Here is a 57,671-nt window from a genome sequence, read left to right on the forward strand (position 1 = left end):
AAAAAGAGTTTAATGATTCAGCGTTTTGAAAATTGCCATTAAGCGACAGCCCACTGCTTTTTGTATTTTCGGTGGTGTACTCTTATCGATAAGGTCGAATTGAAACCTCGTCCATCTGGTAGATGGTTTCTACGTTCGAAGCTCCGTCAGAATATGAAACATCCGCCTTAGTCTTTTTCACATGCAGATCCCCTTTCACCCAAATTGGCTCGTAAAGAGAAGTCAGTTTCAAACCTTTCGGATAATCGACCAAAACAATCTGGTTTGCAGGTGGCGGTGGTGTATGGATGCAAGCGCCCATAGTTGGAACAAGGAAAAATTTTGTGACAACGTCATTGTTAAATTCTACCGGCGTTACAAAGCCAGGAATTTCATAAGTATCTTCAGTAAGTGTTGTGTTTGGCATTGATGCCAACATACGACGATGCTGAGTAATCTCTTCGCGCTTTTTGAACAACCATTCAATGTCTAAGTCGTCAGCTTTTAAGCTGTCTTCTAATTCCTTCATGGTTTGTTTTTGTTGCTCATTAAGATTTTGAGCATCACGGTATCTTGCAAGAGAACCAAGTTCAAAAAGTTGTTGGTCTGTGAGTTTTACAAATGGGTCTTCAATCTGAGGAACATTCACCGGCAGCAATTGCTCCCAGCTTAATTGATCGGCGGATACATTTGATGAAGCCAGCAAAACTAAGCCAGCCAATAGGTACTTCTTCATACGTTCCCTTGAATAGTTCTTTGTCTTTTAGAGAAAAATTTGGGGACAATAGCGCCCCCAAATAGTCGAAAGAGTTTACTACAAGGTATTCTTGTGGATCTTGCCGTCTTTCATAATTACTTTGAATTTATCTTGGTAATCGTTAAGAATTGTGATGTCTTGCAGAGGATTCCCATCCACCAGCACTACATCAGCGTAAGCGCCCGGCTCTACAACGCCGAGTTTTCCGTATTTATATGGATTCATGCCACCCGACCAGCTTAGCACTTCTGCGGCATTCGATGTGCCCATCTTCATGATCTCATATGGTGTAAAACCGACTTTCTCCATCCAAACCATGTTGTCTGCTTGGCGCGTATTGTATGCAGGGCCAAACATATCGCCACCAGTAACAATCAACAGGTCATATTTACGCGCCCATTCAAACATTTGCTTCGCGCCTTCGTTTACTTTGGTCGCTTTGGCTTTTTGATCCGGGCTGAAGAAGGTGATCTTTTCAGGTTCAGCAAAGGCCTCAAGAGACATCACCGCTTGTGCAGAAAGTGCCACACCCTTTTCTTTCATTCGCTTAATGGTTTCTTCGGAAATTAAGAAGTTATGCTCAATCACTTTTACGCCAGCATCAATGGCACGGTTAACCGAACGATCATGATAAGCATGCGCCATAACGTAGGTACCGTAATCTTCTGCTACGCCAACAATCGCTTCCATCTCTTGTTTAGAGAATTGCGTCATGTGAATTGGATCGAACTCACTCGCAACACCACCGCCGGCCATTATTTTAATCTGCGTCGCGCCCGAACGTAGGTTCTGACGTGCAGCACGACGAGCTTCTGTTTCGCCATCGACGATATAGCCAAAGCCGTGGCGTTCAAGATCGTCAACGCGTCCTGGAACATCGTTAAAGCTACCAGTATCCGCGTGACCACCAGTTTGACTCAAGAAGCCCCCCGCTGGGAACAATCGCGGTCCCTCAAGCAAACCATTGTTGATGGCTTTTGCGATACCAAGAATATTACAGCCTGCATCACGAGCCGTCGTAAAGCCTTGGTCGAGATACTGCATCATGGAAACATGAGCACGAGCCCCCATCGCCATTTGATCATAACCATCTCTACCAACCAACATACCTTCTTGAATACACATGTGGGAATGCATGTCGATTAAGCCAGGAATCATGGTTAAGCCTTCGCCATTAATTGTCGTTGTTTGCTTATCAGCTTTAATTGGTTTCGGTGAGATTTCCTTAATCATGTTATCCACGACTAAGACATTTTGGTTTTGAAGTAGCTTTTCATCGGTGCCATTGAAAACATCAACGTTAGTAAACAGTGTCGATGCTGCATTCGCGTTTAAGGCAAATGCACAAGATAGCGCAACAAAAGAAAGGTTCTTCTTAGAAATTGTCATTATTACACCTACGTTTTTTGGATAGTTGGGGTCCATTTCCTATAACTTCCCTGTCAGAACAGCGGTGTTATGAGGGCATCTATTTCTGTGATCACCAAAAACGACTGATCAGGCAAAAAACATATGAAACAGACGGCTTACGTTAAAAACATAGAAGTCATCATGACGACTTTCAAGGCGGTTTAATTGCCTTTACACGACAACATGCGGATATTGTGAAAGAAATGCGAGTTTAGACAAAAACCTCCGATTATTCAGAGGCTTTATGTGTTACGTCTCATGTGACGGAGGGGCACAACAAAGACTGACGATACGCTTTAGGCGTGAGATTCATCATTCGCTTAAACGCGCGGGTGAAGTGAGCAGAGTCTGAATAGCCTGTTTTGAGTGCAATGTGCGTAATACTGAGGTCTCGGTCCGCTAACAGTTCCAGCGTTTGTTTAAGTACTAACCCTTCGATCACTTCTCGATAAGTTGTGTTCTCGCTCGCCAACCGCCTTTGTATGGTGCGAGCATTCATGTCAATCAACTCGCCAGCAAACTGGATAGAGATCTTTCCCATCGAGAGATAAGGCGTCAGCGCCCTTGCTAATGCATCACTAAACTTATCATTCTCACCACGAAAACTCGTGTTTGGCGCCGTTTGAGATGGCATGAAAGCAATCGGCTGGTTAATCCATTCGTTCGGTATCGAGATAGCAGTAACCGGTCTTCCAGTAAAGAACTGGGCACTTTTCATCCCAGGTAATAGATTGAATGGCTCGGCTTCTACGTCTTGAATCCCGACCTCCGCTAATCGCCACTGTGAACCCACAAGCTTTTTGAGTAGTTCATTCATAAACATGGCGGAGAACATTTCCGCGTAACGAAACCATTCTCTCTTTGCGTCCTGCTTTTCTCTGACGAGCCACCATTTACCGCCACGCGATACGACCGAAAGACTGACATTATCTGAGATCTGTTTTAGCAGTTGGGAGACTTCTTCTAATGCTGCTTTAAGTGAGTGCGTTTGGGTAATTTGATTGGCAAACCTAGGAACGTAGATATCGTGGCAAAGCGTCCAAGTAAGCAAAGCAAACTTCTCGGGCGATGCTCTTTCACCTAAGGTTTGAAATACCGACTTTAATGCACTTTCTGGCACAAACGCATTAGAGGATTGGCTGGATAAGATATCCTGTGGCATACGTGCGGTTTCAAGTAATGAATGAATATCACCATCAAGCTCATTGAGCATAGTGGCAAACAGCTTTACTTCTTCCGAGTGGACCAAAGGAATATCTGTATTGGGCATGCAAGCTATCATCTTAAAATACCAAGGATTATTTTAGTTTAAGCACAAACTTCCGGGCTGTCATTAGTCACAATCCAAGTGCAATTTGATAATGAGAGACGACTCACTCTGAACAGAAGAGCCAACGCACATTGGCATTCAACATAGACCATTGCCTGTTCAAGAACTTGCCAATTCACGCCACAGATACGTTCTATTCACTTTTAAAGCACTATTTAAAGCGCTATTTATACTTCTATGAATGTGATGATTTTCACGCTTTCTTAATCAGCAATCGTTTTCTAGGAATTTTTCCTAGTCGATCTAAGCCCTCCTCTCATGTAGTTAAAAAGAGGACTCTCTACAATCGCCAGCAGTTAAAAGAAAGCGAGCACGCAAGTGCATCACACTAATACAAGAGAGTTCACGATGTTAAAATTCCTTGAACAAGTCCGGAAGCCTACCCTAGACCTTCCAGTCGAAGCGCGTAGAAAAATGTGGTTCAAACCATTTATCCAATCTTACCTAGTGGTATTTATTGGCTATTTGACGATGTACCTGATCCGTAAAAACTTCAACGTCGCACAAAACGACATGATTTCTACTTACGGTTTGTCGATGACAGATCTAGGTTTGATTGGTCTCGGTTTCTCGATTACTTACGGTATCGGTAAGACCGTGGTTTCCTACTATGCCGATGGTAAAAACACCAAGCAGTTCCTTCCTTTCATGCTTATCCTTTCTGGTCTGGCAATGCTTGGTTTCAGTTTCAGCATGGGCGGTGGCAGCGCGAGCTTGTTCTTGATGGTAGCGTTCTACGCACTAAGTGGTTTCTTCCAAAGTACTGGTGGTCCTTCTAGTTACTCGACCATCACTAAGTGGACACCGCGTAACAAGCGTGGTTCTTACCTAGGTCTTTGGAACATGTCTCACAACGTTGGCGGCGCGGGTGCTGCAGGTGTGGCTCTGTTTGGTGCAAACTACTTGTTCGACGGTCACGTAATCGGCATGTTCGTATTCCCTTCTATCATCGCGATCATCGTTGGTTTCATCGGTATGCGCTATGGTAACGACTCTCCTGAAGCTTACGGTCTAGGTAAAGTTGAAGAGCTATTTGATGAAGCAGTCAGCGAAGAAGATGAAGCGGCTGAAGGCAATCAAATGACTAAGAAAGAGGTCTTTGTTGAGTACGTTCTGAAAAACAAAGTGATCTGGCTACTTTGCTTCGCAAACATCTTCCTTTACATCGTGCGTATCGGTATCGACCAATGGTCAACGGTTTACGCATACCAAGAACTTGGTCTATCAAAAGAAGCAGCAATCTCTGGCTTCACCCTATTCGAAGTGGGTGCGTTAGTCGGCACATTGATGTGGGGTTACTTATCTGACCTTGCGAATGGTCGCCGTGCGCTAGTGGCTTGTGTTTCTTTGGGTTTGATCATCGTATCACTTGAGTTCTACCAACACGCAACCAGTGAGTTCATGTACCTAGCGTCCCTATTTATTCTTGGCTTCCTTGTGTTTGGTCCTCAACTACTTATCGGTGTTGCTGCGGTTGGCTTTGTTCCTAAAAAAGCAATCAGTGTGGCAGATGGCGTAAAAGGCACATTCGCTTACCTAATTGGTGACAGCTTCGCGAAGTTGGGTCTAGGTATGATTGCAGACGGTACACCAATCTTTGGTCTAACGGGTTGGAAAGGCACGTTCGCTGCCCTAGATACCTCAGCAATGATTTGTATTGTTTTGCTTGCTTTCGTTGCTATCGCAGAAGAGAAAAAGATTCGTCAAAACAAGAAGAAGCTTGAACTCGCAGAAAACCAAGCTTAATCAAACAGCGCGCTTTGTTAGTCAAAGCGCGCTAGATCATTAAATAAACTTGGTCAATTTAGTATCATAGTAAGTTTTTATTGAGCTTAGATACCAATCAAAACAAATAGGTGTTTATTCTTGCTGGCTAAAATCACTTATAGCTTTGTTGGAAATTTTGTAGTTAGAGCAACTAGCTAACGGCAATCTCCGCCTCGCTCTAAGCGATTTTTTCTGCGCAATTTTCTAAACACTTATTTATCCCGATTGGTATTGAGCTCATTTTCGTTTGTGTATTGCTGAAGTTTGGTATTTAAGATGATTAACGTAGCGCTTGTTGATGACCATGTCATTGTTCGTTCTGGATTTGCTCAGTTGTTGAGCCTTGAGCCAGACATGAATGTTGTAGGTGAATTTAGCTCGGTAGCAGAAGCTCGAGTGGGGTTACCTGCGTGCAAGCCAAGTGTAGTTATCCTAGATATCTCGATGACAGACGAAAGTGGGCTTACCCTACTCTCCGAAATCCCTTCAGGCATTGCTTGTGTCATGCTTAGCGTGCACGACTCTCCCGCAATGGTTGAAAAGTCACTTAAACTCGGCGCAAAAGGTTACCTAAGTAAACGTTGTAGTCCTGACGAGTTGATTCAAGCCGTACGAACCAGTGCTTTGGGCGGTTGTTATTTAACGCCTGATATTGCGTTGAAGCTCGCGACACCAAGTGACAAAGCGGCAACGCTGACTCAACTGACTCGCCGAGAAAACGAAGTGTGCCAATTATTGGCTCGTGGTTTAGATGTGAAATCAATCGCCACTGAGCTTGGCTTAAGCCATAAAACCGTTCACGTTCACCGTGCAAACGCCATGGATAAGCTTGGCGTAAAGAACAATGTTGAACTCGCCAAACTGTTCTCGCAAGAGTCGTTTTAATGCGTAGCTACACCATCACCTCCATTTGCGGTTTATTCATGACAGGATGCTCGTGGTTCTGTCTGTGGGTGATCGCGTATTACTTTGTGAACGATGCAGAGCTTGCGATCTTGTTGTTCCCCTTCGCGTTGCGTTTGGGTCTAACACTACACACGCGCACAAAGTATTGGGCAACGATTTATCTCGCCGAATGGGGATTGACCGTTGCTCTTGCTCTACTTCTTGAACAGCCGCAATGGCTAATGGTGTTGGTTGCCAGTTTCCTGAGCATGCCGGTTGTTTACCTTGCTAAGCGTTATTACAAAGGCGATCAGAACCAGCATTTAGCGGTTATGGCGGTCGTGTTGCTCGTGACGTCTTGTATTAACGTACTAGCGGTTGGTTATCATGTCCAATCTGTCTACATGGCATGGTTAGCTAGCATTGCTGGCGGTTTGTTAGTTCTGCCAATGTGCTATTTGCTTTGGAACTATCTCTTCCAAAGCCCTTGGTCACCGCTGACCTCAAATTTGTTAGCCAACGAAGTTCAGTTCAAAGTTCGTCATATTCTGCTATACAGTGTGTTGTTGATTGCCAGCATTTTGGTTCAAACCAGCCTGCCGGATGAGTTAAAACGCTTCGCACCTTTCTGCATGGCAATCCCAATCATTGTGCTTGCGCTACGCTACGGCTGGCAAGGTGCACTGCTTGCGACCATGTTAAATAGTATCGCGCTGATTGCTGCGCGAAGCGGTGTTTCGAATCTGGAAATCACAGACCTTCTGTTGTCCCTTTCGGCACAAACCTTAACTGGCATCATGCTCGGTTTAGCGGTGCAGAAACAAAAAGATCTTAACCAAAAGCTTCGTGGCGAATTATCGAGAAACCAAACCTTGTCTCGACAGCTCATTCAAGCGGAAGAGTCGGTGCGTCGTGACGTGGCAAGAGAACTGCACGATGAAATTGGTCAGAACATCACAGCGATCCGTACCCAAGCGAGCATCATTAAGCGGGTCGATAACGCTGAAATGAACACTCGCTGTGCCGACATGATCGAAAACCTATCACTCAATGTTTATGACACCACCAAACATCTGCTGAGCAAACTGCGTCCGAAGATGCTCGATGATTTGGACTTAAAAGACTCCGTTCACCAGTTAACCCGTGAAATGGAGTTCGACAATCATGGCACTCGCGTTGTGCTTGATTGGCAAGGTGACTATGAATCTTTGGGCGACACGCTAAAAGTCACCCTATTCCGTTTATGCCAAGAAGCATTAAACAACGCAGCTAAATACGCGAATGCGACGTCTATCGTTATCGAGCTCTCTATTAAGGAGAACATTTCGTTGAACATCGCTGACAACGGCATTGGTTTCAAAACCGAAGACTGCATGAAAGGCATGGGCGTTCGCGGCATGCAAGAACGTGTACAAGCGCTTGGCGGCAAAATGTATATCTACTCTTTGAACGATCATGTGGATGGCACGCAAATCGCCATCACATTACCTAAGGTGTAACGAGCATGTTTGGATTATTTCAGTCTCCGAGCTACAACCAAGCTCCCCTTAGCAAAGATCAAGTGGATGAACGCTACCGCTATTGGCGTCTACACATCATGCTGGGTATGTATCTTGGTTATGCCGGCTTTTACTTCACTCGTAAAACGTTTAACTACGCTGCACCCGCGATGATTGCTGATTTAGGTTTAGATAAAGCCGACATCGGTATGATTGGTACGCTTTTTTACATCACCTATGGTTTATCGAAGTTTATCTCGGGCACCATTTCTGACCGTTCTAACCCTCGCTTTTTCATGGGTGTCGGTTTAATCGCGACGGGCCTTATCAATATCGCGTTTGGCTTCTCTAGCTCTTTGGTTGCACTCGCTGCACTTTGGGTGATGAACGCTTGGTTCCAAGGTTGGGGCTGGCCTTCGTGCTCTAAGTTACTTACGACGTGGTATTCGCGCTCAGAACGTGGTTTCTTGTGGGCAATTTGGAACACCGCCCATAACGTAGGCGGCGCTTTAATTCCCCTACTCGTTGGATTTCTTACATTCCATTACAGCTGGCGAGAAGGCTTTATCGTACCGGGCGTTATCGGCGTCATTCTTGGTGTCATTGTTTGTTGGCGCTTGCGCGATAAACCGACCACTCAAGGACTGCCAACGGTTGGTCAATGGCGTGATGACAAGTTAGAACTGGCGCAAGAAAATCACGGGCAAGGTCTGAGTTATAAAGAAATCCTCAAACAATACGTGTTCAACAACAAGTACATTTGGCTGCTCGCATTTAGCTATGTACTGGTTTACATCGTGCGCACCGCCATCAATGACTGGGGGAATTTGTACCTGACAGAACAACACCACTACAGTCTAATCAATGCCAACGCAGCATTGTCGATGTTTGAAATCGGTGGCTTTGTTGGTTCTCTAGTAGCTGGTTGGGGATCGGATAAACTGTTCGGTGGTAACCGAGGTCCAATGAACCTCTTGTTTGCTGCAGGCATATTCCTATCTGTCGCCGCACTGTGGTTGATGCCATTAACCAACTTCGCATTCCAAGCTGCTGGGTTATTCTCGATTGGTTTCTTCGTATTTGGTCCACAAATGTTGATCGGTATGGCAGCAGCGGAATGTTCACACAAAGATTCCGCTGGTGCAGCAACGGGCTTTGTTGGTTTGTTTGCCTACATGGGTGCCGCACTTTCTGGCTACCCATTAGCATTGATTCTTGAAGAATACAGCTGGACTGGATTCTTTATCACCATCTCGGTATGCGCAGCCGTTATTGGCTTGCTGTTGTTACCGTTCTTACAGGCTCAACCTTCAAGAAAGCCGCTCGCTCCCAAACTTAGGTTGTAGACACCTGATTGTAGAAGCGACTTCTACACCTCTTAGGGTGAGTTAACCGCTCACCCGCCCAATCTCCACTATTTTTTGCTTCCGATTCAGTTCGGAGGGTTTTCTACGGGTAAAATTCATGAATTCGAATACTATTTCATCAAAATGCTTCTTCAAAATGGACAATAAGATCCAAAACTACGACTGGGGAAGCCGCACGGCTATCCACGATTTATTTGGCTTTGCTAACGAAGCTCAACAACCTCAAGCCGAGGTTTGGATGGGCACGCACCCGAATGGTTGCTCTATCGTTAAACAAGGAACTAATACTGCTTCGAGTACAATTGTTTCATTATCAGAATTGATCAAACAAGATCCGTCAGCGTTTCTATCGCAAAGCACGGCTGAAGCCTTTGGTGACTTACCTTTCCTCTTCAAGATTCTTGCCGCAGATAAAGCGTTGTCGATTCAAGTGCATCCAAACAAGCAAGATGCAGAGCTTGGTTATGCAAAAGAACAACAGCTAGGTGTATCGCTGAATGCATTTAATCGTAATTACAAAGATGCCAACCACAAGCCAGAACTGGTTTACGCCCTAACGGAATATCAAGCAATGAACGGCTTTCGTCCGTTTGATGAAATCATCGCTGAGTTCCGCCTGTGTGACATTCCTGAAATCAACGGCTACTTAGAACAACTTGAGCTCAATCCCAACCAAGATGGGTTGTGTCAGTTCTTCGTAGAGATTCTTTCCATGGAAGAAGCACGCAAGGTTAACGCAGTGGATCACTTATTAAGTTACGCAGCAGCCAACCAAGTACGCCCTGTGTGCGAATTGATTTTAGACCTTGCAGCTCAGTACCCGAATGACGTGGGTTTGTTTGCCCCATTACTGCTGAATGTTATTACGTTAAAACCCGGTGAAGCCATGTTCTTAAGCGCAAGAACGCCTCACGCGTACATTAAAGGTACTGGTCTGGAAATCATGGCGAACTCAGATAACGTACTTCGCGCTGGTTTAACACCAAAACACATGGATGTGGAAGAACTGGTTAAGTGTACCGACTTTATTCCAAAACCGATGAACACGCTGCTAACCAAAGCAGAAATCAAAGGGTGTGAGCATCACTTCCCTGTTCCTGTACAAGACTTCAAATTCTCTGTGTTCCAAGAGCCAAAAGATCAACAAGTTGAGATGAGCAGTGCGGAAATCTTAATGCCGATCGATGCAGACGTAACGCTTCTTGCAAAAAGCGGCGAAACATTAGTGCTTGGTAAAGGGCAATCGGCTTTCATTCCTACTTATGTGGGTAGCTACACAATCCGTTGTGAAGGTCGCGTTGCCCGTGCATTTAATGGCTAAGTTCATTTTCTCTTAAAACAAAAATGGCGGAGACTTTTCACCTCCGCCATTCAGACCATTCATTTGTTTGCTAACTCTGTGCTTGAGCCAAACGAATACTCACCAGACTTGCCACCATGATGGCTAAGTAAAAGCTCCCGACTATCGCTTCAAAGAAAACGAAGAACTGAGCCACTGGAACCGTTGGTGAAATGTCACCATAGCCCACTGTCGTTAATGTGATAAAGCTAAAGTACAAAGCATTAAACAAGTTCGACAGCCAAGGTTTTGCTTCTAATCCAGTGAAAGAGCTTGGGAAAAACTCCAACACCAACAAGTAAATCACCGCCCACGCAAGCCCTAGTAGCAGATAGATACAAATCGAACCGATGATGTGGTTTGTCGTGACCGACTTGGTTAACACCACCTGCTTTAGCGCCGAGTATATATGTGAAAACAAGAACACCAATAACGCACCTAGCGTCAAAATGGACAGATCTAAATGCTCTAAAAACGACATACCATAGGAGATGACGGCAACAATCAGTAGCACGCCATACCATGTACGATTGGATTTGTTCTTCTTGTTGATGCCTGCAATCGAAGCGCCTAGCGTCACCACCAAAAGAGCAAGAACAAATTCCTGCCCATCTGGATAAAACTGATGCATCACGGCACAGCCAAAAAACAACGCAATAAGTGCAAAGAACAAAAAGTAAAAGTTATCTTCCCTGGTCATCGGTTTCATGATGCCACCTCTGCTTTGTCTTCCTCCTTCGCTTTTTGGTCCATGCTCAGTGCTTTGTTTGCTTCAGTGTCATCTTCATCTAACCAGTTCACCATCAACTGGTAAGTCAGGCTCAATACCACAGCACCAACAAACAGACCTACGATACCAGACATTGCCATACCACCCAGTGCACCCAACAGTGTCACAAGCATCGGTGTGTCAGAACCACGGCTTAGAAGTACTGGTTTCAGTACCGCATCACTCGCGCTCACCAAAATACACCAGACTAGGAAGATGCCAGCAACCAGTGTCGATTCGACGCTAAACACGTAAATAATCGCAGGAATCAATGCCAGAATCGGAGGCAACTGAACAATCGCAATCAGAATCACAGCAACCATCCAAAGCGCAGCAGCAGGAACGCCAACTGCGACCATACCAACACCCGCCATGACAGATTGAATCAGTGCAACGCCAATCACACCTTGAACGACACTGCGAACGGTCGATTTTGAAAGGTCAATCAACGCTTCGCCTTTCTTGTTGGTGAGGCGGTCTGCTAGCTTGGTAAAACCTTTTTGGCAAACTTCAGCATTGCTCATGAACGCACCTGCAATCATGGTCGAAATGATGAACTGGATGAAACCACCACTTACCGAGCCAACAATAGATGCTGCTTGAGAAAGGAAGCCTTTCACTTGTTCGCCATACTTAACCAAGAAGCCTCCCATGTTGGTCGATGCGTAGTTAATCGCAACGAACATTTTGTCGCCCACGACAGGGATCTCTTTTAAGCTTTCTTGTGGCTTAGGTACAACTAAGGTGCCGTCTTGCAGCCCAGTGACGACCTCGGTACCACTGGTATATAGACCGGATGAGAGCGCGATAAGTGGGATTAAGAGTAACAGCACACCAATAGTGCTGAGGAGTGCGCTCGCCTTACCTTTTGAAATACCTAAGCGATTATGAAGGGACATCATGACTGGGTAGAGCGCGATGGCAATAATACCGCCCCACACGACCAACATAATGAATGGACTGAGGATAGAGAAACACCACCAGATCAGTAACGCTACGGCTCCGATCTTGATAGCGGCGTCTATCGCCTGTTTAGAGAAATCATTTGAAGCTTTCATAGCGTTACCTTTTCACTGTCTGTTAAGTGTTATGTTTGCAAAAACTTCCATTGTCGGGTTTCCAAAAAGAGTGATGCGAGGATCATGTACGTCCCAACCAACACCAATTGGAAGATTCGGATAAATGTATTGCTGTCGATATCTCCGGAGCTCATTAGCGTGCTGCCGATCAAGACAAGCAAGGTACTGAACGCCGTAGCGAATATCGGTGCCTTCTCTGGCACGGTGTAAATCTTCTTCCCTATCAATACCGCCAATAACGCAATAAAGGCGGTGTAAAAGAATATGCTTGGCACAATGGCGAGAATTGAGAAAGCCAAGATGGCAAGTATCCCGCCGATACCGTTACTGATGATTAAGAACGCGCTTAATTTGACTGACTTCTCTGACGTAATCATCAAAGACAGCAACGCGACAAACATCATGGTGAGCAACGCTTCTGAAATCTGAAAGACAAAGAAGAAGCACACCACAGGAAACGAAATCAACATGGCTCGAAATGACGCATGCCAACGTTGTTCTTTACCAATTGGTGGAGCCGCATAACCAGCGAACTCACTATCTGGCTCTGGTAGATAAATATGAACCAGAGCAAAAATCGCCACCGATACCGCACCAGAAATCGCCAAGCCACTCGCGAGCACTACAGAAATCGCTGGGTTATTTATTGCCATAAACGGCAACATCAACACCGCAATCAACAAAATGGTCGCGAACAGATTCCATTTGGGGTCAGTAAACAAGTAGTAACCCCATGCCATCATCAAACCGACGGCAATCAGTAGAACAATTGGGTACTGAGTAATGCCTCCTGAAAGAAGCAGCCCCAACCCCATGGTGGCAATCAATGCCAGCAGCAACTCGTAAATCGTTTCTCTATGAAGGTTTGGCTTATCGACCAAGAACTTCGCGGTAAATACCGGCGCGACAAACGCCAGTTGCCAATTAATCCAAGCAGCGAGAAACACCGCCAGACCTACACCAATGGTGAAGCGCAGAATCCGGCGTTGAGTTGCGTTATCAATGCTCAGATTATCGGACATAAGACAGTACGCTCAGTAGACGAATCCAAAGTTTGCCAAGGGTGTTGAACACGAAGTTGTCACCACTGTAGACAATCACGTCTGCTTGCCCGCCAACACGTAGCATTCCTGTTACCTCTTCACGATCAAACTCGATAGCGATCGGTAACATTTGCGTTTGGCGTAACCAGCCTGTTTGCTGGTTGGCTTGCGCTAGCTTACCCGCTTGTTGGTTTTGCCCCCAATCGACACCCCAGTCGATGCTGCTGACTTTGCCTTTGATGACTTTGCCAGGAACAAAATCGAGGGCGATTTCTACCTCGTCACCAATGCTGACGTTGCCTAAACTGTTTTCACGGAAGTACGCTTCAATCCAAATGTCTTCTGTCGACACAAACGTCATGATTGGCTGACCTGCTGAAGCGTAGAAGCCTTCGGTCAAACTGAAGTTCGAAACACCACCTTGAGTTGGCGCACGAATCACAGTACGTTCTAAATTCAGCTGAGCTTGCTCAAGTGCCAGCAATGCCGCTTTAACTTGGCTGTTTTCTTCACCTTCAGCACCGAGTTGTTGTTTCGCTTTTTCAAGATCCGCTTCGGCATTTACGACGTTTGCTCTTGCCGTTGCCAATGATGCTCTGGCTTTGTCTGCATCCGATTTAGAAACCACACCTTTCTCTGCCATGGCAAGTACACGGTTGGCTTGCGCTTCAGTGTTTTGGCGTTCAACAATCGCAGACGTTAACCTTGCTTGAGCCGAAGCGATTGATGCGGTTTGCGCGCCAACGTTTTGCCCTGCGATTTCAAGATTCTCTTCGGCTTGCTTTACCGCGATTTCATAGTCAGATTTATCGAGAACGGCGAGCTCATCGCCTTCTTCAACAAGTTGGTTCGGACGAACATTAATATTGAGGACATTGCCAGAAACCTGGGGCTTTATTGGCACGATATAACCTTTAACACGAGCATTGTCGGTCACTGGAATGATGCGATCTGACACAATGCTGAAGCCGAGCATGACAACAATAAATAAAAGCAGATAGTTGGTGACCGTCTTTACTTTATCTTTTTTATTCGTCTCTTTGTTTTCCGCCACTTCCGTTGGCTGTTTCTCGTTTTCGTTCTCGGACATGTTATCCCCTTGCCATTGAATAGATTGAACATTTTAAGAATATACCGTCCTGTCCAACCTGCCATTAATTGAAGAATAAATAGCGAGCTATATCAAAAACCGTGCGTTATGCGCTAAGATTGGTTGAAGGTCACTTGGGCATACATGGAGTATTCGCTTGATGCCAAATCAAACATTTCATCTACCCGTTATTCAGACTAACTATGCTCGTATTCTGGTAGAGGTCTTTGCTGACTATGGCTTGGACAAACACAAATTGCTCAGTGATGCCGGTTTGCCTGCGGACTTATTCCAGACCGAGAGTGACTACATCCCATCTGAATCGATAAAGCGTTTGATTCATTTAACTTCTTCTCAACTCGGCATTACAAAATTTACCGATTTATTAGTGTTGGTCTTCCGCCGCCGCGTTATACCTAATGTCCTGCATCAGTTTGTGTCGTTTCAAACCATCGGTGAATCAATGCAACACATTGATGAGATATTCAGTTTAGACTCCCCCGGCAGTAACGTTTGTTTCGAAACCCATCATGGTCACGCTTGGTTCTGTCGTTTCTCTGAACAAAAAGACACACAAATTGCGGACTGGTCTGAAGCATTTGCTGTCATTTACATCACGGAACTCATCAGCATTTTGACCAAAACCACTTGGTATCCAAGCAAGGTTCGCCTACAAGGAAGCAACAGTGACATCGTAAAAAGTGTTGTACCTAGCCAATGCCAGATATTCGTAGGTCAAGAGAAGACTGGTGTTTACATTCCCGATGACATTCTTAACGTACCCATTCAAATATCAGACTCACAGTTAGGCGCAGAACCGAGTCAGATCCAGTGGCATACGAGTTTTACCGATAGCGTGTTTGAACTCCTGCGCCCTTATGTGCGAGAGCGTAATTTGTCGATAGAAGAAGCGGCTCAATTGCTGAGCTATTCTGTTCGAACCTTTCAAAGAAAGTTAAAGAATGAAGGGACTTCTTTTCGACATATTAAGGAGTCATTGATGTTCTCTGTTTCTTGCGAATTGATGGAAGAAGGACACTCTCTCACTTATATATCCAATCAACTTGGCTACACCAGTATTTCGCACTTTTCGCGCGCCTTTAAAAGAGTGTCCGGGTTATCTCCTAAAGTGTATAAACAGTCTATTGCGCTGAACGCATCCAGCACTTCGTGACGTTATACTGCTCAGTCCATTTGAGGCTTGGTAATTGCTTGAGCTTGGCTTGCATCAGTGTTGCGAGGTCTATCTCATCACACAGCACTTCTACGTCCTGAACTCGAAAGTAAACAATCATACGTTACCCTCAATTGAAAACGTGGGGCTATTATGCCGTGGCGCAAACCAAGTTATTTACCATTTTACGCCACTCAAACACATTTCAATCCAATCATTTTGAAGTCTCAAATTAGAGTAATTCATCCACTTTGCACAATCTTTACAATAGGAAGAATTTACCGACTTGCCCGTTTCTTACCTTCCTACGTCGACGTTATGCATGCTTTATAATGCCGTATTTTCAATGCGTTATATTAATACCCCATCGTATTCCTTATTTGTTATCTGATCGATATCAAGCAATCTTCCGCTCAAGCCGCGCATTGTTCAATTTGAAGCTGAGCAGCCTTTTGTTGCAAAACGTATACACGGGATTGTAATCACGTTTTGTATCACTACAATTCCAAACCAAATGAATAAAGAAACGTTTGTATGCCGAAATTAAATTTAGACAGCGCAAGGAAAAGCTCTGCACTTTCTGAGAATGGAACCTGCGAAAAAGTACAATCGGCATTAGAACCGAAATACCACAAGCCAGGAAAGAAACTTTGCCTCAGTGCAAGTCTGACGGAGAAGCACATTCAACGCCGTTGGAACGTGCTGGAATCGATGACAGACAAAGATCTTCTCTTAGATCCTTTCACGCAATCGCATTACCACCAATACGCCAACAACATTGAGCACTTTATTGGCACGGTAAACGTTCCTGTTGGTGTTGCAGGTCCTTTGCGTATTAACGGTCTGTACGCAAGCGACGACTATTTAGTACCACTTGCAACAACGGAAGCTGCATTGGTGGCGTCTTACAACCGCGGAGCCAACTTAATTACTGCTGCTGGTGGTGCGAGTACCCTTTTGATCAGCGAAGGTGTGAGCCGTACTCCCGTGTTTGGTTTCCAATCACTTGCAGAAGCAGCGCAGTTCGTCAGTTGGGTAGTGACTCAATACGATATCTTCCGTAAAGAAGCGGAATCAACCACTACGCACGGCAAACTCAAAGACATCAACGTTAACATTGAGGGCAATCATGTTTACCTCGTGTTTGAATACGTGACGGGCGACGCGTCTGGTCAGAACATGGTGACCATCGCGACGCACAAAGTATTCCATTACATTCTTGAACACAGTCCAGTCACTCCGCTTGATGCTTACCTAGATGGCAACTTGTCTGGTGATAAAAAAGCCAACGCACACACGTTGCGTTCAGTCCGCGGTAAAAAAGTATGCGCTGAGGTTACAATCCCTGCGGCATTGGTTGAGAAATACCTGCACACGACACCAGATGCCATGGTGAAATTTGGCAAGATGAATACGGTCGGTGGATTACTAAGCGGCACTATCGGTATTAATGCGCACTATGCCAATGCCCTCACCGCTTTGTACATCGCATGCGGACAAGACGCGGCTTGCGTTGCAGAATCAGCAGTTGGTATTACTCGAATGGATGTGGATTCTAACGGCAATCTATATGCCTCCGTAACTTTACCAAACATCATGGTTGGAACTGTTGGCGGCGGTACTGGCTTACCAACTCAGAAAGCGTGTTTGGATATACTTGGCTTGCATGGAAATGGCAAAGCAAAAGCGTTGGCAGAAGTGGCAGCTGGTCTGTGTTTAGCGGGTGAGCTTTCTATTGTTGGTGCTTTCTGTGCCGATCATTTCTCCCGCGCGCACCATAAGCTAGCAAGAAAATAGTCTCACGAAACCCAATAAAACCACTCTTTTTTAGGCTCTGTTAACCTTTCGAACTGATTTTTGTAGCGAATTGTTGGTTACTTTTACAAGGCAAAGACTTTGCTGTGTAGCTAGCCTACACGAGAAGTTGATAACGCAATACAAATGACCAACAAACGCTGCCCGAAGGGTTCGGTTAGTCGCTCCCGGCGAAAGTCGTTTTATGCTTTGTTTAGGAATATTTGCTTAGAATGACTAGGCGTTCCAATCCGAACAAAATTTAACCGCGAAAGAGCAACAGATCCTCATCGTAGAGTGGTTTCTATTATTAAACCCAAGAAACTACTGTTGCAGCGCACCACTGTATAAATACACAGAACACCTAAAACCCTCATCTTTCGTGAACGGTTTAACTCGTCACGCTTGATGGCTTCATTTCTTATTCAAAATTTCTTTAAAAGCTCATAAAACCACAACTAAGTGTTATATCAACTTGCACTTTTCGGTCAAACCTGACTCAAACGTTCTCGTTCTCAAAGTATGAATTCAAAAAAGTTTCATATTTTATTTGAGATGGCTCACATCACATTGCTCGCCGATTATTCAGTCACTTATTATTTTTTCTCATTAAAAATTAACCTTCAGCAAGACTATTTTCTGCAATTAACAACTTTGATAGTGATTTTTACCGTCTATAATCCGTTCTGCAGCTGCTTGATTTAACTGAATTTATTAATTAGCTCATTAAGAGCTTCATTACTCCCGTTAAATGGATTTAAGTCGTTCCTTTGGGTAAGAGAGTTAACGATGAAACGTCAGAAGCAAAATGAAATTTCTTGTTGGGTATTGGGCTTTGTTGCCATGCTGCTGTTCTTTGTGGGACCAGTGTCGGCTGACGAAGACGACCCTGACCAAGCGACCGCACGATTTTTATATCAAACGACATTTGGTCCAACTCCTGCTTTGATAGACCAGATAAACCAAACCAGTTATGACACGTGGATTACAGAACAAATACTTCTCCCACCCACCTATCACAGTGATCTTTACTTCACTCCTTTCAGCAAAGGAGCCCAAGCAAATAGAGAAAACGCTTGGTATCAAATTGTTTTAACCTCCGAAGATCAACTGCGTCAGAGAATGGCGTTTGCATTAAGTCAGATTCTGGTGGTCTCAAAAAATGGCGGTTTCTTATCGAGCAAGCCAACCGGACTAGTCAGCTATTACGACTTACTCGTTGAGAATGCGTTTGGCAACTATAAGGATTTGTTGCTCAAAGCGGCTAAACACCCTGCAATGGGAAATTACCTATCTATGATGGGGAGTACGAAAGAAAACCCAACAACCGGCGCACTACCTGACGAAAATTTTGCTCGCGAACTGATGCAGCTCTTCACTATTGGGTTATATCAACTCAACCTCGATGGCAGTGTTAAGTTTAATCATGACACCGGGCAACCCCTTGCTACCTATTCACAAAACGATATTCAAGAACTCGCTCGAGCTCTAACTGGCTGGAATAAATCGGATGTCGACTTTGTGTTACCAATGCGAGTGGTAAACAGCCTTCATGATACCAACGAGAAAGTCGTGCTTGGGTCCACTATCCCTGCTGGTTTAAATGCAGAAGAAGAGCTCGAACTTGTCATTGATATCTTAATGGCTCATGACAACATCGCCCCTTTTGTTTCTAAATTGCTCATTCAGCGATTTGTCACCTCAAACCCAACGCCAGAGTACATTGCTCGCGTTGCTAGTACGTTCAATAACAATGGCAAGGGCGTGAAAGGCGATTTGCGCGCGGTAATTAAAGCAATTCTTCTCGACGACGAAGCTCGAGGATTGACATCGAACCAACCAATTAAAGTTAAAGAGCCAATCTTGGTCATCACTAATTTCCATCGCGCTGCTGGTTTTACTCTGACAGCGGCACGTTACGACAACGCAGTATCCTTGATGAATATCGCGAATCAAGGACCATTGCGCTCTCCATCCGTGTTCAACTTCTACTCTCCTGATTATCAGCCGTCAAAAGACTTTGTCTTTAATGGTTTAGTTGCACCGGAATATGAACTGTTTGATTGGTCGGTATACACCGAACTGGTGAACTTCATGCTTTATAGCGTGCGCAAAGGTTCCGAATCGACTTACACGCTCAATATGGATGAACTTTATCAACTCCTCGATGACCATAACGCTTTGGTTGATCGTGTCGACATGCGTTTCTTTGCCGGAACCGCTTCACCAGAGCTAAAACAACTCATGATTGAGGTGCTCGATAATTACCAAACCAGTTACGTACCGAAAACCAAACTTGCTTTAGTGATTTTCACAGCAATTTCGGGCAGCGAATTCTACATTCAAGATTAGGAGCGGATTATGAAACTCTCACGACGCAACTTTATGAAAGGTACCGCTTCTTTGGGTGCTTTTGCTTCTGTCGGCTTATCAGGCTACGCACTCGCAACACCGAGCAATGACTTCCGTGCTTTGATCTGTGTTTATATGGATGGCGGTAACGATGCAATCAATACCTTCTTGCCACTCTCCGACTTTCATTATGATCAATATGCCAGCGTGCGCGGTAAGTTATCGGTCGCAAAAAATACCGTCATTCCGATTGGCTTAAACGCCAGAGATAATCGAGGAAATGACGTGCCTTTGGGGATGCACCCTAAGTTGGCTCGATTAGCGGAGGTCTTTGAAAATGGCGATGCGACGGTCGTCCTGAACAGTGGCGTACTTGAACAGCCAATGTCAAAGCAGATGATCGAGTCTGGCGAAGTGCCCTTACCGGATCAACTCTTTTCTCACAACTCGCAGACCAAAACTCTGATGCGTGGCGGTATGGATACGTTTTCAAACCTTGGTTGGGCAGGACGTATGCTCGACATAATGGGACGAACGTCTGAGATTACTCCACTCTACAGTGTTCATGGTGACTCCTTATGGTTGCGCTCACTTGAACATAGGCAAACAGTTTTGAAAAAGGACCGCGCCGTCCAGTTGAGTGCGATTGGAAACCCGCTTTACAAAGAAGTGTACGATCAGTTGTTAGCCACTTCTCCCGATAATCCATTCAGCGGACATTTTAATCTCATGGTGGATGAATCAATGACTATGAGTGGTGTGTTAGCTGAGCAACTGCATAACGTCGACAATGCGCCACTTTTTACCTCTACAACGCTAGGGAAACAGATGCAGACGGTTTACAAGCTTATCGCAAGCCAGAGCCCATTAAACCAACAACGACAAGTGTTCTTTGTTAAACATACCGGTTACGACGTTCATGATTCACAGCTTTCAAAACATCCTGCATTGCTAGAAGACTTGGCGACTAACCTGTTCGCTATGTATCGCGCTATTGATGCACTTGGAATGCGTGACAACGTCACTACATTTACCATGTCTGACTTTGGGCGACGCATGACAAATAATGGCAATGGTACCGATCATGGCTGGGGTGGACATCAATTTGTGATGGGAGGCGCGGTAAATGGTTCTCAACCAATTGGAACTTGGCCCGAATTGATACTAGATGGTGAAGATGATTACTCTAAAGGACGTTTGATTCCAAGAATCGGCACTGATCAAGTAGGTGCAACCTTAGCTCAATGGATGGGCATTACTGATGGGACAGCAATGGATTACGTGTTCCCAAATATACGCAACTTCCCTTCCTCTAACCTTGGTTTTATGTCATAGCTGCTGCAATCCAGTACGCAAAAAAGGGAGCATTATGCTCCCTTTCATTTATTGAGTTTGTTATCTCATTTAAGCATCTTCGCCGCGTGGTCGTTCATTACATAGCTTGATTGCACGCTCTAGAAGTTCTAATGCGGTCTTATCGCTTTCTGGTAATGCCGCTTCACTTTCGCCAATTGGCGTTACGCGGTCACCCCATTTCAACACAGCAGCGCCCCATGTCAAACCAGCGCCAAATGCAGCCAATAACATGTTATCACCTGGCTTCACGCGACCTTGCTCAAGAGCTTCACACAATGCGATTGGCACTGTTGCTGCTGATGTGTTGCCGTAGTTTTGAATATTCACGAACGCTTTTTCTTGTGGGATACCAGAAAGGTCACACAGCGTTTGGATGATACGGATGTTCGCTTGGTGCGGGATTACCACGTCGATTTGATCTGTAGTTAACTCTGAAGCTTTCAGAACCGTTTTCGCAGCCAGCCCCATGCCTTTAACTGCGCGTTTAAAGATCTCTTGACCAACAAAGTTGAAATCCCAATAACCGTTGTCTTCAGCGAAGCGGTCCATGCATGTACCAAACTTAGGAACAGAGAGAATGTCTCGCCCTTTTGCATCACAACCAATTTGTGATTGCAGAAGACCCGTTTCTTGCTCTGTACGTGTCAGAACGACTGCACCAGCGCCATCACCGAACAATACTGCCGTATCACGCATTGCCCAGTCGATGTAGAAAGAAAGACGTTCCGCACCAATGATGATCGCATTACGGTAGTTGCCCGACTGGATCAAACGCGTACCAGTTTCAAGACCGTAGACAAAACCCGTACACGCCGCGTTTAAATCGAACGCGGCAGCAGAGCGAATACCAAGGTTTTGTTGCACCTTAGAGGCAATGTTTGGAATAAGAGAATCAGGAGAGCATGTCGCAACAATGATAAGGTCGATGTCACTCGCTTCCACGCCAGCACGAGCCATCGCATGTTGCGCAGCTACCGTTGCCATGTCCGACGTATTTACGTGGCTAATGCGACGGTTTTCAATACCAGTACGGGTGCGAATCCATTCATCTGAAGTTTCAAGGAAAGTGCTAAGGTCGTCGTTAGAGAGCGAAGCTGGTGGAAGGCATTTTCCCCAGCCAGTAATTTCAGCGTAGTAATTTGTCATCGCAGACCTATTTATTGTTGTATTTTAATGAAATTTCTTAGAACCTGTTCGGGTCCAAATACAAACCTGTCATATCGTATTTCGGCAGGCTAAAAAATAAGTATACAAATTATGAAGCAGACTGGTAAGTCATGTTTTCATCAAGTTGTCATAAAGGAAGAAGTCATGTCATCGTTTAAAACTCGTTGCCCGTCTTGTGGCGGTTTAAATCGTGTCCCTAATGAGCGAGTTGCAGAAGCTGCAAGTTGCGGTAAATGTAAGAACGCTTTATTTGATGGTGCGCCTGTAGAAGGCACCATCGATAACTTCTCAGCACTACTAGAGAGTGACACTCCAGTTGTGGTTGATTTCTGGGCGCCATGGTGCAATCCATGCGTTGGTTTTGCTCCTGTTTTCTCGGATGTCGCACAAGAACAGACCGGAAACGCTCGTTTTGTCAAGATTGATACTGAAGCTCAACAACAATTGGCGGCTCAATTCGGTATTCGTAGTATCCCTACTATCATGGTTTTTAAGAATGGACAACGCGTTGACATGATCAACGGAGCATTACCAAAAACTCAATTCGATCAGTGGCTAAATCAAGCACTTAACAAATAAACCCCGTCGCCAGCCTCGCTCTCGGGCTGGCGTTTTTATGCAGCATTTCCTCATAGAATTTCGATAAATAACTTTTGTCGAAACGACTCAAATATATCGTTTTACTTGCCTATTAATTAGCCTCATATTCGCGCCGAATAACCCCTGATTTTTACTTAACTTATAGGCGCAAAACATTGGAAAACACAGCCATTCCTGCAGCATCACCACGAGTCACAGTTCCTGTCGTAGCACTGTCTCTTTATGCAGTGGCATCAGGCTATTTGATGAGCTTGATCCCTCTTATGCTTGGTGAATACAACATCTCTGCTGATTACGCGAGTTGGTTGGCGAGTGTGTTCTATGGCGGTCTATTGTTTGGCGCCATGTTCTTTGAGCGAATCGTTCGCAGCGTTGGGCACCGTAAAGCGTTTGTCGGTAGCTTGGCAGCCTTTTCTCTGACAATCATCGTTTTGCCGATTATTCCTAATGGTATGGTATGGCTATTTGCACGCTTTATTGCGGGCATCGCAGTAGCGGGCGTATTCGTCATCGTAGAATCATGGCTAATGTCTGGCGATGAATCCTCACGCGCTAAACGTTTGAGTCTATACATGCTTTCTTTGTACGGCGGTTCTGCGCTTGGTCAATTTGGCATTGGCATTCTTGGCGTAAGTGGTGGCGTCCCTTTTGTTGCCATCACGACACTGATCTTGATGGCGATGCTAGTGCTACTATTCATCGACTGTGAACAACCAAACAGCCATGAGTCTACTGCACTGTCGTTCAAACAGATTTCAAAACTAAGCCACGCAGCAATCATTGGTTGTGTTGTTTCTGGTCTTACTCTGGGAGCAATTTACGGTCTGATGCCAGTAGAGCTCGCAAACCGTAAAATCAGCCACCAAGACATTGGGACTTTGATGGCGTTAGTGATTCTGGGCGGTATGTTGGTTCAACCTATGGTGACAACCTTAAACAAGTACATGGCACGTACTGTACTAATGGCGTTCTTTTGCATCCTTGGCATTTTCTCTATCGGACTGACTTTCATTTCTTCGTCAGCGGTGGTGTTGGCAGTGGCGTTGTTCCTATTGGGCATGGCGACATTTGCTCTATACCCAATAGCGATTAACCTAGGTTGTGAAGGCTTAGACGAGCGTTTCATCGTGTCTGCAACGCAAGTCATGTTGTTTAGCTACAGCGTGGGGTCAGTAGCAGGTCCAGTGGTTGCTGATAAATTTATGGGTCAAATGCACGGTTTGTTGGGCTACTTATTTGCAGCATTACTTGCAACTTGCATTTACATGCTAATCGCAGCAACTAAATCCAAGCACCAAATGGCGGCAGGTTTGTAATTTTTAACCTGTCCCAACCAGACAAAAGAAACGAGGGTTCATGCCCTCGTTTTTTTGTTTCTGAAATACTCTACTCTTTAAATCATGGGGGAATTAAACCGGCTCATTAGTTTTGATTCTCCAATAATTTCTTGCGATAACGTGTTGGCGAACTGCCGTAGAACTTTTTAAATCGGTGCGTGAAGTTGTAAGGATCACGATAACCCAATCGGTTTGCTATCATGACAACCGACCAAGCTGGATACTGTAATAAGTCCACCGCTTTGTGCATGCGAAGCTCAATTAACTTGCTCCTCGGACTCATGTTGAATAATTGTTTGGACAGTCGGTTAAACTGCTCTTCACTTATAAAACATCGCTTTGCCATCTCGGCGACCGTCCAAGGTAGGTGCAGTTGCCCTTCCACTTCATTAAATAATGTTTGAACGCGAGAAAGCGAGCTACTGATAGGCGTTTCGACGCTTTTGACTAAACGTTGTACTTCGCTGATCAATAACTGACGAAAACCAGTACGACCGCCTATCTCATTGTAGAGCAAGGTCATTAACGCCCAAATTTGCTCTGAACCTTGGAAAGGCATGACCGTCTGACCAAGATCCGACAGATGCCGCCAAGAACCTGCATTCTGAGGTAGTAGCCAAACCATTTTCCAATGATCTTTGTCAGGATTCATTTCAAACCGAAAGCACGTATCGACAGGCAAAATGGTCAGCGTATAAGGTTCTATCTCTTTGACAGAATCGGGGGTTATCAGAACGCCACCACCTTCAACCGTAAACAACAAAGTATGCACACCAACTTTGTTTCTTTCGACATGATAACCATCACGTAACTCAGCCAAGCCTGCCATAAAAATGTCTGCACGATGCCACTCAGGAATCTCTGTCAAAGTGAGAAAGCGTTCCTTACATGCAGGAGCCAAGTACACGTCATCTTGCCATTCCGTTTTGGTTGCAAATTGCCCAATGACGGATTTGCACAGCTTTTGTGGTTTTTCACACATGTATTTCCTTTCCTATACGCTTTATATTCCTCTCAAAATTTGAGGAGTGACTATGGCAAACAACATTGGTATCAAAAATAGTGCTAACCCTTTATATAACGGGCTACTTAAGCAGATTGTCCGTTTAGGTTTTCCTGTCGCTATCCAGAGTGCTTTGGTAGCAATACTTGCCTTAGCCGATGTTCTCATGGTTAGCGATTTTGGTAAAGAAGCAACCGCAGCTGTGGGAATTGCATCAAAATGGCATTTTGTCGCCATTATGATCATGGCAGGTTTAGCATCTGCAAATGGCACACTTGTTGCGCAATATTGGGGACGAGACGATGCCGTAAGTGCAAAAACCGTCACTGGTATTGCGATTCGTTTTGGTCTAAAGGTGCTTATTCCTGTCACTCTAGTTATCACAGTTGGCAGCGAAGTGATCATGCGCCTACAAACCAGCGATATTCAAGTCATTGACCTTGGTTCTACCTACCTTTGGTATGCGTTCCCTGTGTTGCTACTGACTCACATCATTATTGTATTAGAAGCCAGCATGCGCTCTTCTGGTGACACCGTCACTCCGCTATTAATGGGAGCAATGACTATTGTGCTCAATATCGCTCTGAACTTTTGGCTCATTAAAGGCGGGCTAGGTATACCTGCAATGGGTGTTGCAGGTGCGGCATTAGCGACGACGATTTCTCGCTTATTCCAAGTACTAGCCATGATTGGCTATATGCGTTGGCGTAAACATTGGTTATTGGAAGTAAAAGAAGGGGCTGAACGCCCCTCTTTGTGGCTCTCTTATCGCCGTTTGGCATTACCAATGACCTTAGGCGCGCTACTTTGGGCCATTGGTACGATGGTGTATCAAATGATTTTTGGTCACATGGGCACGACAGAACTCGCGGTGTTTAGCATGTTAGGTCCATTCGAATCTCTGTGTTATTCCATCTTTTTTGGAATCTCTGTTGCGTGTTCAGTGATGATTGGGCAGTCGTTAGGGCGTGATGAGTTTGAACAAGCTCAGCACATGGCAAGCTTCTTCATTAAAGCGGTGTTTGTGTTTGGTATTTCGATTGGCGCATTACTGCTACTAAATCGAGAGTTAATCATTGCAGCATTGAACCTAGATAACTCAGAACTTTACCCACTCGCGGCACCCGCAGTCGTGATTTTATGTAGCGCGATTTGGCTCCGCATGCTCAACATGATCATCATAAACGGCATTATTAGAGCGGGTGGCGATAACGTCTTTTGTTTACGCATGGACTTTATCGCGATGTGGATGACTGGATTGCCTTTGTGCGCCGTCGCCGCGTTCGTCTTAGACTGGGAGTTTAAATACGTTTACGCACTAATGATCGCAGAAGAAGTAGTGAAATTGGCACTGTGTTATCGTCGATACACGCAAAAGTATTGGATCAAGAATCTCACCGTTGTTACGACTTCTTAGTACGTTTTTAACTAGGCTTCTTGGCTTCGCGTTCTGCACTCATTCGTTTGTGGCGATTCGACACATTTGCAGCTGGTTTATTTGGAACCTCACGCTTCTCATGCACCAAGTGCCGAATCGCTAAGATCGGATGCTTGAGTAACATTCTCGGTCCTGAATAACGCATCACTAAACGCATTTGCTCTTTAGGCTCGGGTTTGTAGCAATGTATTGGGCATTTATTGCAAGTCGGCTTGTCTTCTCCGTAAGGACAACGATCAAGCCGAACTTCCGCATATTCTAACAATTCGCGACATTCCGCGCATAGCTCACCTTTTGTGCCATGGTGGTCTTTACAGTAAACCTCGACCATCGCCTTAACGGTTTTAAATTCAGTGGCGAGTTTACCTAACAAAATGTCGCTCATTTTTTTCCTCCAACTAAAACAGCTTCATACCCAAGTGACTTCAAGATGCAGGATTCAGAGCCCTGTCATTGATTCGAGAGCAAGGAAAACTACGCCGTGTAATAGCAAGCTCTTTCCAAGTTGTTTGACGTAGCCATTTGTTTGACTAAAAAACCAAGTCATTCACGCTGAACCTAGTATCTCAGGTTACTTGGTATAACCCAGAGACCTTAACAATAAGGCTTTGACTAAAAGGACTTTAGTTACTTATCTGGTTACAACTCCATCGTATAGAGCTGTAAAGTTCGACCATTATCGTAAGTCTGCTCAACGCGTTCAAACTGAAAACCCAATTTTTCTAGCAAACTTATACTGCGAATATTGTCATTATTGGTGATAGCGACCAAGTTTTCTATATTCATTTCCTCACGAGCAAAATCCACGACGACACTTGCGGCTTCTTTCGCGTAACCTTTGCCATAAGCGCTAGGCAGATAACCGTAACCAATATCAAACGCTGTTAATGTATCGCGTTTAACCAAACCACAAATGCCAACTGGCTGTTTATCATGGTTGGTTTCAACCACCAGCAAACTGACACCCTTAAGTTCCTGCATTCTTAACATGTTATCTTGGATGTAACGCTTGGCTTCTTCTAGGGTTCGAATTTGTTTGTCACCGACGAAACGATAAAAGTCTGGCTGGTTGTAGAGTTCTAAAATAAACGGCGCATCTTCTACACTGACAAGACGCAGTGTGAGGCGCTTGGTAGTAAGTGTTTTCATAGGGAATCCATTAGGGTTGTAACTTGGCGGAAAAATCACTATCCTGCCCCGCTAAATTAAAGGACCAACACCATGAACCGCAAGAAGAAAATTAATTCGATTTTAAAAGCGAAGCAGAAAAAACAAAATGCAAAGCTTCATAAGAGCAATAAGCCTCGCTACATCTCAAAAGCAGAACGCGCGAAGATGGAAGCGGAACAGCAAGCTAATGAGCAAACTTCACAAACCACTGAAGAAACTCAAGCAACAGACGAAGCATAAAAGAAAAGCCGCATAACGCGGCTTTTTTTATCCAAATTTAACGTGCTTATTTGTATCTTAGATACGGACTTTTAGTACTCAAGGCTGTAGTTAAGCGTGAACGTACGACCTCTTCCCTTATAGTCATAAGCAGCAGACTCATAGTGAGTTGCGTATAGGATTTGCGCACGTTGTCCCCACACCGTGGTGTAATCCTCGTTAAACAGGTTTTGGATTCCGAATCCTAATTGACCAACAGGCAGTATCACGCTGCCTAGCAAATCAAATGTTGTGTATCCATCTAACTTGTTGTTCGCATCATCTTCGTAATCGAACATAGTTTGGCTTTGTAGACGCACAGAGTAATCGTTTTGGTACCATGCTGCCCAAGCGTTCGCTTTGGATGTACTTGCCTTACCAGCACTCAAATCTTCCCACTTACCATTGGTCTTCAGTTCAGATACGACATAATGACCAGAAGCACCAACAAGAATATCGCTGGTTACCCAGTAGTTGATGTTTGCTTCCGCACCATACACACGTTGCTCGTCATCCACACTGGTAATCAGCAAAGTTTTACGGTCGTATTTGATTGAGTTATCTGACAACGAGTAATAACCCGCTGCTTGAAGAGACAACGCTTCCTTATCTAAACGGTAACCAATTTCGTAACTGTCCGTTTTAATGCCTGACAATTTAGAATCAGATACATTGATGCTGTCCTTTAGTGCGTAATGACCATTTGCATCTACTGCATCGTAACTGCCCTGACCATAGTATTTCGCTGGGTCCGCCAGTTGGAAACCTTGGGAGAAGTTAGCCCAAACTTGCGACTCATCATTCAACCGATAGATAGTGCCAAGGTTGAATAGGTTAACTGAGTAATCTGTACTGCCACCTGGTACTGAATCAGCCGACGTTCCCGCTCCTGCAGCAATCTTCTTCTGCACACTATAAGCGACAAAGTCATCAACTTTGTTATCCATGTATTGATGGCGATAACCTGCTTGTACAGACCAATCCGAAGTAATTTGGTAGTCCCCTTGAATAAACAGTGCGTAAGAGGACACGTCTACACCAGGGTAACGACCAACTTGTACATACGTCTTGTTTATCAAGTTTCCAGAATTATTAGCAATCGTCGAATCGAAGAGTGCTTGGTTACTGTCGAAACGATCAAGATAAGCATCAATACCATAGATAAGATTAAAATCGTTCCAATTCTTCGCTAACGCCAGACGCCCTGCAAAAATCTCTGTTTCTTGCTGAGAAGCACTTTGGAAATATGGTGTGAAAGTTTGGTCTTCACTTCGATAGGACAACTCACCAATCAATTGATGACCTAATACAGACTCATGGCTGTAACTTGCACTAAGAAGAACACGTTCTGTGCCGTGTTGGCGATCAGATTCAAATCCTTTACGTACATCGACGAAATCGCGCCCCACAATGTACAGACCATAAGGCGAGTCTTGTTGACTATCATAGTATTGCGCAACTAGGCTAAGCTGGCTTTCATCTGACGTTTGAATCTCCGCAGAGCCCATCACATCAAGCGTTGAATTGTACTGCAGTGAACCTTGTGAGATGTCCGGCGTGACAATGTCACCATTACCATCATAGAAACCCTGAGTTTCGCCGTACACCACCGAACCACGCGCACTTACTTTGTCGTTTCCGCCAGAGACAGATTGGGCAACCTTATAATCAAAATCGTCACCACCATTAAAACCGGTCGTACCGCTCACGTAAGATTCAAATGCAAGTTCATCTGACGTCGCTTTCTTTGTGACAATATTTATCACACCACCCGTTGCGCCGGCACCGTATATCGATGTCGCACCGGATAACACCTCAATACGTTCAATATTGAATGGGTCAATCGCGTCGAGTTGACGACTGATTGGGCGTGAGGATTGTAATGACACCCCATCGATCATAACCAACATTGCACGCCCACGGAGGTTCTGCGCGTAGTTAGTTCGACCACCCGTACCAACGTCTAATGACGGAATCGTTGCCGATAAGATGTCACCAAGGTTTTTTCCTGCTCGGTATTGTTGAGCGATCTGCTCTTGATCAACGAACCAAACCGTACCCGGAATGTCTGAAATGGACTTAGGCATAACACTGCCAACCACCACTACTTGTTCATCCGCATTACTCTGTTTGCTTATATTAGATTCTTCTGCAAGTGCTTGAATTGCATAGCCACTGCTCATCGCAAGCATGATGAGATTTAAAGAAAACTTCCTTTTTATCATTGTCTTTATCTTTTTATAAATTACAGAGTCGACAATAATACTCATTCTCAATCATAGATCGAGCACTGTTACATATGTTATATGTTTGTTAATTTACGGTACTTCGAGATTTGACGAGTTGCTTATTTTCCTCTGTTCGAGGGCAATCTTCGCACAGTTTTCGCCCTTCACATTTGTAGACTAAACAGCAGCTTTTTCGGACTAATTTCAAAGGACGCTCGTCTGAAAAAGCGTACAGGGATGATGTATTTTCAGAACTTAACCCAAGCGCTTCCAACCACAACTTTGCATGCTGGTGAATGAGCTCGTCACTAAATTGAGGAAAATGTTGCTGGAGTCGGATCAAGCATGCCATCACACCATCAGACATCAATTGATGAGTAAAGCCCGGGCGTATGCGAGTCCAATCACTCATTTGAATCTGATAGAAGTCATAAAGTGCACGTATTTGCTTACCAGCTTCGACAATCAGTTCTTCAATTTCACCATGAATATGCTGTTCATCAGCAAAGCGGTAACCCGTGACAAACCCTTGTTGCACGTATTGCCCCATCCCCCGTAGATTTGGCAAAGTGTGAAATCCATAGATCGAAATGAATGCCACATACATAGGCTGCCAACAAAGCAGGTCCCATGTTCGAGTTAGCCAATAGGCTTTACCCGCTTCAGGGTGCGCTTGAGAAAGCGATTGATAGAGTGATTGTACAATTGGATTGATGTTGTTATCGATATGGATTGCACTAGCACCAATCTCACCAATACTGCCGTGTAAGAATGGCGTGACTTCCTTTGAGTAATGGAAGAGTTGCGGAAAAAACTGCTCAGACATTGTTGTGTTTACGTACGTTTTTGTTTGAACGCAGTTATACGCAAGCCAAGCACTCAATGCAAATAATTATCAGTAATGTTTACACTGTGTCACTTTGACGTGCCACAGGGCATTAAAATCAATAAAAAGCCGCAAATAAACGGCAGCAAAATAAACCATTAAACCGCGAAGATGCACCAAAATGGTTCGGTTTAACGTCAGAACTAGTGGATAAAAACATTCCAACAACACCAGCTCAAAGGCAGCGTAACACTTTGGCTCCGTAGCGTGAGTTATTCCCAATTATTAGACATTACTATTTCCTATGAAATGGAATGTGAACAAGGCTAAGTATTTTTTTCTTGAATATAGAAACAATAAAAGTCCCTGTTTCTAATAAGGAAATTAAACATGTTGTATCTTGAGTTTCTATTTTTGCTCGTGATGCTGTATATCGGTTCACGGTATGGCGGCATTGGTCTTGGTGTTGTTTCAGGTATTGGTTTGGTCATTGAGGTTTTCATCTTCAAGATGCCACCAACCTCCCCACCCGTCACTGTAATGCTGATCATCCTTGCGGTGGTTACTTGTGCTTCCATTCTTGAAGCCGCTGGCGGTTTGAAATACATGTTGCAGGTAGCCGAGCGCGTACTGCGTAAGAACCCTAAGCGCGTTACCCTCATTGCACCGTTCGTCACTTACTTTATGACCTTTCTACTTGGTACTGGTCACGCGGTATACTCCATCATGCCAATCATTGGTGACGTTGCGTTGAAAAACGGCATTCGCCCTGAGCGTCCGATGGCTGCGGCATCCGTTGCTTCTCAAATCGCAATCACGGCATCACCAATTTCAGCCGCTGTGGTTTACTACCTAGCACAGCTGTCTGACATTCAACACGAAATCACCTTGCTATCTATTCTTCTCGTAACAGTACCAGCAACTTTGTTTGGTACGCTGTTGATGTCGCTATACAGCTTAAAACGCGGTAAAGAGCTTGAAGATGACGAAGAGTACCAAGAGCGTCTAAAAGATCCGGTTTGGCGTGAGAAAATCTTAAACACAACGGCAACTTCTTTGGACGAAGTGCTTCCAGCGAGCGCACGCAACTCTGTTTTGCTGTTCATTCTGTCGATTCTTGTGATCGTCGTTATTGCGATGTGGCCGGAAGTACGAACCATCGTCGATGGCGCGAAGCCAATCAGCATGGCGGTGGTTATTCAGATGATGATGCTCTGCTTCGGCGGTATTATTTTGCTTGCGACCAAAACCGACCCACGTGACGTGCCAAACGGCGTTGTTTTTAAATCCGGCATGGTGGCAGCAATTGCTATCTTCGGTATTGCATGGATGTCAGATACCTACTTCCAATACGCGATGCCTCAATTCAAGTCCGGCATTGTTGAAATGGTAACCAACTATCCTTGGACGTTCGCACTCGCGCTATTCATCGTATCAGTAGTAGTGAACTCTCAAGCAGCAACAGCGCGTATGATGTTACCTGTTGGTCTCGGACTAGGCTTGGACCCTGCACTGCTTATCGGCTTAATGCCAGCGGTTTACGGCTACTTCTTTATCCCTAACTACCCTTCTGATATCGCGACAGTAAACTTCGATACTTCAGGTACGACTAAGATTGGCAAGTGGTACTTCAACCACTCATTCATGTCTGTGGGTTTAATTGGTGTGATTGGCGCTTGTTGCTTGGGTTACGTGCTAGGACAAATGATCATTCCTTCGTAACTAACCAACTTATAGTTTGGGGCGAGTCATTGTACGTTAATGTACAGCCTGAAGTGACTCGCCCTTTCTTTATTCTCAAAGCTATACAGCGAGAAGAAGTTAAAGAAGAAAGTCGTCATCGACAGCAACAAAATGGTCCGCGCAATCAATCAAGGTTTGGGAAGTTAACTTTGGTACGCCATACACTGTGACTTTCTTGTTAAAGCGTTGCCGAATGCGTTCCACCAACAAACTAAAATCGCCATCGCCAGATACCAGAACCACTTCATCCACTTCCGGCGCAATCTCAATCGCATCTAGTGTAATACCTACATCCCAGTCGCCTTTCGAGCTCCCATCACGACGTTGAATATAAGGTTTAAGCATCACCTCAAACCCAACACCACGCAAAATATGGTGGAACTGACGCTGTTTTGGGTCATTGCTCGCAATGGCATAGGCACGCGCACTCACCACTTCTTTTCCTTGTGTCGCGACATACCAAAACTGGTTGTAATCAAAATTGCTGCGGTACGCTTCACGACAGGTGTAATACACGTTCTGTACGTCGACTAAGATTGCGATCTTTTGTTTGCTTTCAGAGTTCATCTATTTAATACGCTTTATTTGTTTGCCGCATACCCTATGCCACTTTGGACCAAAGCACAATGAGCTAATTCCACTAAACTTACCGTATAACGTGATAAACGAAGTCTCGCGTTTCAAGGAGGGAGCCATGAACAAGTCGACGTTAGCCCTTTTGCTTGCATGCCTCATATCAGGCAATGCGTTTGGTTATCCAGCACACTCACAGTACTGGCCACATCGCAGTGTCCTATACTTTGCCCCTGCGAATGACGACCACGTAAAACAGTTTTTGCTCGAAGCTTTGATGAATGAATGTGAATTGGAAGACCGCGATGTGATCACTTTAGTGATTGCAGAGGACGGTTTTACTGAACCTTCATGGTTAAAAGAAGAGTTCGATTTGAAAATGCTGGCTGCTCTCTACGAAGTCAAAGCAGGTCAACACACTGCGATTCTTTTGGGTAAAGACGGAGAAGAGAAACACCGCTGGGGTGCGAAGACTGATTGGCAGTTCATCAACGATTTGATCGATGAAATGCCAATGCGAAAAAGAGAGATGCAACAGAAACGCAGTCCTTGCGCGATCTAATGCTTAAGACTAAGTCTTCAGTTATTTTCCAAACCAATCCAATTTGTTGTGCAATTGCGTCACGCTGCCAACCACAATCAACGCAGGGCTCACTGCTTGTTCTGCCATATTAGATAGCTCGTTCAGCTTACCTTGGAATACACGTTGCTCTGTGCGTGTGCCGTTTTCAATGATAGCGCATGACATCTCTGGGTCTAATCCATGTGTGATAAGCTTATCCATGATATGACCGCTTTGTTTCAACCCCATATAGAACACAAGCGTGTTGTTTGACTGCGCTAGCGAGTGCCATTCAATCTCACGACCATCTTTTTGTACGTGGCCAGTAATGAACTGAACGCTTTGCGCGTGGTCACGATGCGTTAATGGAATACCTGCGTAAGCCGTTGCACCCGCAGCAGCTGTGATACCCGGAACCACTTCGTATTTGATGCCGAATTCTGCTAGCTCTTCTAGCTCTTCACCGCCACGACCAAAGATAAATGAATCGCCGCCTTTTAGACGTACAACGCGTTTACCTTCTTGCGCTTTTTGCACCAAGATTTGGTTGATTTGATCTTGAGGCACGCAGTGAAAGTCCAACTTTTTACCTACGTAGATCATCTCTGCTGATGCGTGCGCCAATTCTAGAATGTCTTTCGACACCAATCGGTCATACACCACAACTTCGGCTGCTTGAATGGCTTTTAAGCCTTTTACTGTCAGTAAATCTGGGTCACCCGGACCTGCACCAACAAGAGAAACAAAGCCGCTGTTTAAAGATGAGTTAACAGTTGTCATATCAACGCCTATTAAAAAAATTTAGATATAAAGAGAGACTCTGACAAAGAAACGCTTTTTATAACCAAATAGCTTATTAGTATATGGGAACGAGGTTCCCTGCTCTGAAGTTCCTTCATCTAAGGAATGACAGGCTTTTCGCTTTGCTTGTTATCGCATTAGATGAGCAGTATTTGTTGAATTGCCCCTATATGAGTCATTCCCGAAATCGACGAAGGAGCGTAGTCGGGAATCTCTCAGTTCAAGCCCAAAGAGAGTCCCGACTTGTTCATTACCTAATATTGGTAATAAACCTCAATTACTTAGCCATTGCAGGCTGTGCTTTTACTTCTTCTTCAGCATTGATAGAAGGCGCAGTTTTAGCGTGAGTTAGGTACAGTGGAATACAAGTCATCACTAGACCACCAACGATGTTACCTAGGATGGTTGGGATAAGGTTGAAGTTCAACCAAGTCGCAATACCGAAATCAGCACCTAGAATCATACCTAGTGGGAATAGGAACATGTTTACCACTGTGTGCTCAAATACTAGTGCGAAGAAGATGAAGATTGGGAACCACATCATTGCTACGCGACCAGATACTGAACGCGCTGTCATGTTGCCGATAACGCCTAGACACACCATTAGGTTACAGAAGATGCCGCGAACGAAACACGTGATCCATCCGTCCATACCCATGTTTTCGAAACCAAGACTACGTGCTGTAGAAACAGCGACGAATTTCTTCGCTACTGCGTTCAATTCTAGAGAGAAGTTACCTGTTAGAGAGATAGCCACTAGGTAAGCAACGATTAGAGAACCGATTAGGTTACCCAAACCAACCAAACCCCAACAACGGAAGATACGACCCCAAGTGATACCAGGACGGTTTGCAAATTTAGCTAAAGGAGCCAGACCAAAAACACCTGTTACTAGGTCGTAACCCATCACACTTAGAATCACGAAACCAACTGGGAAGACAAGCGCACCCACAACGCCCACGCCCGTTTGTACGATAGTCGTAATAGCCACAACCACCGCCAGTGACAGGATGATACCCGCCATTGTACCGCGGAGTAGCAAATCGCGAGTACTGGTGTTGGTTTTCGCTTCACCCACGTTGATCATGGTTTGAACGAATTCTGCAGGCTTAAAATCAGTAGACATGAATGTGTCCTTATTCAAAAAGTGAAAGTTAAAAAATTAAAGATTGAATAGAGAAAGGCTTCCCGTTAACTCAGTAACATCTCGCTTCCCTGTCCCCCGCAGATGACTCTGGAAAGCCTTTACCTATTAAATCTAGATTTCGGTTCATTCCCTCCCCCTTAGAGGAGGGAATGGAAACCACGCTTATGCAGAAATCTCTACTTCGCCGTTGGTTACGCGCGTTTTGTACGCTTTCACGCTAAAACGCTCGTCTTCCATGCACGCACCTGTAGTCAGGTTAAAGCGCTGCTTTTTAAGTGGGCTTGCCACCCAAAGCTCGCCTTGGTGCTCACAGATCAAACCGCGAGAAAGCACGTTTGATTGGAAGAACGGATCTGTGTTGCTGATCGCCAGCACTTCTTCTGCTTGTGTTGGGCGGAATACCGCAACTTGCTGACCATCAACCAGTGCACAAACACCCGTGCCCGGTACGATGTCGCTGATTTGGCAAATCTTTTCAAATGACATAATCAACCTTCCCTTATGCTTCAGTGATCGCTACGTGTAGGATGTCGCCTTTCGCTTCAGGGTGTTTTTCCGTGAAGGTTGCTGGGCGGTGCTGTTCACGCTCTTGTACAAACACGACGTTTTCATCGCGCTTGTCAGAGTTGATGAAGTGCGCGAAACGAGTCAGTTGTGATTCGTCGTTGATAGTCGCAGTCCACTCACACTCGTATTCGTCGACAAGCTTCGCTACGTCTGCTTCTAGTTGCGCGTTGATGCCAAGTTTGTCTTCAACAATCACTTCGCGTAGGTAGTCAACGCCACCTTCCATGTTTTCCATCCAAACTGATGTGCGTTGTAGTGGCGCAGCAGTACGGATGTAGAACATCATGAAGCGGTCGATGTACTTGATTAACGTTTCTTTATCTAGGTCACTTGCAAGTAGGTCTGCGTGACGAGGTTTCATGCCGCCGTTACCACATACGTACATGTTCCAGCCTGCATCAGTCGCGATGATACCAAGGTCTTTACCTTGTGCTTCCGCACACTCACGAGTACAGCCAGAAACACCGAACTTCATCTTATGAGGTGTACGAATGCCTTTGTAACGGTTCTCGATGTAGGAACCTAGACCAACAGAATCTTGAACACCGTAACGACACCACGTTGAGCCAACACAGGTCTTCGCCATACGAAGTGCTTTTGCGTACGCTTGACCTGTTTCGAAACCAGCGTCGATAAGCTTGCGCCAGATCTCTGGAAGATCGTCTTTTTGAGCACCAAACAGACCAATACGTTGAGCACCAGTGACTTTGGTGTACAGGTTGTATTCAGCAGCAACGTTCGCTAGCGCACCCAGTGCTTGAGGCGTTACTTCACCACCCGCCATACGTGGGATCACAGAGTAAGTACCGTCTTTTTGGATGTTACCTAGGAAGTTATCGTTCGTGTCGTGCAGCTTAACCAGTTGTGGCTTAAGAATGTGCTCACCCCAGCAAGAAGCCAAGATAGAACCAGCCAATGGTTTACAAACTTCACAGCCGTAACCTTTACCGTATTTTTCTAGAAGCTCATCAAACGTTTTGATCTCTTCAATGCGGATTAAGTGGAATAATTCTTGGCGTGAGTATGCAAAGTGCTCACACACGTCGTTCTTCACTTCGATACCAGATTTAGCAAGCTCAGCATTTAGAACAGAAGTGACTAGAGGAATACAACCACCACAGCCTGTACCTGCGCCAGTCACGGCTTTGATGTCGCCCAATGTGTGGTGACCATCAGCAACCGCTTGTGCGATCTTGCCTTTGGTTACGTCGAAACAAGAACAGATTACTGCGCTTTCTGGTAGAGCGTCTGCACCTAGTGCTGGTTTCTCAGCGCCTGCGTGTGCAGGAAGGATCAACGCATCCGGGTGCTCTGGCAGGTCGATTTCGTTCAACATAAGTTGAAGTAGGTCGCCGTAGTCCGAGGTGTCACCGACCATAACCGCGCCAAGCAGTTTCTTGTTGTCTTCAGAAACGATAAGACGTTTGTAAACTTCTTGCTCTTCGTTTTGGTAAACGTAACTCTTACAGCCTTCGGTACGACCGTTTGCGTCACCGATTGAACCTACTTTTACACCAAGAAGTTTCAGCTTCGCAGACATGTCTGCGCCTTCGAATTTGCTTTCTGTGTTACCTAGTAGATGATCAACGGCAACTGTCGCCATCTTGTAGCCAGGAGCAACAAGACCGTAGAACATTTCATTCCAAGACGCACACTCACCGATGGCGTAGATGTTCTCATCAGAAGTCTGACAATGGTCGTTGATAGCAACACCGCCACGAGGTGCCACTTCTAGCTCCATTTGGCGTGCTAGTTTGTCTTGTGGACGAATACCTGCGGAGAATACGATGAAGTCTGTTTCTAGCTCTGAACCGTCAGCAAAACGCATAACGTTGCGTGCATTTGTGCCTTCTGCCGCGATCTCAAGCGTGTTTTTGCTAGTGTGAACGTTCACGCCCATGCGCTCGATCTTTTGACGAAGTTGGTTACCACCAGCTAGATCAAGTTGCTCAGCCATTAGCTTTGGTGCGAACTCAACAACGTGCGTTTCTACACCTAGTGCTTTCAATGCACCAGCTGCTTCAAGACCTAGCAGACCACCACCGACAACAACACCTGATTTGCTCTTCTTCGCACACGCTTCGATCGCTTTAAGATCTTCGATAGTGCGGTAAACAAAACAGTCTTTGCTTTCGTGACCTTTGATAGGTGGAACAAATGGGAATGAGCCAGTAGCAAGAATCAGCTTGTCGTATTGAACTTCACGACCAGTGCTTGAGTAAACAATGCGGTTTTCACGGTTGATGTTAATCGCACGCTCACCGATCAACATGTTAATGCCGTGTTTCTCGTAGAAGCCTTCTTTCACTAAAGAAAGTTCATCTGCAGTATGGTGAGAAAAGTAAGAGGAAAGGTGCACACGGTCGTATGCGACACGAGGTTCTTCACAGAAAACCGTAATGTCCATATTAGACATATCAGCTTTCTCGACTAAGTCTTCGATATAACGGTGGCCTACCATACCGTTACCGATGACTACTAGCTTCAACTTGCTCATTGTACTTCCTAAGGGTTAGGTTCTTATAACTGAGCGCATTGTTAAATGTGAAAGAAAATTAATACATGATGTAAATCAATTACGGAATCAAACTACCCTAAAGGGGTAGATAGGTTAAAACCCTCGATTTAAAAGGGTCTAACGGTAAATTTGCTACATCTTTGTGTGGTAATTCATCACCGAGAAGATAAACTCTTAACATTTCTTCATAAATGAAATGAATCTATTTGGCTGGTACGTGTTGAAAACGGTTTAGCAGTATTGAATTTGTTTGAAAAAATTCAACATTTTATGATGCGATAGAACTAGAGCAGAGTAAGCCCTACTCTTTTACACCATTAGGCTCTGCTGATTATATTTCAATTGGTTTGTCCATAATCACAACGTTGCGTCCTTTATCTTTGGCTAGGTATAAGTTTTTATCCGCAACCTCAAAGGCTTGTTCGAGTGCTTTCTCGCATGCATCCACACTCGGATAAGGCGTTATTTTTGTCAGAGGCACCGCCCCTACTGAAATGGTCACAACTTGTGATGGAAGATTTTTGGCATGTGGAATGGCTAAAGCCTCTACGGCTTGTCTTAAATGTTCTACTTTTGCTTGAAGCACATCTAAGGTATTCCCGTAAACAAGCAAGGCAAACTCCTCGCCGCCTAATCGAAACGAAGGTTGGTCTTTACCTAGAAACGAGCGAAAGAGTTCAGCAACATCACATAACGCGTTATCCCCTTCGATATGTCCGTATGTGTCATTAAACTTTTTAAAGTTATCGATATCGCACAAAACGAAGCAGGCATAATTCATACTACCTACCGTTTGCTGAACAAACAGTGGTGCAGTACGTTTATACAAGTAACGCGACCCTAATCCCGTCAAGGCATCAGCATCAGTTTGTTGACGAAGAACGCGCAACTGGTTTTTGATTTTCGTAATCAAGCTGGAATATGAACGAGCTAAGTCACCAATTTCATCCGATCGCTGAATTTCAGGAATATACGATTGGTCGATCTTTTCAATGTCTTTTTTCATCGACATTGAAAGACGCTTGAGTGGGCTAACAATCCACATGGTGACCATGTATATCATCACCATAGAGATTAACGAAGCGATTAACGCCTCATTAAGCAGCTCTTTAATTAGCGTCGTTTTGATAGTGTCGAGTTTACTTGCATCTAATACCGCCCAAATGTAGCCACCGTTTACGTTTCTTAAAGGCAGACAAACATGGAGCACCGATAGATTGGCATCGTAGTAGAAGTCGGTTTGTCGAAGATAATCTTTTGTCCATGGCAGATTGGTATCTTGATTGAGCCCCTTACTGATTTGTAGTGCCTCTAAATCAACCTTTGCTTTGTTGATAAGGTATTGGAGCTTATTACGCTTAATTTCATCTGTGTCAGGCGTCGCCGCCAAGATGTGCTCAAGGTTCCCCTTTTGCGCTTGGAGCGCCCTTACCTCCTGATCGCTGACATCAATTCGCCACACTTGATTGGATTGTGCCAAATATCGAACTGCCACTTTTTGTTCTTTGTAATCTGACGTGCCGGAGACCTCAACAAACAGTAGACCATCGATGGCTCTGAAGTTCTCTTTGGTCGAAGGCATCATCAAGTTTGCGTAATTACGACCCGCTATAGAGCCGGAGAGAAACGTCATTTGTGAAGACAGATGCGTTTTCGCCATAATCACTGCATGCTCGATACGCATATCCCATTCACTTTGGAAGCGCGTATAGGACAACCCAGAAATAATGGAAACCACTAAGACCAGATGCGATAAAAAAAGCATCTGGTTTATCGTCAACCAACCGAAAACTCGATTACTCACTTTGGACTACTGCTTATCTTTGTACACATCCAAAACGGGCTCTGCGCAAGTACCGTTTATACAGATGTCCTGATAAGTAGTATGGCAACTTTGACAAAACGAAGGCGCCAATGAAGGATGTGAATGGCTGATGTCTTTTCCTTTACGGTCATAGCTGCCATAAATTGCCATACCTCCAATATGTTCTGTCACCCACACGATACCTTCTACTTCTGAAATCGCCACCGCAGTCGGTCCATCTGTATACGGACCGTGAGTTTTGTATTGCTCTATTTTGTTCGGATTCACTCGGATAGTAAGTGGTGACCCCTGACCATTGTTGATCCAGCTGTAGGCTCTTACGGATTCTTGAATAAATAGTGAAGTATCTGGCGGCAGGACAGTATCTGCAGGTAGGTTTTGTGACTCTTTAACAACGGGCCAATCTTGCCACCCTTCTGGGTAACTTGCCATTGACGCTGCAAAAGCAGTATAAGATGCAGTGCTCATCATCAAGACTACGATTTGCCTGCTCAATTGTCTTAACACGTGTGTTTCTCCATAAACCGAATACGCTCTTCCTGAGCAAAAAGACTAACACTTTCATATATTAACAAGTGTTAATATATGATGTTATCAATTAGCCCTTAGTAATGCACATAGTTTATAGACAACAACGTTCTGTTAATACAGTTGAATGATCAAATTGGGATCGTTGAGCAGTTATGCCCAGTCGAAAATCAGGGTGAAATAGAATTAAGAGTTAGATGTAAAGGTTATTGATACTTTTATCGAAGAATCACAACGAAAAGGCGAATTCTCACGACCGATTGGTCAGAGGTCTGAATTGAAACAAGAAAGAGAATGGAGGCGCCTCCCGGAGTCGAACCGAGGTCCACGGATTTGCAATCCGCTGCATAGCCACTCTGCCAAGGCGCCATAGTGTTTCGTATTGAAACTTTGAAAGGTTCGTAAGAGCGTTTGCTCTTTCGATTATCACCACGTTACTAAACCGAGATAGAGTCGTTTATCTTCAACGCCTTCGTTTTAATAAGCAGCAATTATACAGTAAACATTCAATAGATATGTAATTGTACTTTATTGAATGGAGGCGCCTCCCGGAATCGAACCGAGGTCCACGGATTTGCAATCCGCTGCATAGCCACTCTGCCAAGGCGCCTCAACTGGAGCGACACACGAGGTTCGAACTCGTGACCTCAACCTTGGCAAGGTTGCGCTCTACCAACTGAGCTAGTGTCGCATAATTTGAGATGGTGACCCGAGCCGGAATTGATGGTCCGACACTCGGCCGGTCAACTCGACGGCGGGATATTAAATTCACCCACTCAATTTTCGGATGGTGCCCCGGGCCGGACTTGAACCGGCACAACGCGAACGTCGAGGGATTTTAAATCCCTTGTGTCTACCAATTCCACCACCAGGGCAACGCAATCAATGCGATGGTAACACCACCTGCTCTAACGACCTGCGCCGTGAGAACGAGGCGTACTTTAACGGATTAAGATTTTAGGTCAACAATAAATTTTATCTTTTTTATTCATGCGGTTAAAAAGCAGACTCAGGCGAATACTCCGCACCCAATTCGACCGTTCCATGTACACATCCATCACTCTTACATGATGTTTTTTCTCAACGTACTCTCCATGAATGCCCTTCAACAGAATAGTGGTCCCCGAGAACGAGAGGATAAAATAATGAATTTATCAACAATTTTATAAACCACTTCGGCAAATGCTCTCATTTATAGCAAAAAAAATCTTCATTCTTGTACCTCGCTAACATTTCACTGATCCGATGTGTTGTTAGTATTTATTCATGGCGCTAATCATACCATTGAGCAAAAGTGGTTTTGATGTTTGTTTTTTGCTTATTAAACGTTGCTATTACTAGCAAGTCTAAACATTCAAAGGTTAATAACATCATGAATAAAATGACAAAAGTTGCCTCACTCGCAGTGGCGATGGCATTTTCCGGAGTTTCCAACGCTGCCATTGGGGATTACAAAGTAGTCCTCATTCACGGTTTCCAACCTGATCAATTGCAAACTCAACCTTCGCGAACGCAAGTTGAAACAGAAGGAGCGGATTATTGGAAAGATTATTGGATGCAATACGCCGATGCGCGGATTGACTGGCCTTCGCAAGAGCGCGTCGAAGGTAAAATTACCAGTGATTACGTTTGGCCGAAGCTTCAAGAGTTGTCGAGAAATGGGACATGCCAGCCGGGTTGTATCTTAGTGACCCACTCTACCGGTGATCTTGTCGCAAGGTATCTCCTTGATAACCAAGAGAACTGGCTAACTAACGCAGGGCTTACTCCCCTCAACGTCGTTGCCACCTTCGACTTCGCAGGTGCCGGTGGTGGCTCAGAGCTGGGTGATATCGTCATCAATATTACGGAAGGTGGCGGCTGGACAAACAGTGCCATGCGCTATGCTATTTCGCTCTGGCTTGGTGATACTCCAAACAAAAACAACACTGGAGTGTTAAACGACCTTAAAGTCTCAAATGCTCGCCAAATAGCGATGCTGCCTGATCACCGAATTCCTCGCATTCGTTTTGTCGGCAATGGCAGTGATTATTTTAAAGCAACAGCAAGTTTCTTACCGGGCAAAGACGATGGCGTTGTAGCCGCACACTCATCCTGTGGTTCTTCTAGCTCCGGCAGTTTCGACAGTTGTTCGACTCACTTAGCGATGGACGGTAAAGTATCTTCACAAAGTAAAAGCGTAACAAGCTTGATGCCTAACCATTACCCTTTCATCATGGGAAATGGCTACAGCCACAGCGAAGTGATTGGCTCAAAGCACAAAGGGAAAGTGACGTCTAGCAACACTTCTGTTGCACTCGCGGACGGTCACTCAGTCAAAGTCGATAGCTATCAACAAAATGGATGGTTCGGCAGTAAGTACATTTATGTTCAAGGTTCCCAACAAGATACAATGTCTGAGATTGCTGCAGGATTATAACTAAGTTCAGTTTAAATCCGTACAGGAGCCAAGCAATACATCGTTTGGCTCTGTTTACCCACAGTGGATGATTCAAGAGATTGAATATGAACAACAAAAAACTTATTGCCCTTGTTGCGTTCGTAACGCTCGGTGCTGTCACACTCTTTATTTTGAAATCCCCCTCCGACGAACCAGAAACGTCGACTCAAACTGCAATATCCCAAGAGCTCATGCCACATAAGCAAGCTTCTTCTATCGTTAAGCCAAGCCAAGTAACAACAGAGCCAGCCAACGTAGAGTATGACGATTCTCCGCTGATAGAGGATATTACTTCTTCGCAAGATCTCGAGTTAATCGCAGTGCGTCACGAGCAAGTTTTACAATACCCCTCATATTCCCAGCCCATCCTTGGAGAGAATAGTCCTTATTTAGATTGGAACCATTTTGAGGAAGTGCCCGTTCCCGTATTAGATGGAAAAGACACAGCGACACTTAGTTTAACCAAGTATCGCCACTTCTTCCCAGACGATATCGAAGTCAATTTGAAATCCTCTAGCAATATAGTGACAGCGTCACTAGATGTCGAAGATATTGAGCAGCAAAAGACACTCGCCACTTTTACGATGGAAGAAACCGGCTGGCGTATATCCCCAAAACCTGATTGGCCAGAAGAGTTAAGGCTGGTTGCACATATCACTTTTGAGCAAGGCGAAGACGTCATTAGTACTGATTTACGTCTCTTTCATTCTGTCGCAAGTATTGTCAATGTAGGCAGCGGCACGCCAAAAAATACTGATATGATCATTCCTATTACGTTACAAATTGATAAAGCTGGTATCTATCGAGTAAGGGGGAACCTGTATCAATCGAACGGCTCCGCGATTGCGTCATTGGTGCACAAGCAGCGTTTATCGGAAGGAGAGCAAACCATTGAGCTTAAGGCTTTCCATAAAGTCCTTTTAAAAGGCAAAACGGATTATGAACTGCATGACATCATGATAGAACGCATGTCTGGATTTCCGGGAGAAAAAGCGCAATACGGTCAAAGCGAAAGCGAAAGCGAAGTATATCCAATCGGCGCGTTTGATTCCGGTCTTCTCTCTGATGAGCCTTATGAGATGAGTGATAAAGAAAAACAACAACTTGAGTTTCTTCATCAAGCATCAAACTAACTTTGTCCGCACTTTATGTGTCCGTACTCAAGCGCTAAGCTCGCTTGAGTACAAACAAAAAACCTTCACTTCACTTATCAAATTTCACCCTGAATTTAGTCCTGCTCATTTCATCGGTTTTTCATATTTCATGTCTAGAGTTTTAAATTGACAAAGACTAAGAAGAAAAACGTGAAGCCATTAAAACGATACCAATACGAACGCTACGCCGTGCTGTGTAATCTCGCCTACCCCAGAGTCTTTAAACAGACCCGCTATGGGTTTGACCCTAATGGGCAGCGGATCATTAAAAACGAATTTGGCAAAACCATGATCCGTGTTTTGTGGAGTAAAAAACGTACAGAGGTCGTTGTGGTTATTAAAGGCTCGCACAGTATTACTGATTGGTTGCTGAACTTTGTTATGTGGACTCGCAGCTGCAAGCGATTAGGACTTAACTATCGCATCCATGCAGGTTTCTACCATTTGTTGTTTCAAGAAAGCCAACCTTCTCGAAATGAAGATCGTCTTGGTTTGAGTGTGATTGAACGACTAGAAGCCACCATTGTACCTCTGATTCTACAGGGTAAGCGCATCACCATTACTGGACATTCGTCGGGCGGCGCAATTGGCAGCGTGTTTGCCGACTATATCGAACGTAAGTACCCAAAAAGCATCAAACGAGTGGTGACATTTGGTCAACCAGCGATTGGTGATTGGACATTCAAGAAACGCTATCGTTTAAGCCACAAAACCTATCGAATCTGTTGCGACATCGATATTGTTACTTTTATGCCTCCGGTACCTTTTCTTTATTGGCATGTAGGTAAAATGTTGTGGCTTTATAATGGAAGAATTTATGAGAACACGCCAACGTTAATGCGCCTTGGGCGTTCTTTGGTAAGTTGGTTGATCCGCCCTTTTTCCTATCACTTAATGAGCAAGTACATTCGCAACAAAGACTTCTTTGATGAGCGTTAATCCATTACTTCGCTTTCTTGTGATTCAGCGACAGATACAAAAAGAGCCAGTATTAAACTGGCTCTTTGTTCTTGGTTCAGAATTACAAAGACGCAATTTCTTTATCAAGTTGGTATTTGTTGTCAGTAACGATGCGCTCTAATACTTCGACGCGCTGCTTCAGGTCGTCTATTTGTTTGTTAAGACCATCTCGCTCTTCTTGATTCATCAGTTTACGCTCAGAGATTTCGAGCGCTTTTACTTCCTTGCGATGATTAAGAATCAACTTAACGATACCACCACCGAATATTGCACCGAATATAATCGCAATAGTTGTAACTTCCTGCATAGATTCCTTTCCTTAATCTGCCTACTGATAATGCTCAACAATAAAGTTACGCATTTGTTTCATGAATATCAAATAAGACATTGATTAAATGCATGCTATTTTCGAAATTGGTCACACCTGTAACTCTGCACTCGAGATTATTTAACGCCAACCCAAACAGAAACCGATCCGCCGTTCACTGGGAATTCCGCCCATCCACTAGCGTTAGTCCATACTTCTTCGGTACGAATACCTAGTTTATCGACATAACGTGTGCTCGGTGAACCCGTGTACATCCACTTTGTTCCGCCAGGACCATCACTCATGATAACCGCCATAGAGTTCGGATGTTCCGCATCCCCTTCTCGTGTCCAACCAATCACATCCCAGTGGTCAAGGTAAGAATGTTGTTTACCATAAGCATAATCTTTACGTGCTTTCACCAATTGCTCAATGTAAGGCACTTTCACCATGTTGATGTCGTGCCCTTTATCGCTGTATTGTGCACCGTAGTAATCTGCGTAGAAGACTGACGGATAACCTTCCTCACGAAGCAAAATGAACGCGTACGCAAGTGGTTTGAACCACCAATCCACCGGAGACTCTAAGGCCTGTAGTGGTTGCGTATCATGGTTCTCAACCAGTGTTACTGCTTTCACTGGGTTGTCTTTCATTAAGGTGCCATCCATGATTCGGCGCATATCGAAGTTGCCACCAGAGCGTGAAGCGTTATAGAAGTTCATATGTAACGGAGCATCAAACAATGACATGCTGCCAGAAGTCTTAGTGATAAAGTTGTGCAGATTGTTCACGTCGTAGTTCCAGTACTCACCAACGGTAAAGAGCTCTTTACCCGTTTTCTTACGCAAGTAATCGATCCACTCTTGTAGGTACTGATATTTGATGTGTTTAACCGCGTCCATTCGGAAGCCATCAACACCTGTCATGTTTAAGTACCATTCACCCCAATCTTTCAGCTCTTGCTTTACTTCTGGGTGATCCATGTCTAAGTCTGCGTACATGAGGTAGTCATAGTTGCCTTTTTCAGAACTGACTTCCCAATCCCATGCTTTACCATCACCTTTGAATTTAAAGATCGCTTTCTCTTTACCTGCGTCATCCCAATCGACGCCATCAAAGTGATACCACGTCCAATGGAAGTCTGAGTATTTATCGTTACGTCCTGGGAAGCTAAATTCAACCCATGCTTCAATCCATTTATCGCCAAGTTCAATATTGCGGTTATTCCAATCCACACGCTTGGTATCGACCCACGACTTGCCATCTGCACCGCCACGATGGTTGAACACTACGTCACCATAAATTTGGATATTGTTTTTGTGTGCTGCTTTGATGGCATTTAGATATTGGTCTTTGGTGCCGTACTTAGTTCGTACCGATCCTTTTTGATCAAACTCCCCTAAGTCATACATATCGTAAACACCGTAACCAACGTCGTTGCTACCACCTGCGCCTTTATATGCTGGTGGCAACCACAGCGCTGTAAAACCGTTGTCGGATAGTGCTGGCGCATTGTTTTCAACTTGTGTCCAGAGTGCGCCGTCATTTGGCACATACCAATGGAAATACTGCATCATAGTTCCATTTTGTGCCGCCAATACCGGCGAACTCAGCAGCAAAGTTAAAGGTAAAAGTGTGGGTTTAAGGTTGAATGTTTTCATTATTTTTCTCTCACGTTTTAGAACGAAGTTCGAACTTAGAGAGCCAACATGACGACTGGAAGAGATCCAACTAACCGTCTGTTGTACAACAAAAAGTTCGGACTACAATCGTGGAGAAATTATCACCAATCACCCTCTACAATTATTGAGTTGTGTAACATTTATAAAACCAATAACTAATTGAGCGCAATTATTGAATCACGATCAAATAATCAGGGAGGAGATAACCAAAAAGCGTAGCGAAATTGAGACTTAAGCGATGAATTATCATGCTTTAAAACGAAAAAAAGCCCGTCATGATGACGAGCTTTCGAAAATAATGGAGGCGCCTCCCGGAGTCGAACCGAGGTCCACGGATTTGCAATCCGCTGCATAGCCACTCTGCCAAGGCGCCTCAACTGGAGCGACACACGAGGTTCGAACTCGTGACCTCAACCTTGGCAAGGTTGCGCTCTACCAACTGAGCTAGTGTCGCATAATTTGAGATGGTGACCCGAGCCGGAATTGATGGTCCGACACTCGGCCGGTCAACTCGACGGCGGGATATTAAATTCACCCACTCAATTTTCGGATGGTGCCCCGGGCCGGACTTGAACCGGCACAACGCGAACGTCGAGGGATTTTAAATCCCTTGTGTCTACCAATTCCACCACCAGGGCAACGCAATCAATGCGATGGTAACACCATCTGTTCTAACGGCCTTCGCCGTGAGAACGAGGCGTACTTTAACGGATTAAGATTTTAGGTCAACAAAAATTCTTATAATTATCAACCAAATGAACAATAATCACCCTTTTTGACTGAAACGCAATCGTTAAGTTCAATAATCACCCATTAATATTGAGCTAACCGTACCATCTCACAGTGTCAACCAACCTGTTAACCATTGCTTCACAAACAAACGACCACACTAACCGCTATCTATCAGATAAACATCAGCTTTTATCCTTCTGCCTTCCGCAGGTGAACACTGTGTACACCTCTTAACAGTTATTTTTGAATGCGCATTCTTTAGTTAATTCATATTTTCAATGACTTAAGGTTTGGTTCATTTCTTGCTCTCAAGTGGGCAACCAACGCACAGTCTTTTGGGTGAATAATGCTAGCGTCACCTTAGAAGCTCGTTTGGTCAAGGAATGAGGGTTCTGCTCTTAAGTCGCTGATTAAGTGTCAGTCATACCGTAGACACTATGGTGTGTTCAGCCGCTCATATAACCCTCTTGTTCAAACTTTCGAATAAAAAGAAGGTCAATGATGGAACGATTAATACACAGCCGATTAAACAAGGTAATGAGTGTCATCCTTGTCAGTTCGGCAGCATTGTATGGCGTAACGAGTCATTCTCCTGCTCAAGCGGAAGCCTATAACCTCTCACCAACAGAAAAACTCTGTATGGCAGACGCTTATTTGCAAGAGCCGGGAAACTCATTACCAAGAGATGCTTTAAACTGTACCGCTAATGACGTCGAGATCACGCAAGTGATTCCCGTCGATCCGAATGCAGAATGTAACCTTGGAGATACCTTCTCTTTCCAAGCTGACGTTACCGTGCGAACCAACGCAAACGAACGATACGACACCACCTTTTATCTTCCTTTAACTGAAGCCAGCCCTCAGGTCGTTCAAGGTAATTTTAGAAACTGTAGCATGATCCTACCCGTGCCAGGAGGAAGTGGTGAGACTGCTGATGCTCAATTGGATGGCGACGCATGTGGTGACATCACTAAAGCTTTAGGTCCAGACGAATATACACTGCTTAACGAAACCATTACCATGCTCTGTTCAGATAACGACGGCGACAACCGAGCCGACTTTACCTATTGTGCAGCATGGGATAATCAAGAACGAGATAACTGTACGATCGATGAAGATCCGTATGCTGGTCAGATCCCAAACACCAAATCTAAATGTAACTGTGACACCTTTAATATTGATGTGTTCATCAAGCCATCACCACCAGATATCGTAAAATCTGAAGGTGCGCCTAGCTCTCACCCAGAAGCAGGCGGCGAGTTTACCTTTAACCTAAGCTTCACTAACCCTAACGCCCAAACATCGTTATTCATTAGTGCATTAACCGATGAAATCGACATCAACGGCGATGGAACTTATGACGTTAGCTTCGATCTTTGGGGTGCGACCTCAAGTCCTGCAATGGCTGACGGTGTTTACCTTACATCGACTAACTGTCCAGTCGGAACACCTCTGTATGAAGTGGCTCCTAGCGCAACCTACAGTTGTGAGTTTAAAGTCTTTGTCGTAGATAGTGACCTTCCGGATATACCAAATCCTGAGCTCTATAAAGACGTTGTCAAAGTAACGTTGCTAGACAAAAACGGCGATCCTGTGGTTAATGGCGATACTTGTCCAATTGGGGTTGGCAACGCGGCACTTGGCGATCGTTGTAGTGTCGAACGACAAGTACAGATTACCAATGTCCCACCAGCGATTAGCGTTGTTAAGTCAGCTGATAAAAATGAAGTACTTGAGCCTGGAGAAAATGTCACATTTACGTTCGAAGTCACTAACGACTCCGGTACATTTGATTCTCCTATCGAACTCGTGAGCTTAGTCGACACCATCTATGGTGATCTAAGCGCAATTGGGGCTGAGAGTGACTGTCTTGATAACCCTGTAACGATAGCATTTGGTGCAACATACAGCTGTACCCTAAGTGTCTATGTTGCTGGCGATGCAGGTGATAGTTTCACAAATACAGTAACAGCAACTGCGAGAGACAACGAGAGTGATACCGCGACAGACATGGATTCTCACACTATTTTGGTATTGGATGTACCTTCTATGATCACTCTAGAAAAAACAGCCAATCCGACATCAGTGTTTGAAACGGGTGATAACCCAACCTTGTTCAGAGATGTTGATTACACCTTCTACTTTACGGTCAAAGACACGATAGATGACGTCTCAACATCCGATACTGTGGTCTTCTCTAGCCTAAATGACGACCGTTTCGGATCACTCACAGACGAGTGTATGGTAGACATGAAAAATGGCGGCGCTATAACGCCAACCGGGTTAAACGGGTTTGAGTTAGACCCAGGCGAAACAGCAAGCTGTACCATCACATTACAAGTCCAAGGTAATGCCGGTGATAGCCACGTTAACGTTGCCACTATTAATGGTACTGACGAGGACAGTCTAGGCGTAAGCGCAATGGATGATGCAACAGTAACGTTTGATCCACTTGCTCCAGATACGGATATTGCCTTCGCACTTAGTGGTTTGATCATTATTCAACTTACCAACGCGTCTGAAGTGGACAATGTCACGTTAACTGGTTTGACTCTGCGTGGCATTGATATTATCGACGGTAATGGCAATGCCAATTTTACCATCTTTAATACTCAAGGCGGCACCCACAGTGGTATGACATATCCACCTTGTAACATCGGACAAGAGCTCGGTTACAGCGGTTCTGGCAACAACGTTTACACCTGTGCGTTTACTGTAGAACTTCGACCTGGTCTGGAAAATACCGACCCTATTACCTTCCAAGCGCAAGGTGTACTTGACGGTATTGTAGCAACGGTTGAAGACGATGATGGTGATGCGTTAACCAACTTCGTATCTATCGAAGTCAACACTGTCGAGTAACCAACACATAGAACTTGACGTTCTTAACATTAAAGGGGCAGCGTCATTGCCCCTTTTCTCAGTCCATACAAGGGGATATCACTATGTTGAAGTATGGAAAAAGCATTTACGCTATGCTGCTGTCGGTTCCGCTGGTCGTTGGTTGCCAACCAGCCAATGATGAGAAAGTTAAATCCGAATTAGCGGCATTAAGACAAGAAGTAAAAGACTTAAAAGCACAGGTTGAAAGCATTAACTCAGACATTGAGTTAGCTAAAGAAAATGCAGCCAAAGCAGCCAAACCAAAATTCAGGACTTTACCCGATCAAAAAGACTTTGATGGCAATGGAACTATTCCGTCTATGGGTGATGACAACGCGACAATCGCGATCATCGAGTTTTCTGACTACCAATGCCCTTACTGCAAACGCTTCACCGACAACACATTCGCAAAGATTAAAGAAAACTATGTCGAGTCAGGAAAGGTTAAGTACTTAACAAGAGACTTTCCACTTGGGTTTCATCCACAAGCTAAAGGTGCCGCAATTGCTGCCAATTGTAGCTTTAAGCAAGGTGAGTATTGGCCAATGCGACACGCTTTGTTTTCAAATATGCGCAACTTAAATACCGCTTTGTACCAAAAAACCGCAAGTGACTTAAAGCTGGATATCGACAAGTTCTCTGCATGCCTTGAAGATCCTCAAATGGCAAAAGATGTAGAAAACGACATTGCCCTTGCATCCACTCTTGGTATTCGGGGGACGCCAAGTTTTGTTGTCGGACGTATTGAAGAGGGTCAATTAGTCGGCGCACAACTGGTTGTTGGTGCACAAGATTATCGCGTGTTCGCCGCACTGTTTGAAGATCTTCTTAAAGCGCCTAAATAGCCGTTTCACTTAGCGCTAATATAAACCAAAAGAGGCAATAGCTTTTGCTATTGCCTCCTCTATCGCGCAGATCTGCAGATTCTATTTACTGTTTCCTTTTCCCTTATGACCGCCGCCCTCACTCGTGCTGCTTAACTGGATGGAAACCATTGCGGTCGCTGTATTTTGACCATCAGATATTGTGTAGCTAAAGCTATCGCTCCCTTTAAAATTCTTCGCCGGTGAATACACTAAGCGCCCAGAACTGTTTAAACTGACTGATCCCTTAGAGCCTTGAGTAAAGCCAACGACTTGCAGTTTATCTCCATCAGGATCACTGTCATTTGCAAGCGCATCAATCTCGGTCACCTCTTTTGCCGTCAACACAACTGAGTCGTCGTTAGCAATGGGAGATAAATTTGCGATCACTAGGATGCGATATTCGACAACGCCATTAGCCACGCCTTCACCGCTTTCCGTTGATAACGCATGAACTTGAATCGAATACTCACCCTCGGTTGCATTCTCTGCAGAAGTAACCATCACCTCAACATTCGCCTTCTGCCCAGACTCAAGCGATAGTTGGCGAGTCGAGCTATTCCATCCGCTTGGTACATCTGCAGAGATTGTGTACGACACAGAGTCGCATTCAGGACCATTCTGGCTCGTCAACGTCGCGGAATACACCAAGGTGTCACCGGCGTTCCCCTCTTGAACCAAAGAAGAAAAGGTTAACAACGGAGGGCTTAGCTCACAAGTAGGCGCCAAGTCAGCTACTTTATAAACACTGCTCGCTCGTGCATTATAACTAGCGTCTCGTGTATTGGTTGCTATCGCGTCAATGCTGTAACTTCCTGCTTCGGCCGAAACGTCAGAAGTAACACTCAAACTAATAGATGTCGTTTCACCCGAAGCTAGTGAAGCAACGCTGTTAGTCGTAACCCACCCTTCAGGCACATTGGCATTGATTTGAAAATTTGCTGGCTCACACGCTTGACTATCATTATTGGTAATCGTTGCGGTGTAGTTAGCTATTGCTCCCGGTTCGAACTCCGCCGCTGAGTTTGCAACGAGCGTTAACGTTGGATTAGCCATCTCACACGTCTGAACGCTTGGTTCAATTTGATAAACCGCTGGAATACTGGTGACCAATGCTAAATCAGTGCTATTTTCCGCCTTCAGCAGCATGTCGTAACTGCCTTCTTGTGCTGAATCACTCGACGTTACGCTAATTTCTACCGCTTTCGTCTCACCAGAAGCCAGCGTCAAAGATGCATGCGTCGATGACCAACCAGATGGCATATTTGCGCTCACATTAAATGACGTTGTCGAGCAAGCCTTCGTATCGTTGTTCGTCACGTTCAACTTATAAGAGGCTGAAGAACCAGCAACGCCGCTCACCACTTGACTGGAAGCAAGAGCAATTGAAGGGCTTGCTTGCACACACTGTTCATTATCAAAGGTCACATGTACGCTAGCTGCATTGGCATTTGCCCACTCTGTCGTAATGGTAATACCAACTTGAACATCAGTATATGTTTGGCCGACAAGCAGAGCGGATTCATCAAGATCTCTCAGACCACTATTTGGAATCATATCTAGCATCAAGTTACTTTGTGGGTCATCTTCTGTCGCTAAGTGGAAAATTACCCCTTCCGTAATGCCCGATTTGCCTTCAAGAAAGCTATCAAACCCAATCGCTTGGCGATACTCAAGGTAATACCACAATGGTTTACCCGTTACTTCATCTGTGCCACGTCTAATTTTCAATCCTTTGGCACCACCACTACGCGGTGTTTCAACAGGTTCAAGTAAATAGCTGCCGTCAGCCTCAACAGAAACAACGTTTCCTGAGTTTGTACTGATCCAGCCTAAGAGCTCCTTGCTAAAGGCATTAAAATGACCAGTGATGCCCGACATACCCATGATATCAAGCGCATCACCATATTCTGCCGATGCACATCGATCACCAATAATGTCAGAACCACAATCTAGATCTTTGGCGTGATGTAAGCCAAAGTTGTGTCCAAGTTCATGCCCTACAGTGCGCAGAGTTAAAGAGCCATTCACATAAGCTTTTGATGGATTACCGCCAACGGTTCCTTTGCCTGTCCAACCGCATGTAGAGTTTTCAGGAAACACGTAAACAATCCGAGCATAATTACCAAAGTTAACGCCATTGTCTCGAGCAACATCTTCAGCGGCAGTGTGAATTGTCCAAGTGTCACACGTAGCATTCATCGGCAAGGTATAGTAACCAACCACGTCGCCCGTTAACCATACTTGGTTATCTGAGTTTTCTTTATAAAAGTCATTAACTTGGCCGAACACAAGCTCTCGTGTTTCTTCGACTGACCATGGTGTCTGCGTGTTATCTAGAAAGTTCAATAACATCACCAAAGTAAGCTGTTCACCAAATGAACTCGCGGTTACTTGTGTCGAGCCAGTCCCGTCTGTAGAAGTCGTGTTACTACCATCAGCCAAAACCAATACATTAGATGGGTCCTGATTCAATGCCAACACATCTAATTTTTTACCCGTTTGCTTGATGTTGACCCCGCTAACGCGTACGTTGTTGCCATCTCGCAACCCCTTAGCGACCGCGTGATTGGGAAATTTGACTTCGATTCGCGTGTTTCCAGAATTCAAGATGTAACGAAGACGACTGGAGTGCGTTTTCTCATCATCTTCATAAAACACTTCCAAAACGCCTTCTAACTGCTGCTCTTGCTCAACAAAGCCTTGAAGCTCTGATGGAATAATCTTGCGTTGCTTGTTGTTAAAAGTGACTCTTGTTGCAAGGTCTGAGTCGATGTCAGCCAATTGTGCAATAGTTTCCTGTCTCGACTTGAGCAACATTAATGCTTCTGAAAAATAACGTAATTTAGCTTCGCCATCATTATTCTTGTAATTATCAATCGCGACCAATAGCTCTGAGTTCTTCTGCTGTATTTTTCTTTTAAAACTTCTTTTATCAACAGAAATTTTCTCTTTTGATTCATGTACATCAAAATGTGTATGGTGGTGTTGGTGAGTATTTTTATTAGTTACATCATTTACATATACAGCCAAAGTGTTTGACGAAAATATAGCAAGGGATATAACAGCAAGTTTTAGAACGAATCTTTTATTTAAATTAACACCATTAACTGGTAAATAATTATTAAAATTAAACATAATTATATTTTAGATTTATATCTTATTATGGATAGAGAACAACAACGTCTTATGACTTATGATTCAAGTCAAAACGGGTTACTGATTTGCTTGCATTTCTACTACAGAAAGCCGTTCGACCAAGTACGACATTGCTAAAATCAATGAGCAATAATACCCTCACCTATTTTTACAGAATTCAAATCTACATAGAGTGACGCACATTACTATAACTTCACATGGCGTATCTATGCGCATATAAAGAAATAGAACTGTATTAGGTGTTAAATTTAAAGTACAAGTAACCCAAGGTTAATCTGAGTTATATTTAACCTGAACTTTAATTTTGGAGGACGCTGTAAGTAACTAATGCAACGATGTGGATATAAAATCCTTATAATTATTAATTCAATTTCATAATTATTACTTCCTTTAAATATCTCTCGAAGGAAATATTACCAAACAGAATGATTAAAAACCAAACAATTCATAACTCAACCTAATAGTTTTTAAAATGCATTTTTAAATCATAATGATAGAAAGCAACACAATACTGTCTTATTAATTCGATAGACTGGATTCCATGTGATCTACCTCTAAACAGACGTTCTCTGTAGGATTACAAGGTAAAAAACAAAAAGAGCCGCATATGTCAGCGGCTCCTAGAGTCAATACTCTTACCTTCTAAGCACAACAGTTACAGTTGCGCTTATAGCGGTCCATTTTACCTATGCCTGGGTTAAAGGTGTTGGTCGGGTCAAGTTGATGATAGAACTTTTGTAGCGAGTTTTCTGCTTCATATAAGTGACCTACGTTGTGTTCTGCTGGGTATTTCGCGCCACGACTATTTAGGTGCTCCAGCATCAGTTTCTTCATCAGCTTGGTGTCTGTACCCTTCTTAAAGATGTAGTCTTGGTGGAACACATAACACATGAAATGCCCATAATAGAGAGACTTAACGAGGTTCTTACTTACTTCCTCAGGTAATGTTTCTAACCATTCTTCATCGTTACGACGTAACGCAATGTCGAGAGCAACAATGTCTTCCACTTCCTTGCGGTGAATGGTTTCGTAACGAATTGCTGCACCTGCCGCTGCAAAACGGTGTAGATACGCTTTCTTACCCTCTTCTGGTGTACATTCGAAGAAGTCACTATCGTGCTCAGCTGCCCAAACCTCTTTGAGGTATTTCTGCGCTTCGGCAATACCGCCGTCACTCATTTTAAGTACAAGATGGTGCTCGTACTTATCACGGTATTCCAACATGCGCTTAGGAAGGTGCTCTGGGAATAGCTTGCTTGCGTAGTAGAGAATAGTATCTGGCAGGTATTTACTGACTAACGGTACACGCTCTAAGAAGTTTTCAACCTTAGCTTTTAGCGAGAACATCTTAGGCAGATTGTCCGTGCCTAATAAATCGATAGAAAGGAACACATCTTTACCGTATTTTTCCGCCATGTTGAAGATATCACGGTGAAGGTACTCACCCATTTCTGGTAAGTTTTCGAATTGAGTAAGGAAGTCTTTTCTCAGCTTGGTCAATTTCTCTGGATCGTTAGTGCCTAAATAGAACACCTGCTCTTTCTCTGGGATTGGATAGCTGTCGACTCGAACCGCAAACACGCCCAGTTTACCCGCACAACCGCTCGCCTCGTACAGACGGCGTTCGTCGGCATTAAAGCGTGATGGAATATCAGACGTCACATCACGGACACGTTCATCGTATTCTTTATCCGACGCCATACGTTCATCATGAATCACTTTATCTGGGTCGAAATTACCATCTTGGATGTTCTGTAAGATCTCTTCAGGCGTCGAGCCTAATCCTTCAATACCAAGGTGGTTAACAAGATTGAGCTTACCGTCTTTGTCCACCTGAGCGAATATGGCTAATTCTGTGTAAGCAGGACCACGTTTAACCAAAGCGCCACCAGAGTTGTTCGCAATACCACCTACAACTGTTGCTCCAAGAGAAGAAGAACCAATCACCGAATGCGGCGCGCGATTAACTGCTCGCAACTCTTTTTCTAACGAATGCAGACTCGCCCCCGGAAGACAAACAGCTTGCTTACCCCCGTCTAACAGATAGATTTGCTTCATCTTGGTGATATTGATCACCACCACATCGCGGTCGTAATCACTACCACTTGGCGCTGAGCCTTCGGTCAGACCCGTCTTAGCCGCCTGCATGATGATGATGCAATTATTGTCGACACATTGTTGGATGACCTTCCACTGCTCTAGCAGAGTCT

At 44.6% G+C, this 57,671-nt stretch carries 44 protein-coding genes and 7 tRNA genes (1 of these 51 only partly in view); 20 read left to right on the forward strand and 31 right to left on the reverse strand.

The features are described from left to right. Nucleotides 1-82 precede the first annotated feature (82 nt). From OH463_RS10030 to OH463_RS10040, 3 genes are all read right to left on the reverse strand, one after another. A complete protein-coding gene (locus OH463_RS10030; protein WP_199479499.1) occupies nt 83-715 on the reverse strand; it encodes a DUF3299 domain-containing protein in 633 nt (210 codons plus the stop codon). Nucleotides 716-793: 78 nt separating this feature from the next. After that, on the reverse strand, nt 794-2,125 hold the full coding sequence (locus OH463_RS10035; RefSeq protein WP_005427103.1) for a metal-dependent hydrolase family protein: 1,332 nt from the start codon (nt 2,123-2,125) through the stop codon (nt 794-796). Nucleotides 2,126-2,402: 277 nt separating this feature from the next. Next, nucleotides 2,403-3,416, reverse strand: coding sequence for a helix-turn-helix transcriptional regulator (locus OH463_RS10040; protein ID WP_009696632.1), 1,014 nt, complete (start codon nt 3,414-3,416; stop codon nt 2,403-2,405). 408 nt (nt 3,417-3,824) lie between these two features. Here OH463_RS10040 and uhpT point away from each other — a divergent pair, with 408 nt between their 5' ends. From uhpT to manA, 5 genes are all read left to right on the forward strand, one after another. Then, entirely contained in the window at nt 3,825-5,222 is a 1,398-nt protein-coding gene (gene uhpT / locus OH463_RS10045; protein WP_269991197.1) for a hexose-6-phosphate:phosphate antiporter, read from the forward strand. A 297-nt stretch (nt 5,223-5,519) separates the two neighbouring features. After that, nucleotides 5,520-6,128: a transcriptional regulator UhpA gene (gene uhpA, locus OH463_RS10050; RefSeq protein WP_050906997.1), complete on the forward strand. Its 609-nt coding sequence runs from the start codon at nt 5,520-5,522 to the stop codon at nt 6,126-6,128. After that, nucleotides 6,128-7,627: a signal transduction histidine-protein kinase/phosphatase UhpB gene (uhpB, locus tag OH463_RS10055; RefSeq protein WP_017189075.1), complete on the forward strand. Its 1,500-nt coding sequence runs from the start codon at nt 6,128-6,130 to the stop codon at nt 7,625-7,627. The genes uhpA and uhpB overlap by 1 nt, the downstream gene beginning before the upstream one ends. A gap of 5 nt (nt 7,628-7,632) precedes the next feature. Continuing rightward, on the forward strand, nt 7,633-8,973 hold the full coding sequence (locus OH463_RS10060) for an MFS transporter (protein WP_005435249.1): 1,341 nt from the start codon (nt 7,633-7,635) through the stop codon (nt 8,971-8,973). 118 nt (nt 8,974-9,091) lie between these two features. Next, nucleotides 9,092-10,315 carry a mannose-6-phosphate isomerase, class I gene (manA, locus tag OH463_RS10065; RefSeq protein ID WP_269991198.1) on the forward strand — a complete coding sequence of 408 codons (1,224 nt, stop codon included), beginning with the start codon at nt 9,092-9,094 and terminating at the stop codon, nt 10,313-10,315. Nucleotides 10,316-10,385: 70 nt separating this feature from the next. Here manA and OH463_RS10070 read toward each other — a convergent pair whose 3' ends face one another. From OH463_RS10070 to OH463_RS10085, 4 genes are read right to left on the reverse strand one after another with little or no spacing between them, the layout of a single operon-like run. Then, nucleotides 10,386-11,042, reverse strand: coding sequence for a potassium channel family protein (locus OH463_RS10070; RefSeq protein ID WP_005446913.1), 657 nt, complete (start codon nt 11,040-11,042; stop codon nt 10,386-10,388). After that, entirely contained in the window at nt 11,039-12,160 is a 1,122-nt protein-coding gene (locus OH463_RS10075; protein WP_269991199.1) for an AI-2E family transporter, read from the reverse strand. Before OH463_RS10075 ends, OH463_RS10070 begins: the two co-directional genes overlap by 4 nt. A 29-nt stretch (nt 12,161-12,189) precedes the next feature. Next, nucleotides 12,190-13,203, reverse strand: a complete 1,014-nt coding sequence (locus OH463_RS10080; protein ID WP_017189078.1) for a DUF2955 domain-containing protein — start codon at nt 13,201-13,203, stop codon at nt 12,190-12,192. Next, nucleotides 13,193-14,314 (reverse strand): HlyD family secretion protein, encoded by a 1,122-nt coding sequence (locus tag OH463_RS10085; RefSeq protein WP_005446916.1) that lies wholly within the window; start codon nt 14,312-14,314, stop codon nt 13,193-13,195. The genes OH463_RS10080 and OH463_RS10085 overlap by 11 nt, the downstream gene beginning before the upstream one ends. A 160-nt stretch (nt 14,315-14,474) precedes the next feature. Here OH463_RS10085 and OH463_RS10090 point away from each other — a divergent pair, with 160 nt between their 5' ends. The 4 genes from OH463_RS10090 (at nt 14,475) to OH463_RS10105 (ending at nt 20,969) form a co-directional block, all read left to right on the forward strand. After that, nucleotides 14,475-15,488 (forward strand): helix-turn-helix domain-containing protein, encoded by a 1,014-nt coding sequence (locus OH463_RS10090; RefSeq protein ID WP_269991200.1) that lies wholly within the window; start codon nt 14,475-14,477, stop codon nt 15,486-15,488. A gap of 534 nt (nt 15,489-16,022) precedes the next feature. Continuing rightward, nucleotides 16,023-17,285: a hydroxymethylglutaryl-CoA reductase gene (locus OH463_RS10095; RefSeq protein WP_269991201.1), complete on the forward strand. Its 1,263-nt coding sequence runs from the start codon at nt 16,023-16,025 to the stop codon at nt 17,283-17,285. 786 nt (nt 17,286-18,071) lie between these two features. After that, the gene (locus tag OH463_RS10100; protein ID WP_005446920.1) at nt 18,072-19,634 is read left to right on the forward strand and encodes a DUF1800 domain-containing protein; all 1,563 of its coding nucleotides are present in this window, start codon (nt 18,072-18,074) and stop codon (nt 19,632-19,634) included. A 9-nt stretch (nt 19,635-19,643) separates the two neighbouring features. After that, nucleotides 19,644-20,969, forward strand: a complete 1,326-nt coding sequence (locus OH463_RS10105) for a DUF1501 domain-containing protein (RefSeq protein ID WP_101960826.1) — start codon at nt 19,644-19,646, stop codon at nt 20,967-20,969. Between the two features lie 69 nt (nt 20,970-21,038). Here the strand turns inward: OH463_RS10105 and OH463_RS10110 are convergent, their stop codons facing one another. Continuing rightward, complete coding sequence (locus OH463_RS10110) at nt 21,039-22,136, reverse strand: ketoacyl-ACP synthase III (protein WP_009696649.1); 1,098 nt, start codon at nt 22,134-22,136, stop codon at nt 21,039-21,041. A 165-nt stretch (nt 22,137-22,301) separates the two neighbouring features. Here OH463_RS10110 and trxC point away from each other — a divergent pair, with 165 nt between their 5' ends. Together trxC and OH463_RS10120 are read left to right on the forward strand one after the other, a co-directional pair. Beyond that, nucleotides 22,302-22,736 carry a thioredoxin TrxC gene (trxC, locus tag OH463_RS10115; RefSeq protein ID WP_005446926.1) on the forward strand — a complete coding sequence of 145 codons (435 nt, stop codon included), beginning with the start codon at nt 22,302-22,304 and terminating at the stop codon, nt 22,734-22,736. Nucleotides 22,737-22,912: 176 nt separating this feature from the next. Continuing rightward, complete coding sequence (locus OH463_RS10120) at nt 22,913-24,073, forward strand: MFS transporter (protein ID WP_005446927.1); 1,161 nt, start codon at nt 22,913-22,915, stop codon at nt 24,071-24,073. Between the two features lie 106 nt (nt 24,074-24,179). Here the strand turns inward: OH463_RS10120 and OH463_RS10125 are convergent, their stop codons facing one another. Further along, the gene (locus tag OH463_RS10125) at nt 24,180-25,076 is read right to left on the reverse strand and encodes a helix-turn-helix domain-containing protein (protein WP_269991202.1); all 897 of its coding nucleotides are present in this window, start codon (nt 25,074-25,076) and stop codon (nt 24,180-24,182) included. 52 nt (nt 25,077-25,128) lie between these two features. Between OH463_RS10125 and OH463_RS10130 the strand changes: the two genes are divergently transcribed. After that, on the forward strand, nt 25,129-26,514 hold the full coding sequence (locus tag OH463_RS10130) for an MATE family efflux transporter (protein ID WP_005446929.1): 1,386 nt from the start codon (nt 25,129-25,131) through the stop codon (nt 26,512-26,514). Between the two features lie 7 nt (nt 26,515-26,521). Here the strand turns inward: OH463_RS10130 and OH463_RS10135 are convergent, their stop codons facing one another. Together OH463_RS10135 and OH463_RS10140 are read right to left on the reverse strand one after the other, a co-directional pair. After that, nucleotides 26,522-26,920 carry a nitrous oxide-stimulated promoter family protein gene (locus tag OH463_RS10135; RefSeq protein ID WP_005446930.1) on the reverse strand — a complete coding sequence of 133 codons (399 nt, stop codon included), beginning with the start codon at nt 26,918-26,920 and terminating at the stop codon, nt 26,522-26,524. A gap of 254 nt (nt 26,921-27,174) precedes the next feature. Continuing rightward, complete coding sequence (locus tag OH463_RS10140; protein ID WP_009696653.1) at nt 27,175-27,684, reverse strand: GNAT family N-acetyltransferase; 510 nt, start codon at nt 27,682-27,684, stop codon at nt 27,175-27,177. A 72-nt stretch (nt 27,685-27,756) separates the two neighbouring features. Between OH463_RS10140 and OH463_RS10145 the strand changes: the two genes are divergently transcribed. After that, entirely contained in the window at nt 27,757-27,945 is a 189-nt protein-coding gene (locus tag OH463_RS10145) for a DUF2986 domain-containing protein (RefSeq protein WP_029789301.1), read from the forward strand. A gap of 71 nt (nt 27,946-28,016) precedes the next feature. On the opposite strand, the gene OH463_RS10150 is transcribed toward OH463_RS10145, so the two are convergent. Together OH463_RS10150 and OH463_RS10155 are read right to left on the reverse strand one after the other, a co-directional pair. Next, on the reverse strand, nt 28,017-30,188 hold the full coding sequence (locus OH463_RS10150; RefSeq protein WP_269991203.1) for a TonB-dependent receptor: 2,172 nt from the start codon (nt 30,186-30,188) through the stop codon (nt 28,017-28,019). 88 nt (nt 30,189-30,276) lie between these two features. Next, nucleotides 30,277-31,017, reverse strand: a complete 741-nt coding sequence (locus tag OH463_RS10155; RefSeq protein ID WP_269991204.1) for a siderophore ferric iron reductase — start codon at nt 31,015-31,017, stop codon at nt 30,277-30,279. Between the two features lie 390 nt (nt 31,018-31,407). Between OH463_RS10155 and OH463_RS10160 the strand changes: the two genes are divergently transcribed. Continuing rightward, nucleotides 31,408-32,739, forward strand: coding sequence for an anaerobic C4-dicarboxylate transporter (locus OH463_RS10160; RefSeq protein WP_005446939.1), 1,332 nt, complete (start codon nt 31,408-31,410; stop codon nt 32,737-32,739). Nucleotides 32,740-32,838: 99 nt separating this feature from the next. On the opposite strand, the gene OH463_RS10165 is transcribed toward OH463_RS10160, so the two are convergent. Next, nucleotides 32,839-33,327, reverse strand: a complete 489-nt coding sequence (locus tag OH463_RS10165) for a LabA-like NYN domain-containing protein (RefSeq protein ID WP_269991205.1) — start codon at nt 33,325-33,327, stop codon at nt 32,839-32,841. Nucleotides 33,328-33,454: 127 nt separating this feature from the next. On the opposite strand from OH463_RS10165, the gene OH463_RS10170 reads away from it, so the two are divergent. Beyond that, entirely contained in the window at nt 33,455-33,895 is a 441-nt protein-coding gene (locus tag OH463_RS10170) for a DUF4174 domain-containing protein (protein ID WP_009696657.1), read from the forward strand. A 21-nt stretch (nt 33,896-33,916) separates the two neighbouring features. Here OH463_RS10170 and cobA read toward each other — a convergent pair whose 3' ends face one another. From cobA to OH463_RS10220, 10 genes are all read right to left on the reverse strand, one after another. Further along, complete coding sequence (cobA, locus tag OH463_RS10175) at nt 33,917-34,675, reverse strand: uroporphyrinogen-III C-methyltransferase (RefSeq protein ID WP_009700199.1); 759 nt, start codon at nt 34,673-34,675, stop codon at nt 33,917-33,919. A 298-nt stretch (nt 34,676-34,973) separates the two neighbouring features. Next, entirely contained in the window at nt 34,974-35,822 is an 849-nt protein-coding gene (locus OH463_RS10180; protein WP_005446948.1) for a formate/nitrite transporter family protein, read from the reverse strand. Between the two features lie 183 nt (nt 35,823-36,005). Beyond that, nucleotides 36,006-36,329 carry a nitrite reductase small subunit NirD gene (gene nirD / locus OH463_RS10185; protein ID WP_005387969.1) on the reverse strand — a complete coding sequence of 108 codons (324 nt, stop codon included), beginning with the start codon at nt 36,327-36,329 and terminating at the stop codon, nt 36,006-36,008. 13 nt (nt 36,330-36,342) lie between these two features. Continuing rightward, nucleotides 36,343-38,907, reverse strand: a complete 2,565-nt coding sequence (gene nirB, locus OH463_RS10190; RefSeq protein ID WP_045487527.1) for a nitrite reductase large subunit NirB — start codon at nt 38,905-38,907, stop codon at nt 36,343-36,345. Between the two features lie 352 nt (nt 38,908-39,259). Next, complete coding sequence (locus OH463_RS10195; RefSeq protein WP_080654200.1) at nt 39,260-40,612, reverse strand: sensor domain-containing diguanylate cyclase; 1,353 nt, start codon at nt 40,610-40,612, stop codon at nt 39,260-39,262. A 126-nt stretch (nt 40,613-40,738) separates the two neighbouring features. Then, entirely contained in the window at nt 40,739-41,224 is a 486-nt protein-coding gene (locus tag OH463_RS10200; protein ID WP_009696661.1) for a hypothetical protein, read from the reverse strand. A gap of 352 nt (nt 41,225-41,576) precedes the next feature. Then, nucleotides 41,577-41,650, reverse strand: a tRNA-Cys gene (locus OH463_RS10205). 167 nt (nt 41,651-41,817) lie between these two features. Then, nucleotides 41,818-41,891, reverse strand: a tRNA-Cys gene (locus OH463_RS10210). Between the two features lie 5 nt (nt 41,892-41,896). Next, nucleotides 41,897-41,972, reverse strand: a tRNA-Gly gene (locus OH463_RS10215). Nucleotides 41,973-42,069: 97 nt separating this feature from the next. Further along, nucleotides 42,070-42,156: transfer RNA gene (locus OH463_RS10220), tRNA-Leu, on the reverse strand. Nucleotides 42,157-42,653: 497 nt separating this feature from the next. On the opposite strand from OH463_RS10220, the gene OH463_RS10225 reads away from it, so the two are divergent. The 3 genes from OH463_RS10225 (at nt 42,654) to OH463_RS10235 (ending at nt 45,814) form a co-directional block, all read left to right on the forward strand. Continuing rightward, nucleotides 42,654-43,700 (forward strand): hypothetical protein, encoded by a 1,047-nt coding sequence (locus OH463_RS10225; protein WP_269991206.1) that lies wholly within the window; start codon nt 42,654-42,656, stop codon nt 43,698-43,700. 86 nt (nt 43,701-43,786) lie between these two features. Beyond that, on the forward strand, nt 43,787-44,854 hold the full coding sequence (locus OH463_RS10230; protein WP_269991207.1) for a hypothetical protein: 1,068 nt from the start codon (nt 43,787-43,789) through the stop codon (nt 44,852-44,854). Between the two features lie 171 nt (nt 44,855-45,025). Then, nucleotides 45,026-45,814, forward strand: coding sequence for a lipase family protein (locus tag OH463_RS10235; protein WP_110415787.1), 789 nt, complete (start codon nt 45,026-45,028; stop codon nt 45,812-45,814). A gap of 82 nt (nt 45,815-45,896) precedes the next feature. On the opposite strand, the gene OH463_RS10240 is transcribed toward OH463_RS10235, so the two are convergent. The 5 genes from OH463_RS10240 to OH463_RS10260 all read right to left on the reverse strand — a co-directional run bounded on the left by OH463_RS10240 (nt 45,897) and on the right by OH463_RS10260 (nt 48,462). Next, nucleotides 45,897-46,142, reverse strand: a complete 246-nt coding sequence (locus OH463_RS10240; protein ID WP_269991208.1) for a nitrite reductase — start codon at nt 46,140-46,142, stop codon at nt 45,897-45,899. Nucleotides 46,143-46,279: 137 nt separating this feature from the next. After that, nucleotides 46,280-47,803 carry an alpha-amylase gene (gene amyS / locus OH463_RS10245; protein WP_005446966.1) on the reverse strand — a complete coding sequence of 508 codons (1,524 nt, stop codon included), beginning with the start codon at nt 47,801-47,803 and terminating at the stop codon, nt 46,280-46,282. A 320-nt stretch (nt 47,804-48,123) separates the two neighbouring features. After that, nucleotides 48,124-48,197 (reverse strand) — tRNA-Cys (locus OH463_RS10250). 5 nt (nt 48,198-48,202) lie between these two features. Beyond that, nucleotides 48,203-48,278: transfer RNA gene (locus OH463_RS10255), tRNA-Gly, on the reverse strand. A gap of 97 nt (nt 48,279-48,375) precedes the next feature. Next, a tRNA-Leu gene (locus OH463_RS10260) sits at nt 48,376-48,462 on the reverse strand. A 592-nt stretch (nt 48,463-49,054) separates the two neighbouring features. Here OH463_RS10260 and OH463_RS10265 point away from each other — a divergent pair. Together OH463_RS10265 and OH463_RS10270 are read left to right on the forward strand one after the other, a co-directional pair. Continuing rightward, nucleotides 49,055-51,418: a DUF7507 domain-containing protein gene (locus OH463_RS10265; RefSeq protein ID WP_269991209.1), complete on the forward strand. Its 2,364-nt coding sequence runs from the start codon at nt 49,055-49,057 to the stop codon at nt 51,416-51,418. A gap of 83 nt (nt 51,419-51,501) precedes the next feature. Then, entirely contained in the window at nt 51,502-52,284 is a 783-nt protein-coding gene (locus OH463_RS10270; RefSeq protein WP_269991210.1) for a DsbA family protein, read from the forward strand. Between the two features lie 81 nt (nt 52,285-52,365). Here OH463_RS10270 and OH463_RS10275 read toward each other — a convergent pair whose 3' ends face one another. Continuing rightward, the gene (locus OH463_RS10275; protein WP_269991211.1) at nt 52,366-55,122 is read right to left on the reverse strand and encodes an Ig-like domain-containing protein; all 2,757 of its coding nucleotides are present in this window, start codon (nt 55,120-55,122) and stop codon (nt 52,366-52,368) included. Nucleotides 55,123-56,103: 981 nt separating this feature from the next. Further along, on the reverse strand, nt 56,104-57,671 hold the 3' portion of the coding sequence (gene dld, locus OH463_RS10280) for a D-lactate dehydrogenase (RefSeq protein ID WP_269991212.1). The gene runs 139 nt beyond the window's last position; only the last 1,568 of its 1,707 coding nucleotides appear in the window; its start codon lies beyond the right edge, outside the window — the gene reads right to left on this strand; it ends in the stop codon at nt 56,104-56,106.

The organism is Vibrio sp. NFR (genome assembly GCF_027587095.1).
In the GTDB taxonomy this organism is placed as follows: domain Bacteria; phylum Pseudomonadota; class Gammaproteobacteria; order Enterobacterales; family Vibrionaceae; genus Vibrio; species Vibrio harveyi.

Excerpts from the sequence above, each read along its gene's own strand:
- OH463_RS10130 (WP_005446929.1), top strand. The coding sequence starts at position 25,129 with ATGGCAAACAACATTGGTATCAAAAATAGTGCTAACCCTTTATATAAC.
- OH463_RS10265 (WP_269991209.1), top strand. The coding sequence starts at position 49,055 with ATGATGGAACGATTAATACACAGCCGATTAAACAAGGTAATGAGTGTC.
- OH463_RS10145 (WP_029789301.1), top strand. The coding sequence starts at position 27,757 with ATGAACCGCAAGAAGAAAATTAATTCGATTTTAAAAGCGAAGCAGAAA.
- OH463_RS10195 (WP_080654200.1), bottom strand. The coding sequence starts at position 40,612 with ATGCGTATCGAGCATGCAGTGATTATGGCGAAAACGCATCTGTCTTCA.
- OH463_RS10230 (WP_269991207.1), top strand. The coding sequence starts at position 43,787 with ATGAACAACAAAAAACTTATTGCCCTTGTTGCGTTCGTAACGCTCGGT.
- cobA (WP_009700199.1), bottom strand. The coding sequence starts at position 34,675 with ATGACAACTGTTAACTCATCTTTAAACAGCGGCTTTGTTTCTCTTGTT.
- trxC (WP_005446926.1), top strand. The coding sequence starts at position 22,302 with ATGTCATCGTTTAAAACTCGTTGCCCGTCTTGTGGCGGTTTAAATCGT.
- nirB (WP_045487527.1), bottom strand. The coding sequence starts at position 38,907 with ATGAGCAAGTTGAAGCTAGTAGTCATCGGTAACGGTATGGTAGGCCAC.
- OH463_RS10125 (WP_269991202.1), bottom strand. The coding sequence starts at position 25,076 with ATGTGTGAAAAACCACAAAAGCTGTGCAAATCCGTCATTGGGCAATTT.
- OH463_RS10105 (WP_101960826.1), top strand. The coding sequence starts at position 19,644 with ATGAAACTCTCACGACGCAACTTTATGAAAGGTACCGCTTCTTTGGGT.
- manA (WP_269991198.1), top strand. The coding sequence starts at position 9,092 with ATGAATTCGAATACTATTTCATCAAAATGCTTCTTCAAAATGGACAAT.
- OH463_RS10070 (WP_005446913.1), bottom strand. The coding sequence starts at position 11,042 with ATGAAACCGATGACCAGGGAAGATAACTTTTACTTTTTGTTCTTTGCA.
- OH463_RS10275 (WP_269991211.1), bottom strand. The coding sequence starts at position 55,122 with ATGTTGCTCAAGTCGAGACAGGAAACTATTGCACAATTGGCTGACATC.
- OH463_RS10160 (WP_005446939.1), top strand. The coding sequence starts at position 31,408 with ATGTTGTATCTTGAGTTTCTATTTTTGCTCGTGATGCTGTATATCGGT.
- OH463_RS10225 (WP_269991206.1), top strand. The coding sequence starts at position 42,654 with ATGAATAAAATGACAAAAGTTGCCTCACTCGCAGTGGCGATGGCATTT.
- OH463_RS10140 (WP_009696653.1), bottom strand. The coding sequence starts at position 27,684 with ATGAAAACACTTACTACCAAGCGCCTCACACTGCGTCTTGTCAGTGTA.
- OH463_RS10080 (WP_017189078.1), bottom strand. The coding sequence starts at position 13,203 with ATGTCCGATAATCTGAGCATTGATAACGCAACTCAACGCCGGATTCTG.
- OH463_RS10030 (WP_199479499.1), bottom strand. The coding sequence starts at position 715 with ATGAAGAAGTACCTATTGGCTGGCTTAGTTTTGCTGGCTTCATCAAAT.
- OH463_RS10240 (WP_269991208.1), bottom strand. The coding sequence starts at position 46,142 with ATGCAGGAAGTTACAACTATTGCGATTATATTCGGTGCAATATTCGGT.
- OH463_RS10270 (WP_269991210.1), top strand. The coding sequence starts at position 51,502 with ATGTTGAAGTATGGAAAAAGCATTTACGCTATGCTGCTGTCGGTTCCG.
- OH463_RS10075 (WP_269991199.1), bottom strand. The coding sequence starts at position 12,160 with ATGAAAGCTTCAAATGATTTCTCTAAACAGGCGATAGACGCCGCTATC.
- OH463_RS10155 (WP_269991204.1), bottom strand. The coding sequence starts at position 31,017 with ATGTCTGAGCAGTTTTTTCCGCAACTCTTCCATTACTCAAAGGAAGTC.
- OH463_RS10095 (WP_269991201.1), top strand. The coding sequence starts at position 16,023 with ATGCCGAAATTAAATTTAGACAGCGCAAGGAAAAGCTCTGCACTTTCT.
- uhpT (WP_269991197.1), top strand. The coding sequence starts at position 3,825 with ATGTTAAAATTCCTTGAACAAGTCCGGAAGCCTACCCTAGACCTTCCA.
- OH463_RS10165 (WP_269991205.1), bottom strand. The coding sequence starts at position 33,327 with ATGAACTCTGAAAGCAAACAAAAGATCGCAATCTTAGTCGACGTACAG.
- uhpA (WP_050906997.1), top strand. The coding sequence starts at position 5,520 with ATGATTAACGTAGCGCTTGTTGATGACCATGTCATTGTTCGTTCTGGA.
- OH463_RS10035 (WP_005427103.1), bottom strand. The coding sequence starts at position 2,125 with ATGACAATTTCTAAGAAGAACCTTTCTTTTGTTGCGCTATCTTGTGCA.
- OH463_RS10170 (WP_009696657.1), top strand. The coding sequence starts at position 33,455 with ATGAACAAGTCGACGTTAGCCCTTTTGCTTGCATGCCTCATATCAGGC.
- OH463_RS10060 (WP_005435249.1), top strand. The coding sequence starts at position 7,633 with ATGTTTGGATTATTTCAGTCTCCGAGCTACAACCAAGCTCCCCTTAGC.
- OH463_RS10085 (WP_005446916.1), bottom strand. The coding sequence starts at position 14,314 with ATGTCCGAGAACGAAAACGAGAAACAGCCAACGGAAGTGGCGGAAAAC.
- uhpB (WP_017189075.1), top strand. The coding sequence starts at position 6,128 with ATGCGTAGCTACACCATCACCTCCATTTGCGGTTTATTCATGACAGGA.
- OH463_RS10090 (WP_269991200.1), top strand. The coding sequence starts at position 14,475 with ATGCCAAATCAAACATTTCATCTACCCGTTATTCAGACTAACTATGCT.
- OH463_RS10100 (WP_005446920.1), top strand. The coding sequence starts at position 18,072 with ATGAAACGTCAGAAGCAAAATGAAATTTCTTGTTGGGTATTGGGCTTT.
- OH463_RS10150 (WP_269991203.1), bottom strand. The coding sequence starts at position 30,188 with ATGATAAAAAGGAAGTTTTCTTTAAATCTCATCATGCTTGCGATGAGC.
- OH463_RS10110 (WP_009696649.1), bottom strand. The coding sequence starts at position 22,136 with ATGACAAATTACTACGCTGAAATTACTGGCTGGGGAAAATGCCTTCCA.
- nirD (WP_005387969.1), bottom strand. The coding sequence starts at position 36,329 with ATGTCATTTGAAAAGATTTGCCAAATCAGCGACATCGTACCGGGCACG.
- OH463_RS10040 (WP_009696632.1), bottom strand. The coding sequence starts at position 3,416 with ATGCCCAATACAGATATTCCTTTGGTCCACTCGGAAGAAGTAAAGCTG.
- OH463_RS10180 (WP_005446948.1), bottom strand. The coding sequence starts at position 35,822 with ATGTCTACTGATTTTAAGCCTGCAGAATTCGTTCAAACCATGATCAAC.
- OH463_RS10200 (WP_009696661.1), bottom strand. The coding sequence starts at position 41,224 with ATGATGAGCACTGCATCTTATACTGCTTTTGCAGCGTCAATGGCAAGT.
- amyS (WP_005446966.1), bottom strand. The coding sequence starts at position 47,803 with ATGAAAACATTCAACCTTAAACCCACACTTTTACCTTTAACTTTGCTG.
- OH463_RS10135 (WP_005446930.1), bottom strand. The coding sequence starts at position 26,920 with ATGAGCGACATTTTGTTAGGTAAACTCGCCACTGAATTTAAAACCGTT.